Raw genomic sequence first — 57,671 nt, forward strand, 5'->3', positions numbered from 1 at the left:
AATCTCTACAGTTTTATTAGACCACTACATCCAAGCCTGATTCTAAAAGCTGTTGACCAACTTGAAGACCAATGCCATAATTTGCCTGAGTTTCAATTGAATCAAATGCCTGATCTGTCATAACAGTTCCTATTTATTAAATTATAAATAATAATAAAGAATAACAGTCTCAAATAAATGGGTAAATAACTATATAAAATATAAAATAAATCTAGTTAAAAATAATATTCTAATTTTATATCAATTCATTAATTTTATAATACTAAAAACCTAAAGGTGGAATTTCAGTTTGAAGAATAAATTTTATTCCTAAATATAAATGATAATATATGAACAGTCACAATTTCATGAATTAAAATTATCGACTACCAGCCAAAAATTCCTCTAACACTCGGCAGAGATAAAAAAGTAAAAGAATTGACTTTGTACGATTGATTAATAGCAACAATGATTTAGCTGATAGAAATCGAAACAAAAACCCCAGCTGATGCTGGTGTTTTTGTTTGTGTATAATAATCAGAAAGCAATTATTCAGCAATGATATTCACATTCAGTTTTGCAAATACATCACTATGCACTTGGAAATGAACTTCATGTTCACCAACAGTACGCAATACACCATTTGGTAAGCGAACTTCGCTTTTCATAACCTCAACACCGGCAGCAGTGACTGCCTGAGCAATATCACGAGTCCCGATCGAACCAAAAAGTTTACCTTTATCACCGGCTTTAGAGGCGATGGTTACTGTTGCTAATGAATTAATTTTTTCCGCGCGCCCTTCCGCAACAGCCAGAACATCGGCTAATTTAGCTTCTAATTCGGCACGGCGTGCTTCAAAAAATTCAACATTCTTTTTAGTTGCAGGAACAGCTTTTCCTAGAGGAACTAAATAGTTACGAGCATAACCCGCTTTAACATCAACTTTGTTACCCAGGCTACCCAGGTTTGCTACTTTATCCAGCAGAATAATTTGCATTACCTTATCCTCTTTAAGTCGTTAATGGACCGTATCAATTACTGATGACGATCAGTATATGCCAACAGAGACAGGTAACGCGCGCGCTTGATAGCACGAGCGAGCTGACGCTGGTACTTTTCACGAGTACCAGTGATACGACTTGGTACAATTTTACCACTTTCAGTGATATAGTTTTTTAGCGTTGCGATATCTTTATAATCAATCTCTTGAACGCCTTCCGCTGTAAAACGGCAGAACTTACGACGACGGAAATAACGTGCCATTTGGTTAGTCTCCAGAATCTATCAATTCAATCTGCTCGGCGTGAAGCACCAAGTTATTCAAGCCATTAGCGCTTTGATGGCTACTAATAAAACCAATAACTGTGATCCAACTACCGACCGTTATACTGTGAGTAAACTGTTGTAATTTTTGTCCGCTGGCGATGATGGTTATTCTACACCATACTTGTCGATCAAAACCGGCTTCCTGCTGCTGTGAACGATGTTCGAGCACAAACTGGCAGTGCGGAACCCCAGCTGGACTGATTTTTCTTATCGGCGCATTACAGATTTTGCCTAACAGCACCAATCGATTAGTATTCACAACCAAATTTACTCTTCAGAATCCTCAGCAACCTGAATTCCTTCCAGGTCTTCATCAACCAAATCACGACTGCGACGATCGTCTTTCGCTTTAAGCATTGGAGAAGCTTCAGTAACCGCATGCTTAACACGCATAATCATGCTGCGGACAACGGCATCATTGAAGCGGAAGTTTGTTTCTAACTCATCAATCACTTCTTGCGGCGCTTCAACGTTCATCAGAACATAGTGTGCTTTGTGCAATTTATTGATTGGATAAGTTAATTGACGGCGACCCCAGTCTTCCAAGCGATGGATTTGACCTTGCGCTTCGGTGATAGAACTACTATAACGCTCAATCATACCTGCAATTTGCTCGCTTTGGTCCGGATGAACCATAAAAACGATTTCGTAATGACGCATGAGTTTTGCTCCTTACGGATTAATCAGTCTCTTTTCAGGGTCAGCCGCATCCCATGGAGGCAAGGAACTTATTTAAGTGCGGCTGAAAAATCGACGCATAACTATACCTATCTTTTAGTTAAAACTCAAGCAATAGATTAAATCATCACTTATCGTCATTGAATTGGGTTAAGTTAAGTATAGCTAAGCGTCTTAATTTTGATTACAAAAATATATGTTTTTCTCCAATATAAATTTACTGATATAGAGTAATTACTTGTAATCATTTTAAAGTCGCCTAGCTATAATCTTGCCAAGATTATCAATGCTCTTACTTTTTTCTCAATAACTGTGCCGTTGACGTACTGCTTCGAATAAACAAACGCCGGTCGCAATAGAGACATTTAAAGACGAAACCATACCGCCCATTGGAATACTAATCAGTTCATCACAATGTTCCCTTGTTAAACGACGGATACCTTCACCTTCAGCACCCATCACCAATGCAACCGGCCCGGTTAACTTACTTTCATATAATGTATGATTGGCGTCACCTGCAGTGCCAACAATCCAGATATGATGCTGCTGCAATTGACGTAGTGTCCGCGCAAGATTGGTAACCCGAATTAATGGCATACTCTCAGCTGCACCACAGGCAACTTTCTTAGCGATGGCATTAAGTTGAGCAGATTTATCCTTTGGTACAATAACCGCATCAATACCCGCAGCCTCTGCACTACGTAAACAAGCACCTAAGTTATGTGGATCGGTAATACCATCTAATATAAGCAAAAAGGGTGATTTTGTCTGAGAAATAATAATATCTAAATCACTCTCTTGATATTGCCGCCCGGGTTTTAGCTGAGCGATAATACCCTGATGAACAGCGTTCTGTGTCTGCTTATCCATCCATTGACGATTAGCTAACTGGATAATAATGCCCAATTTTTCAAGCTGTTGAATAATCGGCAATAAACGTTTATCTTCACGCCCTTTAAGTACATAAACTTGTTTTAAACGCGATGGATTGCGTTCCAGCAGTGCTTGCACTGCATGAATACCATAAATAATTTCACTCATAAATTTATCGATTACTTAATAACTCTCAAAGAGAGTCAATCATTGCCGATGAAGATCAGTAATAAAAATAACTAAGATTATTTTTGTGTTTTTTTGATAGCCTTTTTTCCTCTCAATTTTGCGGCAATTTTTTTACTTTTATGAGAAACCTTTTTCCCTTTCTTATCTACTTTTTTAGCGTTGCCGCTGCCTTTTTTATTCGCTTTAATAAATGCACTACTGGGCTCAAAATTTTTGTCCTGGCTGTGATCTTGCTTGCTATGAGTTGAAATTGTTTTTTTAAATTGCTTTTTTGTTTTTTTTTTTGCTGTCTTACCTGGATTTTTCGCCTTACGTAAGGTTGATATCAATGCGAAATCGATCTTGCGTTCATCCATATGTACAGCTTCAACGGTAATTTCAACTTCATCACCAAGACGATATACCATCCCCGAAGACTCACCAATAAGTCTCTGTCCTACATTATCGTAGCGATAGTAATCATTATTAAGTGATGAGACATGCACCAGACCATCAATAAAAAGATCTTTTAAGCGGACAAAAAAGCCAAAACCCGTGACACTAGTGATAATGCCAGTAAATACATTGCCAACTTGATCCTGCATAAAATCACATTTCAACCAATCAGCAACATCTCTCGTCGCTTCATCAGCTCGCCGTTCGGTCATTGAACAATGTTCACCCAATTGCAGCATTTCATGACTATCAGCATGCCAACCACCGGTCGGCGTCGAGCGATGTTGATTGTTTCCATGTTGTCCAGATAAAAGATATTTAATCGAACGATGTAACGCTAAATCAGGATATCGACGGATCGGTGAAGTGAAATGGGCATAAGATTTCAGTGCTAAGCCAAAATGCCCTCTATTTTCAGGATCATAAATAGCTTGTTTCATTGAACGCAAAATCATTGTTTGCAGCAATTCATGATCCGGACGTTCAGCCACTTCATCCATAACTTTAGCATAATCAGCTGACTCTGGTTTCGTGCCACCTGGCAATCTCAAACCCAGCTCGCTAAATACCGTCCGCAAATTTACAATACTCTCTTGTTTGGGCCTATCATGGACACGATACAAGCTAGGTTCTTTATTCCGCTCAACAAAACGTGCGGCAGCGATATTCGCTAAAATCATACACTCTTCAATTAATTTATGCCCATCATTACGTTCAACCGGCTCTATCCGCTCAATGCGTTTTTCTGCATTAAAAATAAATTTAGCTTCTTCAGATTCAAAGGAGATAGCCCCGCGTTTTATGCGCGCATTATCTAACGCTTTATATAATCGATGAAGTTGTTCTAAATGCGGCACCAGGTCTTGATAATGTTGACGTAATTCTTCGTCACCCTGTAAAATTTTCCAGACTTTGGTATAAGTCAATCTGGCATGAGAACGCATTACGGCTTCATAGAATTTAGATGAAGTAATTTTCCCTTCCGCCGATATCTGCATTTCACATACCATGCAAAGCCTCTCAACTTCAGGGTTTAATGAACATAACCCATTAGAAAGAATTTCAGGCAACATAGGGATCACTCGTGATGGAAAATAGACTGAATTTCCCCGACTAACCGCTTCACTATCCAAAGCCGTTTGTGGCCGCACATAATAACTAACATCAGCAATCGCGACCCATAAGCACCAGCCACCGTCTTCTTTCGGCATACAATAAACTGCATCATCAAAATCTCGGGCATCTTCGCCATCAATGGTGACTAAAGGTAGATGACATAAGTCTACTCTGCCTTTTTTTGCTGACGCAGGGATCTGTTCGGACAAATCAGCAACTTGCTTCTCAACTTGTGGCGGCCAACTATACGGAATTTCATAGGTTCTTAATGCAATCTCTACCACAATGTTAGTCCCCATGCTTTCGCCTAATACTTCGACAATATTTCCTACTGCCTGGGTATGGCGCGCTGGTCGGGTTGTCATCTCAACGACAACCACATTTCCCATCCTGGCACCGTTAACCTGCTCTTTAGGGATCAATATCTCAAAGGACAGTCGACTATCATCAGGGACTACATACCCCATCCCCGATTCTATAAAATAACGTCCTACAATATGATTATTTCGTGGGACAAGCACTCGAACAATGCGAACTTCTGTACGTCCTCGCCGATCTTTGCCCAATGGCTGGATAAGTACAAGATCACCATGCAGCGCTTTTTTCATTTCTTCTAAAGAAAGGTAAAAATCGTCTTTCTGGCCTTCTACCCGTAAAAAACCAAAACCATCACGATGGCCAATAACTGTGCCTTTGAGTAAATCAAGGCGTTCAGGTAAGGCATAACATTGACGACGAGTAAATACTAATTGCCCATCACGTTCCATAGCACGTAAGCGGCGCCGCAAAGCCTCTAACTCTTCTTCTTTAGTTAACTTTAATATTCGGCCGATTTCCTGTCGACTTACAGGCTTAGTAAATTTTGCTAATACCTCTAAAATATATTCACGACTTACAATTGGTGAATGATATTTCTCAGCTTCCCGGTCTTTATAAGGATCTTTTGCCATCACTCACCTCCACTACCACTTTGATTAATATAACCCACTAATACACCAGGCCTGTTATTTATTTTAATAGTAACTTATAAAGTAGCTTATTATTTTCTATTAGATCTGCCAGTGTATATTTATCTAATTCATTTAAAAAAAGTTCAATTACTTGATTTAATATTTTTTTAATCGACAAGCAAAAGTAATATGGCAAAAATCGCTGCAGCAATTAACTAATGCGAGAGGCTCTAATAGACGAACAACATCACCTATCCGGATCTGCTCAGCTGGCTTGCCTAAGTAAATCCCGCCATTTTTCCTTCTCACCCCAGCAACAAGTCCACATCGGCTTAATTGATTAATAATTTTTACCATATGGTTACGCGAGACACTGTATACATTAGGAACTTCAGTAATATTAGTTCTTTTATCCTTAGGTAATGAAGCCATATAAATTAATGCGCTTAAGCCATAATCAGTAAAACTTGTTAACTGCACATTAACCTCTGGTTATAAAACAAAAATGGAAAGAGATCTTCTTGACATTAATTCATTTAGTTATATCTATTATGTAAATTTTTATCATATTAAGCAAAATTGATCAGTAATCAGGCAATATGAATTACTAGATATAAAAATAACGCCTGAATGTTGAGGCGTCACTCTTTGAGCAATATTATTGACTGGTAAAATTATGCATCAAAAGGATCTCGTAATATCATTGTTTCAGCACGATCAGGTCCAGTCGAAATAATATCTATCGGGATCGCGGTTAATTCCTCAATCCGTTTAATATAATCAATGGCTTCTTTAGGTAATTGATTATATTCTTTTACCCCAAAAGTACTTTGACTCCAGCCTGGTAAGGTTTCATATATCGGCGCTAAATCTTCCCATTCCTCTGCCGCTAACGGCGTTATAGTCAATTGAGTTCCATCAGGTTTGCGATAAGCAACACAAAATTTCACTTCATCCAAACCGTCTAATACATCTAATTTGGTTAAACAGAAACCGGAAAGAGAATTGATTTCAACTGCCCGGTTAATAGCAACAATATCTAACCAACCTGTACGACGGAAACGGCCTGTTGTTGCACCAAATTCTTGCCCTTTTTCACGCAGGTATTCGCCGGTTTCATCAGATAACTCCGTTGGAAAAGGACCGCCACCTACACGGGTAGAATAAGCTTTCAATATTCCTAAAACATAATTAACATAACGCGGACCTAATCCTGAACCAGTGGCAACACCACCCGCCGTTGTGTTTGATGAAGTCACATAGGGATAAGTACCATGATCAATGTCCAGCAATGTTCCCTGAGCACCTTCATACATCACTAATTCGCCTGCTTGATGCGCTTTGTATAATAAATCAGCGACATCAACGCTCATCGCCGTCAAAATATCGGCAATAACCATAATATCATCTAATGTTTTTTGGTAATCGATTGCAGGTGCTTTATAATAATTCACTAATTGAAAATTATGGTAATCAACAATTTCTTTAAGTTTGACTGGAAAGGTTTTTTTATTAAACAGATCGCCAACACGTAATCCACGGCGGGCAACTTTATCTTCATAAGCAGGGCCGATGCCCCGGCCGGTCGTTCCTATTGCTTTTGCGCCTCGCGCTTTTTCACGCTCATTATCTAAAGCAACATGATAGGGCAAGATTAATGGACAAGCTGCCGAAATTTTGAGGCGTTTACGCACTGGCACACCACGCGCTTCCAATTTTTTCATTTCATCCATTAATGCATCAGGCGCTAATACCACACCATTGCCAATGACGATTATGACATTTTCACGCAGAATACCTGATGGGATAAGATGGAGAACAGTTTTCTCACCATTTACCAGTAGCGTATGACCAGCATTATGCCCACCTTGGTAACGAACAACATACTTAGCGCGTTCAGTTAATAAATCGACTATTTTGCCTTTACCTTCGTCACCCCATTGAGTACCTAATACGACAACGTTTTTACCCATTTTAAAATTCACTCGATTGCTTAAAAAAAATTCTACCATTTCAATCATTAGCTGCCAGCAATTTTTATAACATCAATACCTCTTTTCATGACAATCTTAACAGATTAAAGCCCGCCTAATGCGGGCTTACCGAGAGTCAATTCGCAATCATTTCATTTATCTTTAAATGATCACTGTACGGCTCTTTGTTTAGTTGGTGCTCGCATATAGCGGAAAAAATCGGTATCTGGGCTTAATACCATCACATCATCACCATTTTTACTAAAGCTCTTTTCGTATGCCCGTAAACTACGAATGAAAGCATAGAAATCAGGATCTTGGTTAAATGCATCAGCAAATAGCTTAGTTGCCATCGCATCTCCTTCACCATGTAATTTCAGTGCCGTACGCTCCGCTTCTGCCAATGTCTCGGTCACTGTTTTATCTGCTGCTGCACGGATCTTCACGGCCTCTTCTTGACCTTGTGAACGATGTTGGCGTGCTACAGCCTCTCGTTCAGCGCGCATACGTTGATATATCGCTTCCGAAACTTCACTTGGCAATTCAATACGTTTGATGCGAACATCGACAACTTGGATCCCTAACGCCGCCATGCTATTTGGATTAACAACTGGCGAATTACCTTTGATCTCTTGATCAAAACGGGCTGCTGCCGAGGCAATAGCCTGATCTGCATCTTTTGTCGCTTCTGTATCTGAACCAGAACCTTTATTAAGTGCATCACGCACATCGACGGTCAAGCGCCCGCGAGAATCGGTAATAATATCTTTCACATTTAAACGGCCAAATTCTGAACGCAGACGATCACTAAATTTACGTTTCAGTAAAGTTTCAGCTTGATAAGGATTACCGCCACCGGTCGCCACATAGTAACGACTAAAATCAGTAATTCGCCATTTTAAATAGGAATCAACCATTAAATCTTTATTTTCTCGAGTCAGATAGCGATCTGCCTGAACATCCAATGTCTGAATACGAGCATCCAGCATTTTTACCGTTTCAATAAATGGTATTTTGAGGTTCAAACCTGGCTCATAAATAATAGGTTTATTGTCACTATCACGCACAACCTTACCAAAGCGTAGAATAATCCCTCTTTCTGTTTGTTGAACGGTGAAAATTGACATATACAACACAACTAATGCAGCAATAATAATAACAATCACTGATTTACGCATGATTATTGTCTTCCTACACGAGTTGAATTACTGCCCGGAGCATTATCCCGCGTACCATAGCTATATGAATAAGGCGATTTAGTAGAAATATCTGATTGCTGAATAACTTTTGGTGGTGTTATTTTCTGTATATCTGCTGCTTTATCTTTGGTTCCACTGCGTAAAATCTGCTCTAACGGCAACACTAACATACTATTGCTCTTGTCGTTAACAATAACCTTACGCGTATTACTTAGTACTCGTTCCATTGTCTCAATATATAAACGTTCACGAGTGATTTGAGGAGCAGCTCGATATTCTGGCAACATTTTGGCAAAGCTGGCTACTTCACCTTCCGCCTTGAAAACCACACTTGATTTATAAGCTTTTGCTTCTTCGATCAATTTCTGGGCATTACCGTTCGCTAATGGCAAAACTTCATTACGATAAGCTTGCGCTTCACGGATGGTCTTCTGTTCTTCTTCTCGCGCTGCAATAACATCATCAAATGCGGCTTTAACCGCTTCCGGTGGACGAGCAGCCTGGAAGTTAACATCTAATATCGTTATACCCATATTATAAGGTCTTATTGTATTTTCTAACTCTTTTTGTGTTTCATAACGGATAAAGGCACGTTTCGTCGTTAACACCTGTTCCATTGCTGATTGGCCAATAATTCCACGTACTGCGCTATCTATTGCCTGACGTAAACTGTTATCTGGGTTAGTAATATTAAATAAATATTGAGCCGGATCTGTTACGCGATACTGGACGTTCATTTCTACTTGAATAACATTTTCATCCGCAGTTAACATCATACCATTAGTCGCTTGTTCACGAATGGTTTCAACATTAATCGGAATCACTTTTTCAATAAAATTTGGTTTCCAATTTAAACCCGGTTCAACAGTATGGCTATATTTACCAAAACGGAAAACGACGCCACGATCACTCTCTTTTATCGTATAAAAACCACTTGCAGCCCAAATAATAACAACTGCTGCGATAATAAATACGATAAAACGGTCGTTTATATTGACGCCATTTTGATTACTCGAACCATTTTTACCTTTATTATTCCCACCTAAACCACCAAGTTTGCGACTCAACTTGCGGAACAGATCGTCAAGATCAGTTGTTCCCTTTTTCCGATTACCTTTATTACCACTGGAGTTGCTTCTATTGCTGCTTCCCCACGGGTCGCGGTCCTGTCCGTTATTACCGGGCTGATTCCACGCCATGTTATAGCTCCATTCGTTATGATTGGTTTTTCAGGGCTAAGAGCAAAATATTTTACTCTTAATTTGTTCAATTTATTGACCACATTTAATGTGTTGACTTAACAATGTACTCAAGTAAAGGTTGTTCTTGCTTGCAAAGTCTTTGCCAGTCAACAATGGGCAGCTTCACTTCAAGCATGATACTGCCATCTTTATCCATTTCTTCATATTCGATTGCCTGAAGTTGATAGAATCGACTGCGCAAACGACCCGCTTCTGGCGGTAAACGCAATTCATAGTGTGCAATTTCACCAGAAAGGCGTTCTGTCAGCGCCTGTAATAATAATGGAATCCCTTCACCAGTTTGAGCAGAGAGCCAGACCCGAATAGGGACATTATTCTCATCGCGATCAATACGGGGAGTAAATCCATTCAACATGTCAATTTTATTCATGACTAACAGCGCTGGAATTTCATTAGCCTCAATTTCTTCTAGTACACTTTCAACTGCGCGGATATTTTCTTCCATACGGTTATCCGCAGCATCCACAACATGTAATAATAAACTGGCTTCGCGTGTTTCCTGCAATGTTGCTTTAAATGCAGCGACCAGATTGTGAGGTAGATGGCGAATAAAACCTACAGTATCAGCCAACACTGTCACTCCAACATCATCAATATCAATACGCCGTAATCTAGGATCTAACGTCGCAAATAATTGATCTGCTGCATATACTTCAGACTTTGTCATTTGATTAAACAGACTAGACTTACCTGCATTAGTGTAACCTACCAATGATATGGTGGGAATACCCGCTTTACTTCTAGCTTGTCTACCCTGCTTTCTCTGCTTTTCTACCTTAGCCAACCGAGAAAGAATTTGTCGAATTTTACCGCGGATCAATCGACGATCCGTTTCAAGTTGCGTTTCACCAGGTCCACGTAAGCCGATCCCTCCTTTCTGTCGTTCAAGGTGAGTCCAGCCACGTACCAAACGGGTAGAAATATGCCTTAACTGAGCTAATTCAACTTGTAGTTTACCTTCATGTGTACGTGCGCGCTGTGCAAATATATCTAAAATTAAACTCGTACGATCAATAACTCGGCACTGACATAATCGTTCAAGATTTCTTTCCTGTGCAGGGCTTAACGTATGATCAAAAAGAACCACATCGGCATTACTGTCTTTAACAGCTGCCGTAATTTCTTCCGCTTTACCCTCACCAACAAAATATTTAGCCTGCGGTGATTTGCGATTTCCTGTGATTATCTGTACTGGCTTAATACCCGCAGAGATGACTAATGATTCAAATTCAATTAGGTTTTCAATATCTTTTTCATTAGAGAAAAAAACATGCACAAGAACAGCTAATTCCCCACCTTCATGTCTATCAAACAAAAGCACAACTCCTTAGACTTAAAAAATATCAAACAGGAAAAATACAGGTAAAAGGAACTTTACCTGTATTTTTTTGTTCAGATAATTAACTGAATTATTCAGTCGCATCACTATCCTGTGGAACTGCCACATTACCTGTATTGTAATTACCTAAGCCTGTATTACCCCCTTGATTACTATGGTGAGATACAGGACGAGAAGGTACTACAGTAGAAATAGCATGCTTATATACCATTTGGCTTACTGTGTTTTTCAGTAAAATAACAAATTGATCAAATGATTCGATTTGACCTTGTAATTTGATGCCATTGACCAAATAAATGGAAACCGGAACCCTTTCACGACGTAACGCGTTTAGGAACGGATCTTGCAAAGATTGCCCCTTAGCCATTCTCTATTTTCCTTATTTTGTTGTTTTTAACTAAGAACCTTTATGGTTCGAAAAAATTAACTACTCAAAAAAATTGTGCCTTTACCACCAATTGTACATAAATAGGAAACCTATGCACTAATAACATGCAATATTGTGTTAAGAATTCCCTTAATATCATCGCTATCGAGTCTATGCACGTTTTTCCATCCTCTTAACCATGTAATTTGACGTTTAGCCAATTGACGTGTTGCACATATACCACGATAAACCATTTCATCATAGCTGATTTCACCAGACAAATATGACCACATCTGACGATAACCAACAGAACGTATAGCGGGTAGATCCCCATGGAGATCCCCTCTAGCATAAAGAGCGCTAACTTCATCCTCAAAACCGGTCTTCAACATTTTTAGGAAGCGCATCTCAATACGTTGGTGGAGAATTTTACGATCTTGCGGTGAAATCGCAAACTGTAACACATTATAAGGTAATTCTGCCTCTACAATTTCAGTTAATTCTGTCAGACTCTGCCCGGAAACTAAGAAAACCTCTAAGGCACGAGACAATCGTTGAGGATCATTAGGATGGATTCTAGCTGCTGATATGGGATCAACCGTTTTCAAACGTTTATGAATTGTTTCCCAACCAAATTGTTTCGCTTGCATTTCAATTTCTGCCCGAATTGTAACATCGGCAGAAGGTAAGGGTGACAACCCATCCAGTAATGCTTTAAAATATAGCATAGTCCCCCCAACGAGTAAGGGAATACGGCCCGATGCGACAATTTTTTCCATTTCTAATAAAGCATCACGGCGAAAATCTGCGGCTGAATAAGACTGTGCAGGATCCAATATGTCAATTAATCGGTGTGGGGCAATTTGTTGCTCTTCCCGTGTTGGTTTCGCTGTTCCTATATTCATACCGCAATAAATTAAAGCAGAATCTACACTAATTATTTCAACGGGTAATTGTTGACGCAATGCCATTGCCAATGCTGTCTTTCGTGACGCCGTTGGCCCCATGATAAAAATCGCTTGGGGTTTATGTTGAAAAATTTGTTTACTCATGAGTTAAAGCCGTTATCACCGATTCAAAATCAATTAGTTGTAGTAATTTTTTCGGTGGTTCTTTAACTAATTCAGGGTAAGCCCGCTCCAGATCCGCTAATAACTGTACCCCTTGTGCAATTGTCCACACTTTTTTTTCATTTACTAAATTATCTGCTAACCAAACAACTAATTCCATCAACTGACAAGAAGTATTTTGAGCAAAATATTTCAATAGTTTTGGAAATAGTTCAGATAAATTTTGTGATCTCAAGGGACAAGATACACCACTAATTGTTGCTTTGTTATGAGAAATATTTATGTCAAAACCTAAGGTACTTAATAATACCTTTACTCGATAAAAAGTTTCAATTTCCTTTTCTGTTAATGAGAGCTTTATTGGTATCAGTAAGGGCTGAGATTTTAATTCTATATCAGTAGGAATTAATTGACCTCGTTTTAAATATCGCTCAGCTTCCGCTAATGATAACAAACCTATTCCAAATGATGATTCAATAAATGCGAAATTTTTAGAATAAATTGCTAGTATTTTACCAAATGTATAATTTTTATTATTTTTTTCTATATCAACCGATTTTATTGCTATTTTTTCAGTTTTTATTGATTCTCGCTCTGGAAAAAGTGGGATTTTTTCTTGTTTAGCTGGTTCATTTTGCATCAATTGCTGATAAAGCTCACCCTGTTTTTTGTTATAGATTTTTTTAGCTATTTTTCCATTATTGTAACAAGAAAATGATGCTGTTTTAGACGGCGAAATTTGGCTACTGGCATTTAATTCTGTTATTACTTGTTCTTCTTGCTCTTTAATAACTAAATGCTGCTTTGAATCATCTGAGGCAAAAAAATTTTCACCCGCAGCTAACCGATTTTGTAATCCTGAAGCAAGATGAGTTTCCTGGTTTGAACTAACAGAGACTTGATTAAATTGTTTTTGGTGTTGTTGGCTTAGTACCGTGTTCACACCCTGATAGATAAAATCATGAACCAATCTCGCTTGGTGAAAACGGACTTCCTGTTTAGCTGGATGAACATTAACATCAACCTGATGAGGATCAATGGTTAAATAAAGCACATAAGCCGCTTGCTGTTCTTCTTGTAGACGATGAGCATAGGCCTGACGAATTGCATGATTGATTAATCGATCGCGCATTATGCGCCCATTAACATAACAATATTGAATTTCAGCGGCCCTACCTAAATAGGGATTAGTTATCCAGCCTTTAATGGCTAAATCACCATGTTGCCAACATAATTTCACCGCATTTTGTATAAAAGAAGTACCACAAATAGCAGCTAAGCGTCGTTCATATTGCTCTTCACTATTTGTCGCACGATACTGGCGAACTAATTTACCATTATGATGCAAATTGATTGCAACATCGAAACGCGCTAAAGCTATTCTACGTACAATCTCATCAATATGGCTAAATTCGGTTTTTTCTGTACGTAAAAATTTACGTCGAGCCGGCGTATTATAAAACAGATCAAGAACTTCAACTGTTGTTCCTATTGGGTGAGCAGCAGGTTTTAGCGTAACATTCATCTCACGCCCTTCAGCATAAGCTTGCCAGGCTTCTGTCTGAGTCTCGACGCGTGAAGTTAGTATTAAACGAGAAACCGAACTAATACTGGCCAGCGCTTCTCCTCTAAATCCCATACTCATAATAGCGGCCAGATCTTCTAGCGTGGCTATTTTGCTGGTCGCGTGTCGCGCCAACGCTAGTGTTAAATCTTCTTTGGCGATACCACTACCATTGTCATGGATACGGATAAGTTTTGACCCACCACGTTCAATTTCAATATCAATACGGCTGGCGCCAGCATCAAGACTATTTTCGACTAACTCTTTCAGAACCAATGATGGGCGTTCAACAGCTTCACCCGCAGCAATTTGATTAGCTAACTCAGGAGAAAGAATTTGTATCGCTGACATAATGACCTCTGCCATATTTCATCATTTTGGCGCTGCTTGTAAGGGGTGTTGGGTAAAATAATTGCGTAATGCTTGATGAATAGCTACTGCCAAACTTTTCTGATAATCGTCAGAAACTAAAAGGCGCTCTTCAGAAATATTACTAACAAAACCTGCTTCCACCAGAATAGATGGAATGTCGGTAGAACGAAGTACACCAAGACTGGCATGTTCTGGATCATATTTATGGATATTACCAATTTTACTTAATTCTCTCAGTACTTTTACCGCGACAGCATAACCTACACGTTGGGAATTGCCAAATTGTAAATCTAAAACAGTTTGGCTAAGATAAGGATCTGCACCATTTGCTAACGCATCACCGGCACCACCTAATAATTCAGATTGCTTTTCATGTTGTTCAAGCGAATTACCCAATTCACTATTCGCTCTTCGATTGGAAAGCACCCAGACAGAAGCACCTCGGGCACGATTATTAGGTGCTTCATCAGCATGAATTGAAACGAGCATATCAGCCGCTTTTTTTCGTGCCACTTCTGAACGACCCGCTACAGAAATAAAATAATCGCCATTACGGGTCATCACTGTCTTAAAATTGGATCTGTCTTTAAATGGTTCTTTAATTTACGCGCAATTATCATTGTTATATTTTTTTCACGATGACCATTTTGCCCAATTGCGCCTGGATCTTTACTGCCATGTCCAGCATCAATTACCACGGCAACTTGCCGAGTACCTTTAGGTAAATTTTTATATATTGAGGGAGTTGGTGAGTTATTGGCTAACTTTTTCTCAGCTGGTGAATCAATTGATAGCAATTTATTGGTTGCTTCAGTTGCGGACTGAGATGTCTGAGGCTGCGATACCCCAGCACGATTATTCTTTAAGCTAAAAACTATTTGATAGCGATGATTTATTTGTTCAGCCACCGCACTTGCTTTCACTGCATTTGCCAATTTGATAACAATACGTTGATACTGACTATTCGGTGGCTGACTAGTACGGATCCCTTTAACCAAATTATTATTTATAAACTTCATTGGTAATCGAGATACCTGATCAGATTGACCAAAATCGACAACCAAACGCTCAAGCTCATGAAGGGGAAAGAAGCGGTACTCTGGATTACCGCCAGCAAAGTGTAAAGTGAGTTTTGCCTCGGATAAATTATCATTGACGCGAATATTTGGATAAAGTTGCAGCCTGTGCATTAGACAATAATAAGTTGCTAAGTAATATTGTTGTCATTAATAAATGAAATACATGAGTTTGCCATCTTTTTATTATATTAATCATTATTATATTAATCATCAAAGTCTTCATCATGATTAGTATTCCTATTATGACAATTTTTCTAATAACATTTCCCCATATGTTGATAACGCGACAAATCGTGCTTGTCTTCCATTATTGTCATATGATAGGTAGAGTTCAAGATCAGCGCATGGTAGCATCCCTTCACCTTTTTTTGGCCATTCCACCAAACATATAGCCTTCCAATCAAAATAGTCACGGATACCCATAAATTCAAGCTCTTCAGGATCAGTTAAACGATATAAATCAAAATGATAAACAGGATTAGGAGTCAACAAATAGGGTTCAACTAAAGTGTAAGTTGGACTTTTTACATGTCCTTGATAACCTAAACCTTGCAAAAAACCACGACAAAAAGTCGTTTTTCCCGCACCTAAGTCTCCATATAAATAAAGAATAAAATCCTGCTTACAAAGCTGAGCTAAACGCTGCCCTAAGGTTATTGTTGCCTTTTCATTAGCAAGCAATAATATAAGTTTTTTCATGAAAATATTGTCATTTTTTATAATTTTTTATCTAATAATTTAATTCATAAAACATATCACAAAATACTATTACTTACCGAATATTATAGCGATATTTAATGTTATATTTATCAATAAAACTTACATCATATGCTTATTATTCAGCTAGTTAATCTTTTCAGTTACTTGCTTTTATCAATATTCTATCATTTGATTTTTACATATTTATATAAAAAAACAAAAATATAAAAATTTCTATTAATATCAATAAATTAACGTTTATTATGCAATATTATTGTCTTAAACGATTAAATTTATTTGGTTGCGAGAAACTTTTTTACATCATTAAGAAGGCGCTACAATATATCGAGACATAGGTAAATATCCGCTATTAAAATATTATATTGCCTTAGATAGTGTTACACCTTGAAATATATCGTTAATATGATACTTTTATTATAAATAAAAACCTTATCAAAATAATAAATAATAATAATAGCGCCTTGCGCGCAATATCTGGTTATTAACATCAGTATTTTCTAGAATAGATACTTGAATTTTACTTGTGCATAAAATAAAAATGCATTGATCATAAAAAATAACCATAAAATCAATTTTTCAAAAAAATAAATATTTTTTAAAAAAATTTTCAATAAGTTAAATATTATTGATAAAGAAAAGCATCAATAGGGATAGCGATAGAAAAACGCATTTTCCTGTGGATAACTCTGTGCAAAAAAGAAAAATAGACACTGTGTGCCATAACCAAAATTCAATTGTAAACGAATAAGTTATAAAAACATTTTAACTGAGAAACTGTAGCAGTTTTAGCCATAAAATTTCTAAGATTAATGTAAATAACAACATCAATTCACCTACAATACATTTTAAATACTAGAATAATTTCCCTGTCAAGAATGACAGCACATTGTTCACTTCACTGATAAAGTATATGCTGTAACATCACATCTACTTCAAAATTGAGGGAATGGAATTCTATGCCTAGCAGATACGATTTGCAAGTTCTATGTGCCCAATTTTCAAATAAATTCTATCTAGATTAGGTATATAATAATTGTTGACTACTAATCAAGACTATGACTTTTTTTAGTAGCTAATCTCCTATTTAAAAATAGACGGTTTTTATCATAGTGTCATAGTGCAACAAAAATTTTTATTCTTATTTTTAAAGAAAACCCAAAACAGAAAAATAAAATTCATCAACAAAATAGCTATAAATTGGCCACTAAACTTTGAGTAATTAATAAGCTGAAAGAACAAAAATATAATAAGAAACAATGAATTATATCACAGAATTTTATTCTTTTAATGATATAAAGAAGAATTTTGGGCGTGAAACCAGACTCGAACTCACGACCCCGACCTTGGCAAGGTCGGGCTCTACCAACTGAGCTATTCCCGCATATTTATAACAACAATATTACGAATCACTATGGATTGCGAATTATACGAAAAATTATCAAACAGACAAGTACTTTTAACCATAAAAAATCTATTTTCAATCTAAATGCTGATTAAAACAGCAAATCGCTCATAATCAGCATGATCATAACACGATTTAAAGGTTGATAAAGTGTTGACGATAATAAGCTAATTCTGCAATAGATTCCTTTATATCTTCTAAAGCCTGATGGGTATTTTTTTTCATAAAACCGGCCAATATATCAGGCTTCCAACGGCGCGCCAGCTCTTTTAAGCTACTCACATCTAAGTAACGGTAATGAAAGTATTTTTCCAACTCAGGCATATATTTGAATAAAAAACGACGGTCTTGAGCAACACTATTACCACAAATAGGTGAAACCCCCGCAGGTAACCACTTTTCTAAAAATGCAATTGTAGCTAATTCTGCTTTTTTTTCATCATATTGACTAGATTTAACTCTATCAATCAATCTACTTTCAGTATGAGTTTTAACATTCCACTCATCCATAAGTGACAACTGTTGCTCTGATTGATGAATGGCAATCACTGGCCCTTCGGATAAAATAGTTAGATTGGAATCAGTGACAATTGTTGCGATCTCAATGATACGATCCTGTTCCGGATCCAATCCCGTCATTTCCAAATCTATCCATATCAAATTGTTCTCACTATTTACCATGTTATATCCTAGGTTCCATTCTAAACTGATAGCATGCAATACTTACTGTATTGATAGCTGCTTAAAAGCACAACTGCGATAACTCTTGATAACGAATTCAATCAACAAACCAATAAAATTAGTGAGGTCAGGTGGCTAACTAAAAAGAAATTTACCAAAGGCCAACAACGCAGAATACATGCAAACCATCAAACTAAGCTAAAAAAACAATCTCAGCAAGATATTAATGATAATCAGCTTGGTATTCCCCAAGATGTGTTAGTTATTAGCCGTTTTGGTCAGCATGCAGATATAGAGAAAAATGAAGGTGACATTCAACACTGTAATATTCGCCGAACAATTCACTCATTAGTCACCGGTGATGGTGTTAGGTGTTATTTGGCGTCCTGCGCTACATCATCAGTCTAATATAAAAGTTAATGGTGTCATAGAAGGAGTCTATGAACGAACATCGGTCTTGACTCGCCCCGATTACTATGACGGCCTCAAACCTATCGCGGCTAATATCAACCAAGCGATTATTGTCTCAGCAATTTTTCCCCAATTATCATTAAATATTATTGATCGTTATTTAGTTGCCTGCGAAACACTTAATATTGCACCAATGATTATTTTAAATAAAATTGACCTACTCAATAAAGGGAACAGAAAAGAAATACGTAAAGCAATAAAACTTTATCATAACATTCGCTATGTAGTTTTAGAGGTATCCAGTCATACTAATGAAGGAATAGATACGCTTATTGAAAACCTTATAGGAAAAATATCTATTTTTGTCGGGCAATCTGGTGTCGGTAAGTCCAGTTTGATTAATAACTTATTACCTGACAATAAAGAAAAAATCTTAATCAACCAAGTATCTGATAATTCAGGATTAGGTCAACATACAACAAGAACGGCACGTCTTTACCACTTCGCCAAAGGAGGTTATCTTATTGATTCACCAGGCATCCGTGAGTTTGGCTTAGGGCATCTGACAAAGGAACAAATAACTAAAGGATTTGCCGAATTCAGGCAATATTTGGGATACTGCAAATTTCGTGATTGCAAGCATTTAGACGATCCTGGATGTGCATTACAACAAGCGGTAATCGCTGGAAAAATAGCAAAATCACGTTTCGAAAATTACCATCGAATTTTAGCAAGCATTGAACAAATAAAACCACGTGGATCTTTTACAGATAATAAATAGTTATAAACATAATTCTGGAATTTATAAAAAGCATAGGTACAATAACTATCTTTTTTTGATTACAACCCAATAACATTAGGATCAGATTAGAGGTTAATGTGCTGGAAAAAATAAAGATCAAATTACAATATCTATTACCAAAACAAGGGCTAACGCAATTAGCAGGTTGGCTTGCGGATCAAAAAGCGGCTGGGTTTACCCAATTAATGATCAAGCTTTTTGCCAAGTTTTATAAAGTTGATATGGCAGAAGCCAAAGAAAGTGAGTTTTCCGCTTATTCTACCTTTAATGAATTTTTTACTCGCCCATTAAAACAAAATATTCGTCCTATTGTTGCAGGTAGTAATCAACTTGCTCTACCAGCCGATGGTGTAATAAGCCAATTAGGATTAATTATGGATGATCAGATCCTACAAGCTAAGGATCATTTTTACAGTTTAGCGGCATTATTAGCAGGTAATTATATACTGGCCAAGGAGTTTCGAAATGGTTTGTTTGTAACTACTTACTTATCTCCAGGTGACTATCATCGTGTCCATATGTTTTGTGATGGCTTACTAACTGAAATGATTTATGTCCCTGGTGATCTCTTTTCTGTTAATCAACTGACTGCAACAAACATCCCTAATCTTTTCGCCCGTAATGAACGTCTCATCTGTATTTTTGAAACAGCATTTGGAAAAATAGCTCAAATTCTAATAGGCGCAACAATTGTTGGCAGCATAGATACTAGCTGGTGTGGCTGCGTCAATAATCAACGGGAAGGAATTATCAAACGTTGGACTTACCCAGAAAAAGATAAAACAGGTGCGGTTTATCTGAAAAAAGGTGAAGAAATGGGAAAATTCAAACTGGGTTCAACTGTTATCAATTTGTTTGAATCTAACCATATCAAACTCAATTCTACTCTAGAGCAAGGATCCGTCACTCGAGTAGGAGAATTATTAGCAGAATCAATTTATCCAAATACTGAGGAACAGACCCATCGACAAAATTTAATTGATGGATCTGAATAATTTTATCTGAGGAAATCATATTGTCCGCCTGATAGTCGGCATCCTATAGCTAAGCGACTTAATTTTGATCACATTATTTATATGAGCTATTCAATTGATTTTAGACGTAAAGTGATATTTACGATGGAAGAAGAAGGGTTGAGTATCCGAGAAACAGCGAAGCAATTTCGGATTGGCGCTGCATCTGTATCGCGTTGGATTAATCAAATAGAGCCAAAAGCATTGACTACGCGTCAGCGAAAAATCGATAAATCCGAGTTGATAAAAGATGTTGAACAATATCCAGATGCTTACCAAAAAGAGCGTGCAGAGCGTTTTAGCGTTTTTGAGAAGGCCATTTGGCAAGCTCTTAAAAAATGGGATTGACCTATAAAAAACTTTACGTCATCCGAAAGCCGACGAAAACACTCGACAAACGTTTCAACAAAAAACAACAGTATGAAAAAGAAGGCAAGCATATTGTTTTTATTGATGAAAGTGGTTTTTCACACGATACCCCGCGGACTCACGGCTATTCCCCGAAAGGTCAACGCGGTGTGTTGGTCTCAAGAACTGGGGAGCTAAAGGAAGAACAAATGTTATCGGCGCTTTATTGGGCACAACGCTGTTTGCTATCGGATTATTTGATATCAATATTAACAGCGATGTTTTCTATGCATGGGTCACCCAAGTCCTTATCCCAGTACTTCCTAAAAACAGTGTAATCATGATGGATAATGCAACTTTTCACAAGAAACAGAGTATTCAACAAGTCATCATCGATGCGGGGCATATGGTGGAATATTTGCCTACCTATTCGCCAGTTCTTAATCCAATTGAACATAAATGGGCACAAGCTAAATGCAAAAAAATAGCGTTCGGATGCGAAAAAGATATTTTGTTCGCACTCAATATGATGTAATCAAAATTAAGTCGCTTAGCTATATAAAGGGGTAAAGTGTGGTCAGGAGACAGTAAAGTACCATCTAAATCTGAAGCAACAACAGAATACGTCATTGTTTTTCCTTGGTTAATAAATGTTGATCAAAAAAATCACAAATTGCATTAAGTGCCATAGCACGTAATGCATCGTTTTCAAATAATATTTCATGGTCTGCCCCTTCAATAATTAAAGGTAACTTTTCCTCTCTTCCCCTCTGCATTTTTTGCCGAGCGACACAAAATCTCTGGATGTCCCGATTACTAACGACCTTATCTTCACTCGCTTCTAATACCATCAGCGGGACCGCGATCTCTGTCGCTTTTTCAATTAAGCTAGCACCAAACTGCAGACTCTCCCTAATCCAATGATAAGTTGGACCACCAAGGCGTAATTCAGGATAATCGGCATAATAACGTAAATAACGCCGATAACGTTCATAACTATGGGTCAACACATTAATAATAAAGGGTAATGGCTGCCATCTACCGGTTGATACTGCATAATCATCACGGGTATTGGATCTCGCCTCAGCACATTGAATGATAAAATTTGCCAACCAACGTGAAACCGGTAAATTAATGCCTATCATTGGAGCACATAAAACCGCAGCATTAAAGGTCAGACTATCTCTCAGCAAATAACCCGCAAGAATAGCCCCTCCCATTGAATGGGAGAGTGCATAACAACGTGAATAGTGTTGTGACTTGATCTCAAAAGAAATAAAAGATTCAAAATCATCAATATAATCAGTAAATTTTTCGACGTGCCCCTTTTGCGGATCGGCCAACATTCTTCCCGAAAGGCCTTGCCCACGATGATCTATGATAAAAATATCATAACCAAGATGATAAAGATCATAAGCGACTTCAGGATATTTTACATAGCTTTCATTACGCCCGGGCAAAATAACAATTGCTTTATCATGCTGAGCAGAACAAATTTTTACATAACGAATAGGAATATTATCAACGCCAATAAATTCTGCTTCATCATGCATCTTCCAAAAATCTAAAAGCGGACCATTAGCAAACGCTAAAAACTGAGATTCACGTGTCAGCCAACTCGCTTTTAGTATGTCAGACGTCATAATTACTCCTAAACTCATTCAAAATCTGCCAGATGATCGCGAATCAATGTCATAAATGCCTCACCAAATCGTGCTAATTTTCTTTGACCTACACCATTAATCAACAGTAGTTCATTCGACCCGACAGGGCATCGCTCCGCCATCTCTATTAAAGTGGCATCGTTAAAAACCACAAAAGGTGGAATATTTTCTTCATTAGCAATCACTTTTCTTAATTGACGTAATTTAGCAAATAATTTTTTATCATAATGGCCTTGGTAGTTTTTATTTTGCTGATTACGGCTTTTTTTTGATAAAATTCTAGCAAAAGCCAATTGTAATGGTACCTCGCCGCGCAATATCGGCCTAGCTGCTTCTGTCAATTGTAATGCTGAAAAATGAGCAATATTTTGGTTCACTAAACCCATATGAATAAGTTCCCGACACACACTCACCCAATGCTCATGATTCTGTTCTTTACCCAAACCATAAACTGGCAACTTATCATGATCAAATTCACGTATACGTTGATGATTTTCACCGCGCAAAATGTCAACAATATAGCCAATACCAAAACGCTGCCCTGTCCGATAAATACAAGAAAGTACTTTCTGAGCATCAATTAGGCCATCATACCGTTTCGGTGGATCTAAAAAGATATCGCAGTTACCACAAGGTTGCTGCTGATTTTCACCAAAATAATTTAACAATAATAGACGGCGACAGGTTTGTGTCTCGGCAAAAGCATTCATGGCATTTAGTTTATGGCGCTCAATTTCTTGTAATTGTTCGGCAGACTTTTCCGCCAAACAACGACGCAACCAAGATAAATCAGCGGGATCATAAAATAAAATAGCTTCTGGAGCTAAGCCATCGCGTCCAGCTCTACCGGTTTCTTGATAATAAGATTATATATTACGGGCAATATCAAAATGGACGACAAAACGGACATTAGATTTATTAATTCCCATACCAAATGCCACCGTTTCAACCACTATAGCTAAGGGTCTTAATTTTGATTACAAAATATATGTTTTTCTCCAATATAAATTTACTGCTATAGAGTAATTACTTGTAATCATTTTAAAGTCGCCCAGCTATATAGCTAAGCGACTTAATTTTGATGACATTATTTATATGAGCTATTCAATTGATTTTAGACGTAAAGTGATATTTACCATGGAAGAAGAAGGGTTGAGTATCCGAGAAACAGGGAAGCAATTTCGGATTGGCTCTGCATCTGTATCGCGTTGTATTAATCAAATAGAGCCAAAAGCATCGACTACGCGTCAGCGAAAAATCGATAAATCCGAGTCGATAAAAGATGTTGAACAATATCCAGATGCTTACCAAAAAGAGCGTGCAGAGCGTTTTGGCGTTTGTCAGAAGGCTATTTGGCAAGCTCTTAAAAAAATGGGATTGACCTATAAAAAAACTCTACGTCATCCGAAAGCCGACGAAAACACTCGACAAACGTTTCAACAAAAAAACAACAGTATGAAAAAGAAGGCAAGCATATTGTTTTTATTGATGAAAGTGGTTTTTCACACGATACCCCGCGGACTCACGGCTATTCCCCGAAAGGTCAACGGTGTCTTGGTTTCAAGAACTGGGGAGCTAAAGGAAGAACAAATGTTATCGGCGCTTTATTTGGCACAACGCTGTTTGCTATCGGATTATGTTTGCTATCGGATTATTTGATATCAATATTAACAGCGATGTTTTCTATGCATGAGTCACCCAAGTCCTTATCCTAGTACTTCCTAAAAACAGTGTAATCATGATGGATAATGCAACTTTTCACAAGAAACAGAGTATTCAACAAGTCATCATCGATGCGGGGCATATGGTGGAATATTTGCCTACCTATTCGCCAGATCTTAATCCAATTGAACATAAATGGGCACAAGCTATATGTAAAAAAAGAGCGCTCGGATGGCGACACAGATATTTTTTTCGCACTCAATATGGTGTAATCAAAATTAAGTCGCTTAGCTATACTAAGTATGACTAAGTATGGGTATCTTTTATGGTGGTATTGCCCAGATTATTGCCGGTATTTTTGAATATAAAAAAGGAAATACCTTTGCCGCAACGGCATTCTCATCTTATGGCTTGTTTTGACTCAGTTTAGTTGGTTTATTAATGCTGCCTGAAATAGCGTCGGTGCAAGTAACATCCGCAGATTTTCTGGCAGTTTACTTGGCATTGTCGGCTATCTTTACCTTATTTATGTTTGTTGGCACGTTAAAGGCTAATCGCGCACTACAATTCGTTTTTGCTAGTCTGACCGTACTTTTTGCGCTGTTATAGCTAGGCGACTTTAAAATGATTGCAAGTAATCACTCTATATCAGTAAATTTATATTGGAGAAAAACATATATTTTTGTAATCAAAATTAAGTCGCTTAGCTATAAAGTGATATTTACGATGGAAGAAGAAGGGTTGAGTATCCGAGAAACAGGGAAGCAATTTTGGATTGGCTCTGCATCTGTATCGCGTTGGATTAATCAAATAGAGCAAAAAGCGTCGACTACGCGTCAGCGAAAAATCGATAAATCCGAGTTGATAAAAGATGTTGAACAATATCCAGATGCTTACCAAAAAGAGCGTGCAGGGCGTTTTGGCGTTTGTCAGAAGGCTATTTGGCAAGCTCTTAAAAAAATGGGATTGACCTATAAAAAAACTCTACGTCATCCGAAAGCCGACGAAAACACTCGACAAACGTTTCAACAAAAAAACAACAGTATGAAAAAGAAGGCAAGCATATTGTTTTTATTGATGAAAGTGGTTTTTCACACGATACCCCGCGGACTCACGGCTATTCCCCGAAAGGTCAACGCGGTGTGTTGTTCTCAAGAACTGGGGAGCTAAAGGAAGAACAAATGTTATCGGCGCTTTATTTGGCACAACGCTGTTTGCTATCGGATTATGTTTGCTATCGGATTATTTGATATCAATATTAACAGCGATGTTTTCTATGCATGGGTGTCACCCAAGTCCTTATCCCAGTACTTCCTAAAAACAGTGTAATCATGATGGATAATGCAACTTTTCACAAGAAACGCAGTATTGAACAAGTCATCATCGATGCGGGGCATATGGTGGAATATTTGCCTACCTATTCGCCAGATCTTAATCCAATTGAACATAAATGGGCACAAGCTAAATGCAAAAAAAGAGCGCTCGGATGCGACACAGATATTTTGTTCGCACTCAATATGGTGTAATCAAAATTAAGTCGCTTTTAGCTATAAGTCGAATAACTTCATTGTCAAAAGAAGCGCTCAAAGAGCGTTTATCAGCCTTTGCGACCATCGATTTAAATATTAATTACTTGCGTCCAGGTCGTGGTAAAAATTTATTGCAAGTGGAAAAATCATTCGCACTGGTAATAAGATTTCTGTTGCCCGGGCCGAATTGCATAATAACGAAAATAAACATATCGCAACAGGCATAGCCACTTGTTTCGTGGGTTAAATATAAATAACCAAGCTAAGAACATAATAAAAATCTATTTTAAATAAACGTTATATGAAGCTTATGTTATTAAGCTGGCCTTTCTACTTGACTCAAGTTATCTTTATTTATCTGATAAATTCAAAGCCAATTCTTACGTTTAAAATAAAGATAAGGTGCCAGCCCGGCAATAATCATCAATATAATTGCTGCCGGATAGCCAAAAAGCCAGCCTAATTCAGGCATAAATTCAAAATTCATACCGTAACTAGACGCCACCAGCGTTGGCGGTAAAAAGACCACAGAAACAAAGGAGAAAATTTTAATAATTCGACTTTGCTCAATATTAATAAAACCTATTGCCGCTTGCATAAGAAAATTTACTTTTTGAAATAGTGATTCATTATGAGGTAGCAGTGATTCAATATCACGTAAAATGTCTCTCGCTTGCTCTAATTGACCTGCCGGCAATCTTGCTCGGCGAATCAAAAAATTTAATGCTCGTTGACTGTCCATCAAACACAACCGCACTTTCCAGCCAATATCTTCTTGTTCCGCTAAATTAGAAAGTGCGCTATCGAGTTCACCAGCTTGTTTGCCTTCCAAAATAATCCGGCTTAACGATTCCAATACGCTATAAATATTTTCTATTACATCAGCAAGTTGTTCAATTTTGGTTTCAAATAAATCTAAAAATAACTCATAAGCATTAGCATCGATCAGCTTTTGGCTTTTTGAACGCATACGATACAAATGAAAAGCCGGCAGATCACGTTCCCGTAAGGTATATAAACGGCCATCACGAAAAGTGAAAGCAACCGTCGAATTACTAACATGCTCATCACTATCTTGATAATAAAAAAACGAATGAATATGTAAACCATCCTCATCCTCAAAAAAACGAGCCGATGCTTCAATATCGGTTAATTCAGATGGGGTTACTAATAATTGTTTCAATTCAGTTTGCACTGTTTGCCGTTCTTTTTCATCAGGTTCCATTAAATCAACCCATACCGCATCGGTTATTTTTTGACCTTCATCAAGCTCAAGGCGAGACAAACAACGGTGGTTGTCTAATTTAAATGCCAGCAGCATATTATGGCGCCTCCTTCAAAACCCCAAATAGCAAAATAATAGCCAGTTAATTAGTAATAAAAATTCCCATACTTCAAGCGTTCTTTATTGCAACTCTAATTTAGCATAAGCTGCAACAAACCATTTGATCCCCTCTCCCTGAAAAGCTATCTGCAAGCGGCAACGCTCACCATCCCCTTCCAAATTAATAATAGTTCCTTCACCAAACTTAGGATGACGAATCCGTTGGCCTAATGCATAGCCACTATCATTTCGATTAATTGGGGTACCAAGTCGCTGATGACTAATAGGGCGAGAAACTGTTGCACGCAAACGGACTTCTTCAATACATTCAATCGGTAATTCGGCAATAAAACGCGAAGGACGATGGTAGACTTCTTTACCATATAATCGACGGCTTTCCGCATAAGTCAGCGTCAATTTCTCCATCGCTCGTGTCAACCCAACATAAGCCAATCGCCTTTCTTCTGCCAGCCCTCCGCTCTCTTCCGCACTCCTTTGGCTTGGAAACATACCTTCTTCCATACCAACAATAAAAACAAATGGAAATTCTAAACCTTTTGCCGAATGTAGCGTCATTAACTGAACGGCATCTTGATGTAACTCCGCCTGCCCTTCGCCGGATTCCAACGCAGCATGAGACAAAAATGCTTGCAGTAGGATTAAATCTTGATCTTCTTCTTCATAACTAAATTGACGAATAGCAGTGACTAACTCCTCAAGGTTTTCAATCCGCGCTTGCGCTTTTTCGCCTTTTTCTTGCTGGTACATCGACCGCAGACCTGAGTCGCGGATCACGCGATCAGTTTGAACATGTAACGGCATATCCGTCGTTTCTTTAGCTAATGCATCAATTAGCTCGAGAAACCGTTCAATCGCCCTGGCCGCGCGACCTCCAATGACTTTTTCAGCTAATAAATATTCACAACTTTCCCAAAGCGTGAGTTGTTTTTCACGCGCGGCCTGACGAACAGTTTCTAAAGTTCGTTCACCGATACCTCGACTTGGTGTATTAACAACTCGCTCAAATGATGCATCATCATTACGGTTAGCAACCAAACGTAAATAAGAGAGCGCATCTTTAATTTCCTGCCGCTCAAAAAAGCGTTGGCCACCATAAATACGATAAGGCATTGAAGACTGTAATAAGGCTTCTTCAAGCACTCGTGATTGTGAATTGCTGCGATAAAGAATTGCGCACTGCTTTAAAGCGCCCCCTTTCTCATGCCATTGTTTAATGCGACTAGCAACATAACGCGCTTCATCTAACTCGTTAAAGGCACAATAAAGTGAAATAGGTTCACCATCAGCCCCTTCTGTCCAGAGATTTTTTCCTAACCGGTTATTATTATTGGCAATCAGTGCATTAGCCGACTTCAAGATATTGTTAGTCGAACGATAATTTTGTTCTAGCCGAATAGTTTCCGCCGCCGGAAAATCTTGCAAAAAACGTTGAATATTTTCTACCTGTGCGCCACGCCAACCATAAATTGATTGATCGTCATCACCAACAATCATCACCTTGCCAGTATCACCGGCCAAAATACGTATCCAGGCATACTGGATACTGTTGGTATCTTGAAATTCATCAACCAGAATATTGGTAAAACGTTCACGATAATGTTGTAGCATATGCGGTTTCTTCAGCCACATTTCATGGGCACGCAATAAAAGTTCAGCAAAATCAACTAATCCGGTCCGATCACACGCTTCCTGATAAGCCTGATAAACTCGCAGCCACGTCGCCTCTGTTGGATTGCCATAACTTTCAATATGCTGTGGCCGCAAGCCTTCATCTTTTTTTGCATTGATGTACCACATAGCCTGAGGTGGTGGCCACTTACTTTCATCCAGATTGATGGCCTTCATAATTCTACGCAATAAACGATATTGATCATCACTATCTAAGATTTGGAAATCTTGCGGTAAATTGGCATCCAAATAGTGAGCCCGCAATAGACGATGCGCCAGGCCATGAAAAGTTCCTACCCACATACCGCCTTGATCCCTACCTAATAACGTATTAATACGATGACGCATTTCAGCCGCTGCTTTATTGGTAAATGTCACCGCCATAATCGAGAAAGGCGAAACCTTATCAATCGTCAATAACCAGGCAATTCGATGAACCAGTACCCGTGTTTTACCACTACCTGCGCCAGCAAGTATTAACATATTCGTTCGAGGAGCAGCAACAGCTTCGCGTTGCTTATTATTTAAGTTTTCAAGTAAATATAAGGCGTTCATGGTTACCATTAAATTAAGAGAGCAGTCAATAAATCACTACTGTATTTTTAACCAAATGAGAAGATTATATCAGCGCAATGAGTGAAGCTAAACCGGTGACCTCAATATGAGGTAATATGTCATTCTCATTGGTGCCTAGTAAGTTGCTACTGTTAGTATTTATCCAACAAGCTTGCATGCCACTGTGTAAAGCACCTTGAATATCGGTTATTAAATCATCACCGGCATGTAAAATTTTATCCACTACAATATAAATTTCTGCGCAGCAAGATAATATAGCTAAGCGTCTTAATTTTGATTACAAAATATATGTTTTTCTCCAATATAAATTTACTGATATAGAGTAATTACTTGTAATCATTTTAAAGTCGCCCAGCTATACATATCACTAAACGGTTTAGCGCGTCCATCTGGGCCCGCTTTAAAAACAAATTGAAAATAATCGCCTAATCCACAAGCATACGGATCTGCATTGGCATTAGTAATAACCGCTAGTGGGAATTTTTCCGCTAAGGTAGATAAGATTTTATGGGTCACGTCTGGGACTACGATTTGACTACGCGAATAAGAAAATTGTGCCATTATATCGTCAGCACCACCAGCAGATCCTTCTCGATCGTAACCATACTGACAAAGTAACGCCTTGACTGCTAACCAACGCCACTGTGTAACATCATGATAAATTTTAGGATATTGATTAACAATTAACGTTTGATAGTTTTTCAAATCGGCAAATTGAAGTTTATTAAAGCGATCGTCATAGCAACGAATAAAATTTAATAATTCCTGTTCAGTTTTAGCAATAACAGGGCGATTATCATACAGTGTATCATCCAAATCAAAGGTAATCTCTGCAATAGAAGTTAATTGCCGATAAACATGCATTCAAGGTTTCTCCCTTTTTTCCCTTGGATGAGCCACATCATAAACCTTGGCTAAATGTTGAAAATCTAGGTGAGTATAAACTTGAGTGGTAGAAAGATTAGCATGTCCTAGTAACTCTTGAACTGCCCTTAAATCGCGACTTGATTCCAGGATATGAGTGGAAAAAGAGTGACGAAGTTTATGAGGATGAATATGACTTCTCACATTCTGACGAATTCCCCATAATGCAAAACGCTTTTGTACATTCCGAGCGGAAATACGTTTTCCTCTTTCCATTGAGATAAAAACAGCTTCGTCTTGCTTAACATATTGCTGGCGCATCTCAAGCCAACGGATTAAAAATGCTACCGCAATACGTCCTAATGGTATCTTCCGTTCTTTACTACCTTTTCCCATAACCCAAACTTCACCATTAGGTAAATCCAGATGTTGGCAATTCAAATTAACTAGTTCCGATAAACGCAATCCTCCGCCATACATCACTTCCAACATGGTTCTGTTACGTACAGATAGCGGATCTGCTAAATCAATATTTAACAATTGATTGACTTCATCTACATCGATATTTTTTGGTAAATGGCGTTTATTTTTCGGCGTTCTAACGGTTTTAGCTGGATTAGCGGTTAATATGCCCTGCTCAACTAAGCAATTTAAAAAACTTCTTAATGACGAAAGACGTAGAGCGAGAGTCGCTGCCTGTGGATCCTTGTCGGCGACATTTTGCAACCATCATACGAACATGTGATGTTTCTAATTGCCTCGAATCATTGATGTTCATATTTATAGCCATGTCCATTAACATGACTAATTGGCGTTGATAATTAATAATCGTCACGGGGCTTAGCTGCTGTTCTACACGTAAGTAACGCAAAAAGTCCTCAATTCGCTGCTGCAAGCTTTGCCGTATTGAATTCATGCACGAGTTACCCAGCGTAACAGCAAATCGGGCAATAATTTGGCTAAGTGGTCAAGCATTGTCGTTCCCATCCCTTTTTGATAATGCTGAGTATCGCGGCTACTAAAGATCACCATCCCTAAATTACCATAAAGGCCTAATAAAGAAATAGCCACCGAACCGACATGATTTGCGTCTGGCATTAATAATAATATTTCTGGATTATTTAACGTACTAAGATAATGATTTTTTTTACCAAATCGCTGAATACGAACAGGCTCAAATGCCTGACGAGAAATCATAACTTTTTGCGCATCAATTGGTATGCTTAGCTGCCAACAATCACTAAACAAGCGAATATAAGCACCGCTCAAACCAAAACTTCTTGACCAGGCATATAAACGTCGCTGAAAATCGGCAAAATCATCTGCTGTTGATAGCTGAATAACCAATTTTAACAGTAGATTAAATAGTATTTCATTATTGTGCGCCTGCTCAACCAATAGTTGCATATCCTGTTCCAGATTTTGGATATAAACTCGTTGACGTTTCATCGACCATTCAACTAATGAAACCGCATGATGAACCGGATGAGGAACCCGTATCTGTTCAACAGCAGCTGCATTGCGAATAAAAAAATGAGGATTGCTTTTTAGATATTTTACGACTGTCTGATCATCTAACAGAGGTTTAGGATCAAATGCTGCTTCTTTTTTATCCATAATAAAAGACCTCTTAACCAAACAAAACTTAGAAATGAATAACACCATCATAAACATGTGTCGCAGGGCCTGTCATAAACAGTGGATGACCCAGTCCATTCCAACGAATTTTTAGCATGCCACCAGGTAAATCAACACGGACATTTTTTTTTAATAAACCTTGCTGAATACCGATAGCAACAGCAGCACAGGCACCACTTCCACAAGCCTGTGTTTCTCCTACACCACGTTCATGTACACGTAATCGAATGTGTTCATGATCAATAACCTGCATAAATCCTATATTAGCTCGCTCAGGAAAACGTTCATGCTTTTCAAGCATCGACCCTAATAAAGCAACTTCAGCCGTGTCAATATTTTCAACCTGTAATACACAATGAGGGTTGCCGATAGAAACCACGCCGCATAATATTATTTGTTGCTGAGTTCTAATTATATAAGTTTTCTCAGCTTTTTGCGCTTTAAATGGTACTTTATTTGCCTCAAACTCAGGAACTCCCATATTGACATAAACATCTTCATTTTTTGCTACTGATAATGTTAACCTGCCAGATTGAGTACTTACCTTGATATCGCGTTTATTGGTCAATTTTTTAAGGCGAACAAAACGAGCAAAACAACGAGCACCATTACCACATTGAGCCACTTCACTACCATCGGCATTAAAAATACGATAATGAAAATCAAGATCGGGATCATAAGGTGCTTCAACAACTAAAAGCTGATCAAATCCAATTCCCTTATGTCGATCTGATAAACGACAAATAAGTTCAGGAGAAAAATAAACATTCTGAGTAACGGCATCTACCACCATAAAATCGTTACCCAAACCATGCATTTTGGAGAATTGCATTTTCTACTCCATCTTAATCAATTGGCTATTTTATCATTACTCGATTTTTGCAATGTTTCGGTTTGTATCGATTGATGTTCTGTCTCTTTAGACGATATGGTACTTTCAGTCTTTTGCTCCGCTGTTGCTTTTGCTGGAAAATAGAGTGGCCCTTTCAAACCACAAGCAGAAAGTAAGGTTAAAGATATCGATGTCATAAATAGCCAAAGTAATTTTTTCATTATGTTAACGCTTGCATCTTTAAATCATTATCCTTTATGATTTATAATCTATAATCGCAGTTAGGCGTAGAAAAGCAAATAGGAAATTGACGATGACAGACACAGAATTTCATCAAAATAGACAATTGGTATTGTACTCGCAGTAATAAAAATTTTATCCAAATACTAGCCTATGCTATTAGTGAACAAAGTGGTGAACCATTTTCATTTGATCTCTAACTGCGAAAAAAAAATATCATTCTTTATTATTAATGCATATAAAAACTAATACCTGATTCTTCTCGACAGACATTCTTATTGAAGGGTGAGTTTGAAAATGAGCCAGACAAATAAGGAATGACTTGATTTTTATCTTCTACTTTTATTATCTGATAAAATTGCGGTAAATTGAAATTGATTAAACTTGCACGGTAGGTAGAATGATAATGTGAGGATGAGTAAAAACGGCTAACATCCCTAACAAGTTCTTCTTTGTTTCCTTCACAATGTGAATAAATTTCCACCCGGTTTTTTTTATCTAAAATATAGATATTAAAACCATGATTCTCTTCTGTATCCTCAAAGAAAAATTGTACAATCCCTTCACTGGCATAACCATCAACAACTAAAGGTAAATGATAAGTTTCTTTGATATGCAGTTTTATCGGCAAACCATGTAATTTATTATTAGATATTGCACCATAAAATTCGACTGCATTTTCCAATTTCTGCACTGAAACATTCAAACGCTCAAAAAAAAATCCCCAGGTCTGACCTGCAATACGTAGTGCCTTAAAACGCCCTGAGTCATTACAACTGCTTGATAGACGTAATTCAATACATTCTGAAACCAGCTGTTGAATTCGTGTACCGATCAGCCCTCTCATATGTTGGCTATAGCAAAAAACTTCAACCACATCTGGCAGTTCAGCATCTTGATGCATTTTGCCCAGGATCGTTTTTAATGCTTCCAACATAGATTGCTCACCGAAGAAATGCAGTGTTCTTACCTCATTCCAAGAGTTACGATACAGTAGATCAATACTACTCACTAAGCATTGCGGTGGATCACCAAAACTCAATATGTCTAATTTACGTAAATCAAAATGAATAATTTGATCAGAAAACACCGCTGTCGGATCTTTCTCTAAATTAACAATAATGGCTAAATGGCGAATTTCACAGGGACTATATAAAGCTTTTGGTGTGGGTGCTAGTAATCGAATAGGAAAATTTGTGGTTATATCATTAATAAATTGATGTAATTTATTCTCATCACATTGTGAACCACCATCATGAATATAAATATGGGATTGTTCTGTCAATAAACCATTGAAGTAAGTCCATGCCACTAATTTACTAAGATAACGGTTATATTCTAAAGGTTGGTGTCCAATAATAGAATCTATAGTTGGCACCTTATTATATAAGTACCAACCACTGCGATTGGGGCGACCAGCTGGAACATAAATAAAAGTGAGATGACTTTCAGATAGATCTGGTGAAATTTGCGGATTAACTAAAGTGACTTTCCCGGGTAATACTTCAAAGGCTGCATACAATTTCCGCGTCAACACACCAATATCTTGTGGGTTTGCACTAATCCGTAAATTATTACGACGGGAAAAGCGAATAAGATTACGATAACTTTGCATCATGGTGTCAAGTAATTCATTATGTGCATCTCGAACCTGCGCTATTTTCCAATAATTTCGTTTGTCGAGGATGCTTAATCGCTCTGTATTCCACTCCCATGAAGTAACAAGCTGTGATAACACCTGCCTGCGCCAACTACCACTCACCGAGGTACTCTTTTCATCAGACAATTTTTCACAAACTTTGAGGTAAAAACAGCGACGAATCAAATCAAGGCGTTTAAAATCACCGATTTCCATTAAATAACGGGTAATGCGTTCTAACATTAAACAATAGGCATCCAGACCATAGGAAACAATTTCCCCGGCATGCAAACGTTTCTTAAATTCCATTGCCAGCAACATACCATGCGGATAATTCCACGAATAAGCTTCCAGTAAAATACTTTTCAGCACCGCTTTATAAGGAGAATCAACACTTTTATACAATTGCCACAAGCTAGCACCAAAATACTCTTCAGCCGATAATTCACCTAAGCCGCCTAAATCCAACCAGTCATTTGGCGTTAATACTCCCCGCGCGTACAAAAATAAAACATATTCATCATAATTGGCTTCTTCTTCTGCGGGTACCATCATCCATAGCAAACGTTTCCCAGCTATACGAACCGCTGTACGATAAAATTCATCCAATAGCAATATATGTTGTGTTGTTCCGCAATCTTCATCGCTCAAACTACCACTCGTATGGTGGCGAAAACGATTTTCATCAATTAAAAAGAAAGTAACATCTATACCAAGCCAGGACGCCCATTGCGCAATTAATGTACATTTTTTTTGTAGCAGTTGTCTTTCTTCTTGATCTAACCATGATTGATGACATACCCAAATATCTAAATCAGAAACATCACTTTGCCCGATTGATGATGTACTTCCCATGGAATAAATACCTGTAATAGCTAATTCACCATTGGTTTTTTGTGAAGATAGTTCACAAAAAAGATATGCCTCAAACTGCTTTAACGAATTAATTTGCTGAGCATCAGGCGCAAAAAAACAGACACCAGCAGGTACATTACCTTCTATATAACCAGGTAACATGGGATGATGATAATTTAATAAAACTGGCAGCAATCCATATACATGCTTGAACGCTTCATTCATAGAAGATGATGCTCGTTCCAGTCGTAATTGATTGATCGCATCCAATCTTTGCTTTAGTCTCTCAATGTAAAGATACAAAAGTTTTGCCTGAATTAACTTTAAAAAATAAATAACCTTAACTCAGCCATTGGTTCCTTGAGTATTGGGGAACGATAACAGCGATAAGCTTTTTGAATAGGTTGCTAGAAACGTGATCAATTTAACATTTTGTACCAAAAGGGTAAAGTACATTACACCTACATTAACTGTTTATTTTTCACACTAAATTCTTTCCATTCTTTTACCTAAAAAATCTTTTTCGTTTCTAAGAATTTCAAATAGATGATCTGTATAAAAAAAGGAAATAATTGGTTAAATTTTCTTATCAAAATTTTATAGTTACCTCCATTAATAAATATTCAGAAAAATATAAAAAAATTAATTGAATATGTATTTATTTGCTTTAATTTAATGATAAAAAATCACGTTGCAACTGTTATAAACCATTTTTTCCTGTTTGCAAATTGAATTATGCATTAGCTATATTTATTCAGTGCTCAGCTACAACTGGAAAAAATTTACCAAAATGTTAAAATTGTCTACCTTTCCTTTATATATATAATTCACTCATAATCTAATGACGTAAGAAAAATAAAAATATGTCAACACAAACACTGCGTATCGCAACAAGGAAAAGTCCATTAGCAATGTGGCAAGCGATTTTCATAAAAACACAATTAGAAAAGCATCATCCAACACTAACGATTGAACTTATTCCGATGAGTACTCAAGGTGATATCCTACTTGATACTCCCCTGGCTAAAATTGGTGGAAAAGGACTTTTTGTCAAAGAATTAGAAAATGCACTACTAGAAAACCGAGCTGATATTGCTGTTCATTCTATAAAAGATATTCCCGCAACTTTTCCTAATAACTTAGGATTAATGGCTATTTGCGAGAGAGGAGATCCTCGTGATGCTTTTGTATCCAATCAGTATGATTCCCTTGATGCGCTTCCAGCTGGGAGTATTATAGGAACATCAAGCCTGCGCCGCCAATGCCAACTACGTCATACCTATCCCCACTTGGTTATTCGAGATCTGCGTGGTAATGTCGGAACACGGTTGAGTAAATTAGATAATGCTGAATACGATGCTATTATTCTTGCTGCAGCTGCCTTAAAACGTCTAAGTTTAGAAACACGCATACGTATGCCGCTGGCACCAGAGCAGTCATTACCAGCAGTTGGGCAAGGTGCAATTGGTATTGAATACCGTCTAGATGACTATCACACACAACATTTTCTAGCGTCATTACATCATCATGATACTGCTATCTGTATTGAAGCAGAACGAGCCGTCAACAATCGATTGGAAGGTGGCTGCCAAGTGCCAATAGGTAGTTATGCTATTTGGCAAAATAAACAAATTTGGCTTAGAGCGCTAGTTGGTGCGCCCGATGGTAGTCAAATTATTCGTGCAGAAAGGTATTTTAAGCCTGAAGACGCTCAACAAGCGAGTATTGAACTTGCGGAGGAGTTACTCAATAACGGTGCCAAACAAATTTTTAACAAAATTTCGCCAGGAGCATTTTCTCGATGAGTATATTGGTCACGAGACCAAACCCCAGCGGTGAAAAACTTGTTCAACGTATTAGGTCATTAGGAAAAATGGCATTTCATGCTCCACTGATTGAAATTATGCCAGGTAATGAACTAGCCCTTTTGCCGGCTAAATTAGCCAGGCTAACTAATGGTGATCAGGTTTTTTTCTTATCGCCAAATGCGGTATGGCATGCTAATTCAGCACTTTATTTAGCAGGACGAAAATGGCCTGATACGCTATCCTATTATGGTATAGGACACTCAACAGCATCGACTTTTCACCGATTAACTAATTTGCCTATTCAACTATCTCAAGCTGGTGAAACTAGTGAGACATTAATTGAATTACCTGATTTACAATCAATATTAGGCAAAAAATCTTTGTTATTACGGGGTAACGGTGGACGTGAACTACTCGCCGCAACGTTAAAATCGCGCGGAAGTCATATTGATTATTGTGAGTGTTATCAACGTCAACCAATAAAATATGATCGACAAACTTTCCAGTTGCAATCGCGGCGGGCAAATATTAAAACAATTATTGTTACCAGTGGCGAAATGTTACATTTATTATTTAACTTAATTGCAGATGATGTTAAACCTTGGTTGCTTTCTCGCCACTTGATTATTGTCAGTGAACGTTTGGTCAATACTGCTTACCAATTAGGATGGCAATCAGTCAAAGTAGCCAAAAGTGCTAATAATGATGCTTTAATTCAGGCATTAATGTAAACCGATATTGAGATAATATTAATTATGACGGAACAGAATAAACCGAATGAGGTGAATGAAAACCCATCAAATGCCTCAAAAACAGCAGCGCAATCTACGGCCAAAAATGGTAACCCCCATAGGCAAAAGCGTTCTGGTCTGTTTGGTAGTATAATTACTATCGTTCTTATTATCATACTCGGTGGTGGCTTCTATTATTATCTTCATCTAAAACATCAACAAATAGTCAATGACAGCAGTGCATTAGAACAACAAATAAATGAATTACTACGTCAACAAGAAACAGAAAAACAGCAAATTAACCAATTGGTTGAATCCCAGCGTATTAGCCAGTTAGATAAGAAAGAATATGAGCAACAACTTGAACAACGCGTCGAAGAATTACAAGCAAAAATCACAACACTTTCAAGTACAGATGTGAAACGCTGGTTACTTGCCAAAGGTGATTTCTTAGCCAAAATAGCTGGCCGAAAACTTTGGAATGACTATGATCCCGTTACTGCGGTTGCCTTATTAAAAAGTGCTGATGCAAGTCTAGCAGAAATGAATGATCCTAATTTAATTGAGATCCGAAAAACACTTAATAATGATATCAGTGGGCTATCAGTTATTACCCAAATTGATTATGACGGAATTATTTTAAAGCTTAATCAACTGAGCAGTGATATCGATAATTTACGCATAAATGATAGTGCTCCCGCATAAATGATAGTGCTCCCGATGGTAACCTCATGGATAAGGATAGCACGGAACTTTCCAATAATATTCCTGATTGGAAACAAAATCTTAGCCAAAGTTGGAAAAGTTTTAGTAAAAATTTTATTACTATTCGTCGTAGGGATTTTCATGAAACTCCTTTACTTGCACCAAATCAGGACATTTACCTACCCGCCAATATTCGAGCACAACTGCTTATTGCCGCCCAAGCCATACCTCCTCATCAAGAGCAAATTTACAAACAATCTTTAGAGCAAGTTTCAACCTGGATTCGAATTTACTTTAATACCAACGACGCGGCAACAAAAGCCTTCCTTACCGAAGTCGATAAACTGATTGAACAACCGATTACAATGGATATTCCCAGCGAGTTAAAAAGTTTATTACTACTCGATAAAGCGTTGCAAAAGCGTATTCAAGGGAAAATCCCTTCTTCTCCAACACCGAAACCACAAAAAACGCAACCAACCAACGAAAAGAGAACAAATCATCACATAAAAATAGTTCCCCCTGCTCCAACAGAAGAAGCGGTAAAACCTAGCAATAAAACTGCCCAGGAGGGAACGGCATGATAAAAGTACTGATCCTTTTTATTGTACTGATTGCTGGCATCATTATTGGTCACATTGTCGCCGGGCACCAAGGTTATGTACTGATCCAAACCAACAACTACGATATTCAAACCAGTGTAACTGGTTTAGTCATCTGTTTTATTATTTTACAATTTATTTTCTGTTTGCTTGGCTGGTGCTATCGTCGTATTCGCGGCACCTCATCATTTACCCATAATTGGCTAAAAGGCCGTAAATATCATAAAGCGCACAGTCAAACACAAAAAGCATTACTAAAATTAGCGGAAGGTGATTTTTCACAAGTCGAAAAACTACTGACAGATCATGCTGACTATGCAGAACAACCGGTTGTTAACTATCTGCTGGCAGCAGAAACTGCTGAACAACGCTGTGATGAGTATCGTACCAATCAATATCTTGAGCGCGCAGCAGAAGTCGCGGGTAGTAACCATCAACTTCCTGTTGATATTACACGTGTGCGTATACAACTTGCTGAAGGTAAAATTCATGCAGCATGCCACGGTGTTGATAAATTACTGGATCAGGCACCACACGGCACCCTGAAGTCTTAAGAATGGCAGAAAAAGCCTATCAACGTTCAGGAGGTTATCAAGCGCTTATTGAACTTTTGCCTATTATGCAAAAAGAAAAGTTATATAGTGCAGAAGAGATCGATAAATTACGTAAAGACGCCTATAAAGGTTTGATTAATCAATATATGGCTGAAGGTGGCAGCGAAAATTTAAAAAATTGGTGGCAGTCTCAAGGACGTAAAATACGTCATGATCTGGTACTACAATCGATCATTGCTGCTTGCCTTATTGAATGCGACGATAGCGAAGCAGCAGAAAAAATTATTATTACAGGCTTAAAACAGCAATATGATCAGCATCTTTTATTGCTGGTTCCTCGTTTACAAATTAACGATAGCAAAGCAATGAATAAAATCCTGATCAATCTAATAAAACAGTCAGGTGGCGCTACTCCCTTACTAAATAGTACATTAGGTCAACTTGCATTACAGCATGGCGAATGGGCAAGAAGCGGAAAAGTATTTTAAGTCTGCTTTAGCACAACGTCCTGATGCTCACGACTTTGCTTGGCTTGCTGATGCTTTAGATAAACAACATAAAGTGGAAGAAGCAGCACAAATTCGCCAACATGGCTTACTTTTTTTATTAAAGCATGAAAATTGATGACTCCCTATTCTCTATTGTCTTGATCCCGCCTCTAACTTATGGAGGCTTTTTTACCTTTATCGATTGATTTGACATTTTTAACGTAAAACTTTTGGATCAAATAGCATGAATAATACTATTTAATAATTACCTGTTGAATAAAATTTTAGCTTTGTTAAATAATTAACAAAACAAAAAACACCTATCTTTTGATAGGTGTCAAAATACAATCTGTTCTACAGACGGATTGTGCCTCACTCAACGTTGCGTCCGGTTGGTGATGGATATTTATGCATCGATAACGTGGACAATAGGCACATCAAATTGGCTCTGCGTCATCCAATAGTTTATAGTTTATAGTTTATGAAGCTTAAAGCTATCACAAGAAGCAGGATGAGCATTTACACTCTATCTTAGAGCATAATTCATGCCAAATATTACTTTTTACTCAAAGATAATCTTTTTTCGCCCACTATTAAATAAATATTCACCAATTAACTATTGTTTTCTTTTTAACAAAATAATTTTATTTACTTTAATTGCCACAATTCACGATACACATTATCAAACTGTCTTTTATTAGAGACGTTATAGCAATATTTATATTTTTTCTTTATTTTTCATGAAATAAAATGTCTCTATATTGAGACATCAATTACTAGCTTTGTTGTTAAAACACGACAAACTTTTAAAAATAGATAAAAACAATATCTTAAATACAATTGTGCTATTTTTTCGCTATAAAAATGGGGAAGTCGATGTTGACAGATAACGCGTATAAATTAATTTATTCACACTTACTTGTTTAACTAAATATAATGGGTATAATTAGCATAGCTCTTTATTAGCCGCTTATTACGCTCTCTCTACTGGCTTCTCACTCAGGCTTTTACCACCACCCTTTGAAGGCGCGTTAGGTGAAATCTCTCACGAAGTAAAAACGCATTATTCTTCATCACACAATCACCGCATTTATGCTATTTCGCATTGATAATGAAAGTCTTGTAGTTTTTAGTACATTCCGGCTTGCTTGGCTGCGCCTGCTATACATGAGCTCATGACTTACGCTACACGCTTACTCCCATATTTGGTCGGCGAGAGAGGATTTGAACCTCCGACCCACTGGTCCCAAACCAGTTGCGCTACCAGGCTGCGCTACTCGCCGAAAAAATCTCTATTTAACGATGTTTCTTATGTTATGTAGTTTCTTATGTTATGTAATTTTTAAAACTTATTTATATTATGGTGCGAAAGGGGAGACTTGAACCCCCACATCCGTAAGAATACTAACAGCTGAAGCTAGCGTGTCTACCAATTTCACCACCCTCGCAAACTGCATAAAATAAATATGGGGTGACTAATGGGATTCGAACCCACGACAACCGGAATCACAATCCGGGGCTCTACCAACTGAGCTATAGCCACCATAAAATCTTTAAAAATTCAATTTATTTTTACAACATTAATCTACTACACCGTAGTAAAGCAAGCATTAAATGGAGCGCCCGACAGGATTTGAACCTGAGACCTCTGCCTCCGGAGGGCAGCGCTCTATCCAGCTGAGCTACGGGCGCTTAACGCCGTTGCGGGCGAGGATAGTACGGATTTAATAGCATGCTGTCCAGTGATTTTTTAAATAAAAAGATTATTTGCTTATGCTTTATCCATTTCAATCATAAAATTAACCTTACCATCATTTTTCAATCAGTAAAAAAAGTTATGGCTAATCATTTTTTCATTGTTTTATGACGGAAAAGACGATTCAAAAAATAGAGCACAGAAGCAATCAATAAAAACACGCCGCCAACAATTATAGCTAAGCGACTTAATTTTGATTACACCATATTGAGTGCGAACAAAATATCTGTGTCGCATCCGAGCGCTCTTTTTTTGCATTTAGCTTGTGCCCATTTATGTTCAATTGGATTAAGATCTGGCGAATAGGTAGGCAAATATTCCACCATATGCCCTCCATCGATGATGACTTGTTGAATACTCTGTTTCTTGTGAAAAGTTGCATTATAGCTAAGCGTCTTAATTTTGATTACAAAATATATGTTCTTCTCCAATATAAATTTACTGATATAGAGTAATTACTTGTAATCATTTTAAAGTCGCCCAGCTATATCCATCATGATTACACTGTTTTTAGGAAGTACTGGGATAAGGACTTGGGTGACCCATGCATAGAAAACATCGCTGTTAATATTGATATCAAATAATCCGATAGCAAACAGCGTTTTGCCCAATAAAGCGCCGATAACATTTGTTCTTCCTTTAGCTCCCGAGTTCTTGAGACCAACAAACCGTTGACCTTTCGGGGAATAGCCGTGAGTCCGCGGGGTATCGTGTGAAAAACCACTTTCATCAATAAAAATAATATGCTTTCCTTCTTTTTCATACTGTTATTTTTTGTTGAAAGGTTTGTCGAGTGTTTTCGTCGGCTTTCGGATGACGTAGAGTTTTTATAGGTCAATCCCATTTTTTTAAGAGCTTGCCAAATGGCCTTCTGACAAACGCCAAAACGCTCTGCACGCTCTGCACGCTCTTTTTGGTAAGCATCTGGATATTGTTCAACATTTTTTATCAACTCGGATTTATCGATTTTTCGCTGACGCGTAGTCGATGCTTTTGGCTCTATTTGATTAATCCAACGCGATACAGATGCAGAGCCAATCCAAAATTGCTTCGCTGTTTCTCGGATACTCAACCCTTTTTCTTCCATCGTAAATATCACTTTACGTCTAAAATCAATTGAATAGCTCATATAAATAATGTCATCAAAATTAAGTCGCTTAGCTATAATGATAAACGCGTATCTGGATTAATTGCCATACCAACAAGTACACATGCCAAAAAAAGCAGGGTCAAATAATTCACGTAAGGAAATAATACTGATTTAAAAGTATGTTGGGGTAATTGCTGTTGATGTACTTGCCGAAAAGGCAATTGACTCAATAAAATAACAAACCAGGGTATCATTCCAGGCAATACACTTGCACTATAAACATATACAAAAACCGCTTATGGATCAGGGATAATATAGTTGAGACCTGAGCCAACAATAAGGCACAAAATTGTTAGCATAATACATCGTGCAAGCACACCATTTGCAGTCACTTTCAATAAAGATTTTGGCAGTTGACCATTCTGTGCTAAAGCATAGATCATGCCCCCGCCACACTATACATGCCACTATTACAGCCTGATAATGCCGCTGTAAGTACCACAAAATTAATTACCGCAGCTGCCGATACAATACCTACTTTGGCAAAAATTAGCACAAATGGACTACCATTTTGACTAATCTCTGTCCAAGGAAATAACGTTACAACAATAAAAATGGCACCGACATAAAAAATCAAAATTCGCCATAAAATATTATTAATAGCTTTCTTTAATGGGACCTGGTGATTTTTTGCTTCTCTCGCAGTAATACCAACTAATTCAACGCCTTGATAAGAGGCAATCACAATACAAAGCGCAAATAAAAAGCTTTGCCAGCCACCGGCAAAAAAACCACCATGCTCAGTCAAATTAGCTAAATCAATCGGTTCAAAGTTATTGCCAATACCAACAAAAATCAACCCTAATCCAATCAAGATCATCACAATAATCATGGTAACCTTAATCATAGCAAACCAGAATTCCAATTCACCGTACAAGCGTACTGCGGCCAGATTAGCTAATGTAACAAGTACAACTGCAATCAACGCAAAAATCTATTGTGGAACCTCAGGAAACCAGAATTCCGCGTAAACACCAATCGCTGTGATCTCTGATATACCAACAGCGACCCACATGAACTAATAACTCCATGCTGTTAAACATTCCCAATAATGGCTCAAATATTTATAACCAAACGAGGCAAAAGCGCCAGTAACAGGTTCAAGAAACAGCATTTCTCCCATTGAACGCATAATAAAAAAACAAATAATCCAGCAACAATATAAGCCAGTAATACAGAAGGTCCTGCCCACTTTAACGTATTGGTAGAACCCATAAATAAACAAACACCAATTGTTCCACCTAATGCAATAAGTTCAATATGTCTCGCTTCAAGGCCACGAATGAGACCTTGTCTCCGGTTTCCCCATAGCAATTTCTTGCCCTTTCAATAATCACTTAATACCATATGATCTTCATGGTCAAAAATGACAGATAATAGTGCCATAATGAAAACATGTTTTTAATAATAATGAAATAAAAATTTATAAATGTAATCAAAATAGTGTTAATTGCTCAACAAGGAAAAAACAGTTGTCAGCCAAAAACCCTATTTAAAAGAAGACATAGCAGATAGAATTGAAATTTACTACTTTTAAAACAAACCTTTACGATAGAAATAATATAAAAATAAAAAACTACAGTTTGCCACTATAATAGTAACCCAGAAAGCGTAATAATTTTATCTGTCGTTTGATACGACTCGGTTGAGAAAGCAATCTATATAACCATTCCAATCCTAATTGTTGCCATAATTTAGGTGCTCGTTTTACATGTCCGGTAAAAACATCGTAAGTACCACCTATTCCCATATAAAGTGCATCTGGATATACTTGCCGGCAATCCCGGATAAAAATTTTTTGCCTTGGGGAATCCATTGCTACCGTAACAATTTTTGCTCTACTAGCCTTGATGTGCTCAAATAATATTTCACGTTGTTCCGGCTTAAAATAACCGTCCTGGCTACCAACAATATTTACCTGCCACTGAGTACGAAGCTTATTTTCAGTCTGTTTAAGAATTTTCGCTTTTCCAGAAAGCAGAAACACAGGTACAGCTTTTTGACCTGCAATTGCCATCAATGCTTCCAACAAATCAGAACCCGCAATACGTGAAACCTTTGCTTGTGGGTATTTACCACGAACCGCTCTGACAATACTGATACCATCAGCATAGAGATATTTTGTTTCAGCTAGCAACGAATTTAAGTTACGGTCTTGCTCTGCTGTTAGGACTTTTTCCGCATTGATAGCCACCAATGCTCCATGCTTAACTTCTTGATCTGAAAATAGGTAATTAAGGAAATGGGTTATATCATGAAAACCCCAAATAAGATGACCTCGAATATCATATTTCGCGATCACTTGTTGCTTCATACATTACTCCAGTAAGCTATTATTTAGCTTATTTTTTACAATCATTCGTGGTATATATGCGAATTAAACCGGCTTTGGCAAATAACCAATAAACCAGTTTGGCAACAAACAAACAAAGCACAAATACCAAGCCAAAAAACACCACCCGCGATACGAAAGAGTCTACCCCTTCACGAACCAGGACAATAATATTAAAAATAGCGCCAAAACAGAAAACTTGCAGAATAACGGCTTTATAATGATTAATTTCAATCTTACTTTTTTCATAAAGCCAATCAAACCATTTAATAATTAAGCCAACGTCAATTGCACCGATAGGAATAAACATAACCCCATCCATAACCACTAAAGAACCAATTAATGTGGGCGATATAGCTAAACCAGAGTGATTATCAAGCACTTGCCAGGTAAAATAATTGGCTGAATTCAATACCGTATCAGGTCGTTCAGGTCATAACCAAGTGGGAATAAAAACATAAAAATCACGTACAATAGGCCCTAATCCTTGGAATTCGATTTTGTGATACTTATCAAGTAACAGAGCCAAATTTTCCCATGGCGAAAAGGTATCACGTGTTAAATAGAGAAAAGTATAAAAAACTTCCGCACCACTAACATCTAATCCATAACGCTTTAATGCTAACCAAAACATACCAATAATACTAATAACACCAGCGATAATTAGCATCCATAAATTAATCCAGCCATGGACGATGCCGATAAATAGGAAAAGCGCAAAGGCGATAATAATATTAGCCCGTGTTCCAGCGACAACCAGATAAGTGAGTACCCCAAAAGCAACTGTGCTAAAGAGAAAAAATAACCAGCGATACTGGGTCGGCTTTAAAAAATAGACAATTAACATTGCCGGAATGAAAAAAATAAAAAAAACGTTTTAATGCTACACTTGAAACTTCACTAGAAAAAATCTGTCTATAAGACTGTAAACGAAACAGTAAAAAGCCATTTTGTAAGAAAAATATTGCTACTGTCACTATAGCAATGAGCATCAACAAGAGACAAGTTAGCCGCGTTTCTACCCCATTCATAGTGAATAACGACTGTTCAGATTGTTGGACACCCGTTCGCAAGCGGGTTTTGTAAGCGATATAATAAACAATATAAAAACTGATGGATGATAGCAGCGCATTAAATAATGCATTGGTTGATACCACATTAACATCAAATTGAAAAACAAGTAATCCCGTTAATGGAAAACCAAAATAGAACGTTAATAAATAAAGTAGAGAGAAAAAGATATTAAAATTGAAGCGTACTCGTCGAAATTCACGATATGCACGATATGTTAGTGCCAAAATTAATATCAGAGAGATAAAATAGGCAATCGATAAGCCACCAAATTCCATCATAGTCATTACTGCTCTCCTATCGATGTTAATGCAGCTTGCCATCCTTTAATAAAATTAGGGTTAAAAAAAGCTATTTCGCTTCTATCCGTTAACATCATTTTCTGTCGGAGGGTATCCAGTTGCCGTTCATCTAATTGATCATCATAAAATAGAAAAGCTACAGACTGCTCAATAAGATCCTGCCAAAAGTAATTTTGCCGGCTAATAATAAAAGGAATGCCAAACTGAATTAATAAGCACAATGTGCCTATACCTTGCTGTCGTTTGAAAATAAAGTAACCTAAATCAGAACAAACGCAGTAAAGTGAGATAATCATCAAAAACCATTTTTTCCTTAATAATTGTCAGGTCTCCATTAGGAAAATAATTTCCTGCCGCTTGGGCAACTTCGGCAATATATACTTCATTATTAGCGGGATATCCCATAGAAACAAAAATTTCGACCGGCTGAAAAGCAAACTGCTTTTTAATAGCTTGTAACGCTTCAATATGTCGATTGGATTTATCACCTGAGTTACCAAGAAAAATTGTCACTTTATCCGTTTGATTAATCGATTTTTCATAGACGGTTAAGGCTGGATCCATTTTCGTTGGAAAATAGAGTAGTGATGTTGGTATAGCTGGATTTAACTGAAAAAAATAATTTAAATCCCCTCGGGTAGCAAAAACATGCCCTACCCGTTTAAATGCCAGACGCTGAAAATAATAAAATAATTTAAATTTCAATGCAGCTGAGTCTTCATAGAGATCAGCTCCCCAAATATGCCATAAAAATTGTCGTCGACGGATCTTGCCAAACAATAATGCCAACCAAATTGATACATTAAATTGACCATGAAAAAAGAATTGGCAATTTCTATCTGTTTTTGCTTGTATAGCGATAACTTTAGCAATCGCTTTTTTATTATCAAATTGGTTAATGTGTAGTCGTGGATAGCGTGATGCTAGAGTGAGATCACGGCTAACAACCATAAACTGTCTTTTTTCTGGTGATGGTATTGACGAAAATAAAACATCATTAAAAAATGCTAACACTGTCTGATTATGATGTGAGATATCAGAGCCTAATACATGAATTAAGGTTTTCATGTGCGTCTGCGGTAAAGATAGAATATGCCACTACAAAGCATAAAATAAACAATATAAGTTGCCATATAAGCCTGGGCAGCACCTAACGCGCCGTAAGCTTCTGGTTATTAACCAATAAGCAAACCCTGTTAACAGCGCAAATTGAGTCACCTCCGTTAAAATGTAAAACCGTAATGCCGGCCTTAGCAATAACTAAATAACCAAATACATAAGCGCCTACTTTCAATACATCACCAATCAACTGCCAAGCAAAGAGATCGCGCATTGCAATAAACTTATCGGAAAAAAGCAGCCAAATTGCGAGATCTCCTAATAGCCATACGGTAAAACTGCCTAACGCAACCGCCCGTAAAACAAACTTCAAAGCTTTAAAAATTTCTGCACTAATCTCATCTCTATGCTGCAATTTAGCTAAAGTTGGCAATAAATAAACACGGTAAAAGATGCGGTAATAAACTGTAAATAGGCATCTGAAATACTACTCACTGCCTGCCAAATACCCACTTCATCCCAACTATAACGCTCAGCCAATAAATTTCTCATCATAATATAAGCAACCGGCAACGTGACTGAGGTTATTAACGTCATTAAGGTGAATTTAGCTAAGTAATGACCAATGGTACTATTCCACCTTGGTTTAAAATATGATAAATTCAGCTGTTTATGACGTAAGATCATGAACGCGGCTGGTACAACAATTAATGCAGGAACTAAAGCCAATCCTATTAGCGCCCCTTGATAACCATTTAATCTAAAAAAAATAGTAAGCAATCACGCCTGCTAAGCTACCAACGATAATCGATAGTGCATTACCTTTCGCATCACAGTAACCTTTTAGTATCGCCAAAAAATAATTCGGATAAGCGATCCCCATTTGTATCAATCCTAAGGCACAAATAACCATTTGATAATGGGTATGACCAAATAGCGCCAGACTGATAAATGAGCTAAATAGTAAAAAAATAAACGCTAATAGGGTTGAAAAACCCAAAATAATTAATGATGAGGTACCTAATACAGCACCTAGTTTTGTTGGTGTCTGATGATATTCAGCGACATATTTAGTTACGCCATTGAAGATCCCTGCACCAGATAAAGCACCAAGTACAGTAATTAGTTGACGGAAATTTCCCGCCTGACCAACACCGCTCGGACCAAAAGTGACTGCCAATAATTTGATAACAACTAACCCTGCCCCAATTTTTATTAAGGTTGAAATAGCTGTCCAAACAGACGCTTTAGCTAATGACATATTAAGCAAAAAAACATTGGATTTGATTGATCACTTGTTGCTGCTCTTCACCGGTAAGATTATAAAACATCGGTAAACGAACTAAACGATCACTTTCCTTCGTCGTATAACAATCATCACCATGAAAACGGTCAAATTTATGACCTGCTGGACTAAAGTGTAAAGCAACATAATGAAATACTGACAAAATATTTGCTGCTTGCATATGCTTATTAAACGCGGTTCTTTGTTCAATATCTTTTAATTTGATATAGAACATATGGGCATTATGTTCTATATCTGCCGGTATAACCGCCAAATCTAATTTACCTACTTCAGCGAAAGGTTTAAGCCGCTTGATAATATTTTTTCCATAACGCTAGCCTACGCTGATTAATTTTATTCGCCTGCTCCAATTGCGCCCATAAATAAGCGGCTTGTAGATCTGACATTAAGTAATTAGAACCAATGTCTCGCCAAGTATATTTATCAACTTGGCCACGGAAAAATTGACTGCGATCCGTGCCTTTTTCCCGCACAATTTCTGCTCGCTCGATAAATGACGGTTCATTAATCAGTATCGATCCTCCTTCACCACCGCAAGAGTAATTTTTTGTTTCATGAAAACTATAACAACCAATATGCCCTATCGTTCCAAGCGCTTTCCCGTTATAAGTGGACATAACACCTTGAGCCGCGTCTTCAACAACATAGAGATGGTGTTTTTTTGCCAATGCCATAATGGTACCCATCTCACAAGCCACACCAGCATAGTGAACAGGGACAATAGCGCAAGTTTTTGCCGTGATCGCCGCTTCAATTTTAGTCTCATCCATATTCATGGTATCAGGCCGTATATCCATAAAGACAATCGTTGCGCCCCTTAGCACAAAAGCATTAGCAGTAGAAACAAAGGTAAAACTTGGCATAATGACTTCGTCGCCAGGTTTAATATCAAGCAAAATCGCCGCCATTTCCAAAGAGGCGGTACAAGAAGGTGTCAACAGCACTTTCGGACACTGGAAATGCTTTTCCATCCACTCTTCACAACGCTGAGTAAAGTGCCCATCACTACATAATTTGCCACTCTGCATGGCTTCTTGCATGTAACTTAATTCAGTACCAATAATCGGTGGTTTATTAAATGGGATCATGTCATCCTCGATATAACCAATAAGCTGTGCTTTCAATTTGTGCACCCATTTGTGAATAGAGACGCATAGCAAAAATATTGCTGATTTGAGTCGCTATCCTTAATCGCTCTACCCCTTCCTGCTCACACCATTGATAGGCAGCTGCTAGTAATTGTTTACCAACCTCTTTTCCCTGATGGGCTGGAGCGGTGGCTAATAAACCAATACGCGCCTCTTTTCAGTTGGCAGTTTCCTTATGGTGACAAAACCTTGAATATTTCCTTGCTTATCGTTAACTAATAAACAAAGATCATCAAAAGTACCCTTAACTGCTTTTTCAAGCCAAACAGAATAAAAACGGGCATTATCTGTTAATTGATACCAGGGCGGGCGAAAACAACTATATGAAAAAGCCTTAGCCGCAATACTTTTCAATATTTCAATATCCTGTTCCGTCGCCACAGCTAGATCTAAACTGTGATTTTTTTGCCCTACTGGCAATATCTAGACAAAAATCGATTTCACCTTCTACCAGCCAAAACCCATCGCCAATATTGCATCAATCTGTTTAGTATCAGCGGTAGCAATTTTAGCTTGCACAATATCGTAGTCAACTAGTTGATCTAATGAGACAATTGTTGCATCGAGCGCAAAATGTAACTTGGCCGTTTTACGCTTAAAGAAAGCACTTTCCCAACTGAGTATTTCAATATTCGCGTGGATAGACATGCAGAAAATCCTGTAAATATTGCCCATAACCGGTTTTCGCCAGTTTTTCCGCTGATTTTTTAACCTGTTCATCCGTCAACCAACCGTTACGCCATGCTATTTCTTCCAGACAAGCGATTTTAAATCCCTGCCTTTTCTCAACGGTTTGCACAAACATACTCGCTTCAATCAAACTGTCATGGGTGCCGGTATCTAACCAAGCAAATCCGCGTCCCAACAGCTCAACATTTAGCTCTCCACGCTCAAGATACATTTGATTCAGACAGGTGATCTCAAGTTCTCCACGTAGCGAAGGTTTAATTTTTTAGCAAAGTCAATTACTTGATTATCATAAAAATAGAGGCCAGTAACCGCCCAGTTAGATTTAGGTTGCTGAGGTTTTTCTTCAATAAACAGTACTTTGAACTTTTCATCAAATTCAACTACGCCAAAACGTTCAGGATCCATCACCTGATACGCAAAAATTGTTGCTCCCGACTGACGAGCCACCACAGATTTCAATTTATCGCTAAAAGCCTGCCCAAAATAAATATTATGTCACCTAATATCAAACAGCAAGCATCATCACCTATAAAACTTTCACCGATCAAAAACACCTGCGCTAATCCGTCCGGCAAAGGTTGTGCGGCATAACTGAAATGAACACCAAAGGCATCACCATCGCGAAGTAACCGTTGATAATTAGGCAGATCTTCAGGCGTGGAAATAATCAATATTTCTCGGATACCGGCCAACATCAGTACCGAAAGGGGATAGTAAATCATCGGTTTATCATAAATAGGTAACAGTTGTTTAGAAACTCCTCGTGTAATAGGGTACAAACGAGTTCCAGAGCCACCAGCAAAAACAATGCCTTTCATCACCTCTCCTCGTTTCCTATTTTTGTCGCGATGCCTAGACGTTCACCTGCATATGAACCGTCTTGCACATGGCGCCACCAGGTTTCATTGTTCAAATACCATTCAACGGTTTTACGAATACCCGATTCAAAGGTCTCTTGTGGTTTCCATCCTAACTCTTGTTCTATCTTGCTAGCATCAATAGCATAACGAACATCATGGCCTGGACGATCCGCGACATAGGTAATTAAATCACAATAGTGAGCCACACCTTCAGGCTTAACCGGACGTAACTCTTCGAGCAAGCAGCAAATTGTCTTTACTACATCAACATTTTTACGTTCATTATGGCCACCAATATTATAAGTTTTACCTCCATCGGCTTGACTGATGACTAAATGTAATGCACGGGCATGATTTTCAACATACAGCCAATCACGTATCTGTTCACCTTGACCATAAACAGGCAATGATTTACCAGCTATGGCGTTCAAGATCATCAAAGGAATTAATTTTTCAGGGAAGTCATAAGGGCCATAATTATTTGAGCAATTGGTCACCAAAGTCGATAAGGGATAAGTACGCTGCCAGGCTCTAACTAAATGGTCACTGGAAGCCTTCGAAGCTGAGTAAGGGCTACTCGGTGCATAAGGGGGGTTGTTTCGGTAAATAGCCCCTCAGTGGTATGCAGATCGCCATAAACTTCATCGGTAGAAATATGATGGAAACGAAATGACTGTTTTTTCTGCGGGTTCAAATGATTCCAATAATTGCGAGCAGCCTCCAATAAAAGATAAGTACCGACAATATTGGTTTCGATAAAGGCGGCTGGCCCATCGATCGAGCGATCAACATGACTTTCTGCCGCTAAATGCATAATAGCATTAGGTTGATATCGCTGAAAAATTTCATTAATTTCCGGTCGATCACAAATATTTATTTTGGCAAAAGCATAGCGAGGACTTTCTCTCACTGACGCTAACGATTCCAGATTACCAGCATAAGTCAAATTATCAGCCACTAGCACACTATCGTTAGTATGCTCAATGATATAACGAACAACCGTTAGTATGCTCAATGATATAACGAACAACTGCCGAACCAATAAATCCAGCCCCACCAGTAATTAAAATACGTTTCAACGCCAAACTCCTTTGGTATCAACTACCCATTTTTGTCGGATTTGTTCACCCTTAATCGCCTTAAATTTTTTATGATCAACCAGTAACAAAATAATATCTGCATTAGCAACGGCAACTTCAGTAGAGACCAATTGACAAAGACCTTTCAGTACATTTGGCAATTTATTAATATTAGGTTCTACTACATAAGTGATACCAGTATGCCAATTTGCAATCATTTTAGTGATTTGCATAGAGGGGCTTTCTCGTAAATCATCAATATCCGGTTTAAAGGCTAAACCGAAGACCGAAGCAGGCAATTTTAATTTCATTTGCCCGTTTGCTTGTTTCGGTTAAACAATCAGCTAATATTGTCTTGACCTGATCGAACATCCAAATTGGCTTTCTGTCATTAACCAAACGGGCTTTCTGGATCAAACGAGATTGCTTTGGATTCTGAGCAACAATGAACCAAGGATCGACTGCAATAAAATGGCCTCCAACACCTGGACCTGGCTGTAAAATATTGACCCGTGGGTGACGATTGGCCAAGTTAATCAACTCCCAAACATTAATCCCTTGTTCTGCGCAAAATAAAGAGAGTTCATTGGCAAAAGCAATATTTATATCGCAAAAACTATTTTCTGTTAATTTACACATTTCTGCCGTTTTGGCATTCGTGATCACACACATTCACCCGGTAAGGAAAATACGATATAACTCACTGGCTCGTTGGGATGATTTCATCGTCATGCCGTCGATTACCCGATCATTTTTGATCAACTCAACCATGACTTTGCCTGGTAAAACCCGCTCAGGGCAATAAGCAATATCAATATCTGAGTTTTCACCCTGTTGCTGTGGAAATGTCAGATCAGATCGCATAGCTGCTAGCCGCTGTGCGATTTGCTCCGTCGCTCCAGTTGGCGAGGTAGACTCTAGAATAATCAAATCGCCTTTTTTCAATAATGGCGCTATTGATTCTGCCGCTGCCATGACATAAGAGAGATCAGGCTGATGATCATCTTTAAACGGTGTAGGAACCGCAATTAAAAACGCATCTGCCCTTTGCGGTGTAGTAAACGCTTTTAAATAGCCAGCTTCTACGGCTGTTTTTACCGTTTTATCTAAATCGGGTTCAACAATATGAATTTTACCTTGATTAATCGTATCCACCGCATGTTGATTAACATCAACCCCAATTACTTTTTTCTGCCGAGCAGCGAAAGCGACAGCAGTCGGTAAACCGATATAACCTAAACCAATAACAAAAATAGTTTCAAAACTCATAATGTCACCTGATTTTTCTTCAACGCTTCAAGAATTCGCTGGCATGCTTTACCATCACCATAAGGATTATGCGCCCGGCTCATTTTCTCGTATGCATGGTCATCTGTAAGTAATTGTGTTACGGCTTGAACAATATTTTCTGTTTGCGTACCCACTAAACGTACCGTAGCAGCTTCAACCGCTTCAGGTCGCTCAGTAGTATCACGCATCACTAATACTGGCTTACTTAAAGCTGGCCCTTCTTCTTGAATACCCCCTGAATCTTTCAGGATCAAATAAGCGTTATTCATTAAATAAATAAAAGGTAAATAATCCTGTGGATCAATCAGGTTTATATTATTAATACCCTGCAAAATGCGTTGCACTGGTTCAGTGACATTAGGATTAAGATGAACCGGATAGAAAACTTGAACATCAGGATGATTTTTGGCAATTTCAGTTAATGCATGACAAATACGTTCAAATCCGCTACCAAAACTTTCCCGCCTATGCCCTGTAACCAGTAGCATTTTTTTATTTTGGTCAAGAAAAGGGTATTGCGCGGCAAGGCTTGATCGTATTTTGGCATCATTGATAACCTTATCACGCACCCAAAACAACGCATCGATTACAGTGTTACCAATAACAAAAATACGATTAGCAGGGATCGATTCATGCTGTAAATTTTTTCGTGAATACTCGGTAGGCGCAAAGTGATACGTTGCCAGATGGCTGGCAATTTTATGATTGGCTTCTTCCGGCCAGGGAGAATATAAGTTACCAGTACGCAATCCTGCTTCAACATGACCAACCAGAATACGCTGATAAAAAGCAGACAGGCTGGTTGCCATCGTGGTAGCAGTATCACCATGAACCAATACCACATCGGGTTTAAAAGATAACAATACGGGTTTCATTCCTTCAAGAATACGACAGGTAATATCCGTTAAATCTTGTCCCGGTGTCATAATATCTAAATCATAATCAGGTGTTATCTCAAAAAGATGCAATACCTGATCCAACATTTCTCTATGTTGAGGAGTTACGCAAACTTTCGACTCAAAAGCCTTATCGTTTGTCAAAGCATGTACCAGTGGAGCCATTTTTATGGTTTCAGGACGAGTACCAAACACAGTCAACACTTTCACAGTGACTCTTTTTTTATTGTAACCTCATCTACTAATGAGATGTATCATCAATAATGATTTTACCTTCAACATATTAATAGTTTGTTGAAGTCATCTATTGCTATATGTTTAGCAAATAATTAGGTATTACGTCTTAACAACACAATACCTATTCCACTTAAGGCACCAATCATTCCCCAAATGACCATCATTAATGCTCGACGAGGGCTATCACGTTTAACGGGATCTTCTGGTGTTCTTAAATAGCGATAAGTTTGAAAATTATTCTTGAGAGCGGGTTCTAAATTTAATGTCGTTAACATCGCTATATTTTGATCATAGCTTTCATCATAATTAGGCCCTGTTGCCTGTAATGTCTCAATTTCTGCTTGTAATAATGAAGTACTTAATAGAAACATTTCTGAATCAGGCAGCTGATCGATGGGAACATCAACTTTATTACGTAAAATACCTTGCTTTTGCGCAACTTTGAACGATTGCTGTAGGTTATTTAAACGCCGTTCATAATTTGCCTTTGCGACCAATTTCCTGGCGTTTAATTAATGCTTTTAAAGACTGTGCCTTTGCTGCCCACGCGCCTTTAATCTGTTCATTAAGATTAAAACTAGTTCGTTTGTTGGCAAAAAAATATATTCACGTAGTAATCGGTTTGTATCAGTAGCCGTCTCAGCAACTAATTTTACATTATAGCTAGGCGACTTTAAAATGATTACAAGTAATTACTCTATATCAGTAAATTTATATTGGAGAAAAACATATATTTTTGTAATCAAAATTAAGACGCTTAGCTATATTATGAAGTATCTTATTATCATCTTGGGGGAGTGAATTGAATATCATCAATTAATTCATCAAGTAATGCAGCATCAGCCTTAGCATTTCTTTCCATGCGGGTTTTATAGTAATCACTATTTAACCAAAACTCTCGCCGGGTATCATAAGAACCTACTTGAGTAGTAAATTCTTGATAAACCTGATTCGAAATTGTTGGCAACTGATTATCCTGTCTTTCATTAATATGAATATGCGAATCCAAATTTCGCAAAAATTGCTGCTGGGAATAATATGCACCTAAATTATTAACTGTAGGTAAATCAGTGACAGCATTAGCACTCCATTTTTGTGGCATCATGGTAAGAAACGATCAATGCAACAGCTGAAAAAATAAATGCTAAAGAGATAATTCATATTTTTCCCTGCCATAGCGCACAAAATAAACTTCTAATATCTAGCTCATATTCAAGAGACTGTCAGTGAGAATTAGGTTTGGGTTGTGTTTCTGATTTTGTCACTGCTATAGCTAAGCGACTTAATTTTGATTACACCATATTGACTGCGAACAAAATATCTGTGTCGCATCCGAGCGCTCTTTTTTTGCATTTAGCTTGTGCCCATTTATGTTCAATTGGATTAAGATCTGGCGAATAGGTAGGCAAATATTCCACCATATGTCCCGCATCGATGATGACTTGTTGAATACTCTGTTTCTTGTGAAAAGTTGCATTATCCATCATGATTACACTGTTTTTAGGAAGTGCTGGGATAAGGACTTGGGTGACCCATGCATAGAAAACATCGCTGTTAATATTGATATCAAATAATCCGATAGCAAACAGCGTTGTGCCCAATAAAGCGCCGATAACATTTGTTCTTCCTTTAGCTCCCCAGTTCTTGAGACCAACACACCGTTGACCTTTCGGGGAATAGCCGTGAGTCCGCGGGGTATCGTGTGAAAAACCACTTTCATCAATAAAAACAATATGCTTGCCTTCTTTTTCATACTGTTGTTTTTTGTTGAAACGTTTGTCGAGTGTTTTCGTCGGCTTTCGGATGACGTAGAGTTTTTTTATAGGTCAATCCCATTTTTTTAAGAGCTTGCCAAATGGCCTTCTGAAAAACGCCAAAACGCTCTGCACGCTCTTTTTGGTAAGCATCTGGATATTGTTCAACATCTTTTATAGCTAAGCGTCTTA

36 protein-coding genes, 4 tRNA genes and 27 pseudogenes (1 of these 67 running past the window's edge) are annotated in these 57,671 nt (G+C 37.8%); 15 read left to right on the plus strand and 52 right to left on the minus strand.

Going from position 1 to position 57,671, the window contains the following annotated elements:
• Nucleotides 1-28: 28 nt before the first annotated feature.
• From ARSQ2_RS01265 to orn, 18 genes and pseudogenes are all read right to left on the minus strand, one after another.
• Nucleotides 29-121: pseudogene (locus ARSQ2_RS01265) on the minus strand (peptidylprolyl isomerase); the annotation flags it as partial.
• Nucleotides 122-527: 406 nt separating this feature from the next.
• Nucleotides 528-977 (minus strand): 50S ribosomal protein L9, encoded by a 450-nt coding sequence (gene rplI / locus ARSQ2_RS01270; RefSeq protein ID WP_181994099.1) that lies wholly within the window; start codon nt 975-977, stop codon nt 528-530.
• A gap of 38 nt (nt 978-1,015) precedes the next feature.
• Nucleotides 1,016-1,243, minus strand: a complete 228-nt coding sequence (rpsR, locus tag ARSQ2_RS01275; RefSeq protein WP_181994100.1) for a 30S ribosomal protein S18 — start codon at nt 1,241-1,243, stop codon at nt 1,016-1,018.
• A 4-nt stretch (nt 1,244-1,247) separates the two neighbouring features.
• Nucleotides 1,248-1,565, minus strand: a complete 318-nt coding sequence (priB, locus tag ARSQ2_RS01280) for a primosomal replication protein N (RefSeq protein ID WP_181994133.1) — start codon at nt 1,563-1,565, stop codon at nt 1,248-1,250.
• A gap of 8 nt (nt 1,566-1,573) precedes the next feature.
• The gene (rpsF, locus tag ARSQ2_RS01285) at nt 1,574-1,966 is read right to left on the minus strand and encodes a 30S ribosomal protein S6 (protein WP_181994101.1); all 393 of its coding nucleotides are present in this window, start codon (nt 1,964-1,966) and stop codon (nt 1,574-1,576) included.
• Nucleotides 1,967-2,287: 321 nt separating this feature from the next.
• Nucleotides 2,288-3,025: a 23S rRNA (guanosine(2251)-2'-O)-methyltransferase RlmB gene (gene rlmB / locus ARSQ2_RS01290; protein WP_181994102.1), complete on the minus strand. Its 738-nt coding sequence runs from the start codon at nt 3,023-3,025 to the stop codon at nt 2,288-2,290.
• 77 nt (nt 3,026-3,102) lie between these two features.
• Complete coding sequence (gene rnr, locus ARSQ2_RS01295; protein WP_181994103.1) at nt 3,103-5,547, minus strand: ribonuclease R; 2,445 nt, start codon at nt 5,545-5,547, stop codon at nt 3,103-3,105.
• 58 nt (nt 5,548-5,605) lie between these two features.
• Nucleotides 5,606-6,027 (minus strand): annotated as a pseudogene (nsrR, locus tag ARSQ2_RS01300) (nitric oxide-sensing transcriptional repressor NsrR).
• Nucleotides 6,028-6,221: 194 nt separating this feature from the next.
• Nucleotides 6,222-7,520, minus strand: a complete 1,299-nt coding sequence (locus ARSQ2_RS01305) for an adenylosuccinate synthase (protein ID WP_181994104.1) — start codon at nt 7,518-7,520, stop codon at nt 6,222-6,224.
• A 170-nt stretch (nt 7,521-7,690) separates the two neighbouring features.
• Complete coding sequence (gene hflC, locus ARSQ2_RS01310; RefSeq protein ID WP_181994105.1) at nt 7,691-8,698, minus strand: protease modulator HflC; 1,008 nt, start codon at nt 8,696-8,698, stop codon at nt 7,691-7,693.
• Nucleotides 8,699-8,700: 2 nt separating this feature from the next.
• Entirely contained in the window at nt 8,701-9,918 is a 1,218-nt protein-coding gene (hflK, locus tag ARSQ2_RS01315; protein WP_181994106.1) for an FtsH protease activity modulator HflK, read from the minus strand.
• A gap of 85 nt (nt 9,919-10,003) precedes the next feature.
• Nucleotides 10,004-11,296 carry a ribosome rescue GTPase HflX gene (gene hflX, locus ARSQ2_RS01320; protein WP_181994107.1) on the minus strand — a complete coding sequence of 431 codons (1,293 nt, stop codon included), beginning with the start codon at nt 11,294-11,296 and terminating at the stop codon, nt 10,004-10,006.
• A 94-nt stretch (nt 11,297-11,390) separates the two neighbouring features.
• Entirely contained in the window at nt 11,391-11,687 is a 297-nt protein-coding gene (hfq, locus tag ARSQ2_RS01325; protein WP_026821863.1) for an RNA chaperone Hfq, read from the minus strand.
• 110 nt (nt 11,688-11,797) lie between these two features.
• A complete protein-coding gene (miaA, locus tag ARSQ2_RS01330) occupies nt 11,798-12,739 on the minus strand; it encodes a tRNA (adenosine(37)-N6)-dimethylallyltransferase MiaA (protein WP_181994108.1) in 942 nt (313 codons plus the stop codon).
• Nucleotides 12,732-14,687 carry a DNA mismatch repair endonuclease MutL gene (gene mutL / locus ARSQ2_RS01335; RefSeq protein WP_238334240.1) on the minus strand — a complete coding sequence of 652 codons (1,956 nt, stop codon included), beginning with the start codon at nt 14,685-14,687 and terminating at the stop codon, nt 12,732-12,734. Before mutL ends, miaA begins: the two co-directional genes overlap by 8 nt.
• Before the next feature lie 6 nt (nt 14,688-14,693).
• Nucleotides 14,694-15,983: pseudogene (locus ARSQ2_RS01340) on the minus strand (N-acetylmuramoyl-L-alanine amidase).
• Nucleotides 15,984-16,012: 29 nt separating this feature from the next.
• Nucleotides 16,013-16,471 carry a tRNA (adenosine(37)-N6)-threonylcarbamoyltransferase complex ATPase subunit type 1 TsaE gene (gene tsaE, locus ARSQ2_RS01345; RefSeq protein ID WP_181994109.1) on the minus strand — a complete coding sequence of 153 codons (459 nt, stop codon included), beginning with the start codon at nt 16,469-16,471 and terminating at the stop codon, nt 16,013-16,015.
• A gap of 1,558 nt (nt 16,472-18,029) precedes the next feature.
• Nucleotides 18,030-18,575: an oligoribonuclease gene (gene orn / locus ARSQ2_RS01350; RefSeq protein WP_181994110.1), complete on the minus strand. Its 546-nt coding sequence runs from the start codon at nt 18,573-18,575 to the stop codon at nt 18,030-18,032.
• Nucleotides 18,576-18,692: 117 nt separating this feature from the next.
• On the opposite strand from orn, the pseudogene rsgA reads away from it, so the two are divergent.
• From rsgA to ARSQ2_RS14445, 4 genes and pseudogenes are all read left to right on the plus strand, one after another.
• A pseudogene (rsgA, locus tag ARSQ2_RS01355) lies at nt 18,693-19,767 on the plus strand (small ribosomal subunit biogenesis GTPase RsgA).
• A gap of 98 nt (nt 19,768-19,865) precedes the next feature.
• Complete coding sequence (gene asd, locus ARSQ2_RS01360; RefSeq protein WP_181994111.1) at nt 19,866-20,783, plus strand: archaetidylserine decarboxylase; 918 nt, start codon at nt 19,866-19,868, stop codon at nt 20,781-20,783.
• 81 nt (nt 20,784-20,864) lie between these two features.
• Nucleotides 20,865-21,149, plus strand: a complete 285-nt coding sequence (locus ARSQ2_RS01365; protein ID WP_181994112.1) for an IS630 transposase-related protein — start codon at nt 20,865-20,867, stop codon at nt 21,147-21,149.
• A gap of 202 nt (nt 21,150-21,351) precedes the next feature.
• Nucleotides 21,352-21,684 (plus strand): annotated as a pseudogene (locus ARSQ2_RS14445) (transposase); the annotation flags it as partial.
• On the opposite strand, the pseudogene ARSQ2_RS14450 reads toward ARSQ2_RS14445, so the two are convergent.
• From ARSQ2_RS14450 to ARSQ2_RS01380, 3 genes and pseudogenes are all read right to left on the minus strand, one after another.
• Nucleotides 21,651-21,779, minus strand: a pseudogene (locus tag ARSQ2_RS14450) (hypothetical protein); the annotation flags it as partial. The pseudogenes ARSQ2_RS14445 and ARSQ2_RS14450 overlap by 34 nt on opposite strands.
• The gene (pldB, locus tag ARSQ2_RS01375) at nt 21,776-22,792 is read right to left on the minus strand and encodes a lysophospholipase L2 (protein WP_181994135.1); all 1,017 of its coding nucleotides are present in this window, start codon (nt 22,790-22,792) and stop codon (nt 21,776-21,778) included. The pseudogene ARSQ2_RS14450 and the gene pldB, both read right to left, overlap by 4 nt.
• Nucleotides 22,793-22,806: 14 nt before the next feature.
• Nucleotides 22,807-23,775 (minus strand): annotated as a pseudogene (locus tag ARSQ2_RS01380) (RQC domain-containing protein); the annotation flags it as partial.
• 133 nt (nt 23,776-23,908) lie between these two features.
• Here ARSQ2_RS01380 and ARSQ2_RS14455 point away from each other — a divergent pair.
• The 7 genes and pseudogenes from ARSQ2_RS14455 to ARSQ2_RS01405 form a co-directional block, all read left to right on the plus strand.
• Nucleotides 23,909-24,220 (plus strand): annotated as a pseudogene (locus ARSQ2_RS14455) (IS630 transposase-related protein); the annotation flags it as partial.
• 77 nt (nt 24,221-24,297) lie between these two features.
• Nucleotides 24,298-24,528 carry a transposase gene (locus ARSQ2_RS14460; RefSeq protein ID WP_255487132.1) on the plus strand — a complete coding sequence of 77 codons (231 nt, stop codon included), beginning with the start codon at nt 24,298-24,300 and terminating at the stop codon, nt 24,526-24,528.
• Nucleotides 24,522-24,785: a transposase gene (locus tag ARSQ2_RS13445; protein ID WP_338078223.1), complete on the plus strand. Its 264-nt coding sequence runs from the start codon at nt 24,522-24,524 to the stop codon at nt 24,783-24,785. The genes ARSQ2_RS14460 and ARSQ2_RS13445 overlap by 7 nt, the downstream gene beginning before the upstream one ends.
• A pseudogene (locus ARSQ2_RS01395) lies at nt 24,782-25,081 on the plus strand (acetate uptake transporter); the annotation flags it as partial. The gene ARSQ2_RS13445 and the pseudogene ARSQ2_RS01395, both read left to right, overlap by 4 nt.
• A gap of 18 nt (nt 25,082-25,099) precedes the next feature.
• A complete protein-coding gene (locus ARSQ2_RS11810; protein WP_202880357.1) occupies nt 25,100-25,645 on the plus strand; it encodes an IS630 transposase-related protein in 546 nt (181 codons plus the stop codon).
• A gap of 164 nt (nt 25,646-25,809) precedes the next feature.
• Nucleotides 25,810-26,001, plus strand: a complete 192-nt coding sequence (locus tag ARSQ2_RS11815; RefSeq protein ID WP_238334243.1) for a transposase — start codon at nt 25,810-25,812, stop codon at nt 25,999-26,001.
• The gene (locus ARSQ2_RS01405) at nt 25,941-26,231 is read left to right on the plus strand and encodes a hotdog family protein (RefSeq protein WP_181994113.1); all 291 of its coding nucleotides are present in this window, start codon (nt 25,941-25,943) and stop codon (nt 26,229-26,231) included. Before ARSQ2_RS11815 ends, ARSQ2_RS01405 begins: the two co-directional genes overlap by 61 nt.
• 140 nt (nt 26,232-26,371) lie before the next feature.
• Here the strand turns inward: ARSQ2_RS01405 and corA are convergent, their stop codons facing one another.
• The 9 genes and pseudogenes from corA to ARSQ2_RS01450 all read right to left on the minus strand — a co-directional run bounded on the left by corA (nt 26,372) and on the right by ARSQ2_RS01450 (nt 35,964).
• Nucleotides 26,372-27,325, minus strand: coding sequence for a magnesium/cobalt transporter CorA (gene corA, locus ARSQ2_RS01410; protein ID WP_181994114.1), 954 nt, complete (start codon nt 27,323-27,325; stop codon nt 26,372-26,374).
• Nucleotides 27,326-27,409: 84 nt separating this feature from the next.
• Entirely contained in the window at nt 27,410-29,572 is a 2,163-nt protein-coding gene (gene uvrD / locus ARSQ2_RS01415) for a DNA helicase II (protein ID WP_476726893.1), read from the minus strand.
• 142 nt (nt 29,573-29,714) lie between these two features.
• A pseudogene (locus ARSQ2_RS14465) lies at nt 29,715-29,855 on the minus strand (HAD hydrolase-like protein); the annotation flags it as partial.
• Between the two features lie 74 nt (nt 29,856-29,929).
• A complete protein-coding gene (locus tag ARSQ2_RS01425; RefSeq protein ID WP_181994117.1) occupies nt 29,930-30,457 on the minus strand; it encodes an HAD family hydrolase in 528 nt (175 codons plus the stop codon).
• Nucleotides 30,458-31,373, minus strand: a pseudogene (locus ARSQ2_RS01430) (tyrosine recombinase XerC). It lies immediately after the preceding gene.
• Complete coding sequence (locus tag ARSQ2_RS01435) at nt 31,370-32,074, minus strand: DUF484 domain-containing protein (RefSeq protein WP_181994118.1); 705 nt, start codon at nt 32,072-32,074, stop codon at nt 31,370-31,372. The pseudogene ARSQ2_RS01430 and the gene ARSQ2_RS01435 overlap by 4 nt, the downstream one beginning before the upstream one ends.
• A gap of 28 nt (nt 32,075-32,102) precedes the next feature.
• The gene (dapF, locus tag ARSQ2_RS01440) at nt 32,103-32,927 is read right to left on the minus strand and encodes a diaminopimelate epimerase (protein WP_181994119.1); all 825 of its coding nucleotides are present in this window, start codon (nt 32,925-32,927) and stop codon (nt 32,103-32,105) included.
• 17 nt (nt 32,928-32,944) lie between these two features.
• On the minus strand, nt 32,945-33,148 hold the full coding sequence (gene lptM, locus ARSQ2_RS01445; protein WP_032114340.1) for an LPS translocon maturation chaperone LptM: 204 nt from the start codon (nt 33,146-33,148) through the stop codon (nt 32,945-32,947).
• A gap of 248 nt (nt 33,149-33,396) precedes the next feature.
• Nucleotides 33,397-35,964 (minus strand): class I adenylate cyclase, encoded by a 2,568-nt coding sequence (locus ARSQ2_RS01450; RefSeq protein ID WP_181994120.1) that lies wholly within the window; start codon nt 35,962-35,964, stop codon nt 33,397-33,399.
• A gap of 560 nt (nt 35,965-36,524) precedes the next feature.
• On the opposite strand from ARSQ2_RS01450, the gene hemC reads away from it, so the two are divergent.
• The 4 genes and pseudogenes from hemC to hemY all read left to right on the plus strand — a co-directional run bounded on the left by hemC (nt 36,525) and on the right by hemY (nt 40,685).
• Nucleotides 36,525-37,466, plus strand: coding sequence for a hydroxymethylbilane synthase (gene hemC, locus ARSQ2_RS01455; RefSeq protein WP_181994121.1), 942 nt, complete (start codon nt 36,525-36,527; stop codon nt 37,464-37,466).
• Nucleotides 37,463-38,200: a uroporphyrinogen-III synthase gene (gene hemD / locus ARSQ2_RS01460; RefSeq protein ID WP_181994122.1), complete on the plus strand. Its 738-nt coding sequence runs from the start codon at nt 37,463-37,465 to the stop codon at nt 38,198-38,200. Before hemC ends, hemD begins: the two co-directional genes overlap by 4 nt.
• 24 nt (nt 38,201-38,224) lie before the next feature.
• Nucleotides 38,225-39,489 (plus strand): annotated as a pseudogene (hemX, locus tag ARSQ2_RS14470) (uroporphyrinogen-III C-methyltransferase).
• Nucleotides 39,486-40,685 (plus strand): annotated as a pseudogene (gene hemY / locus ARSQ2_RS01470) (protoheme IX biogenesis protein HemY). The pseudogenes hemX and hemY overlap by 4 nt, the downstream one beginning before the upstream one ends.
• 1,070 nt (nt 40,686-41,755) lie before the next feature.
• Here hemY and ARSQ2_RS01475 read toward each other — a convergent pair.
• The 22 genes and pseudogenes from ARSQ2_RS01475 to ARSQ2_RS12210 form a co-directional block, all read right to left on the minus strand.
• Nucleotides 41,756-41,832, minus strand: a tRNA-Pro gene (locus ARSQ2_RS01475).
• 78 nt (nt 41,833-41,910) lie between these two features.
• Nucleotides 41,911-41,997, minus strand: a tRNA-Leu gene (locus ARSQ2_RS01480).
• Nucleotides 41,998-42,016: 19 nt separating this feature from the next.
• Nucleotides 42,017-42,092, minus strand: a tRNA-His gene (locus ARSQ2_RS01485).
• A 72-nt stretch (nt 42,093-42,164) separates the two neighbouring features.
• Nucleotides 42,165-42,241, minus strand: a tRNA-Arg gene (locus ARSQ2_RS01490).
• A 169-nt stretch (nt 42,242-42,410) separates the two neighbouring features.
• Complete coding sequence (locus tag ARSQ2_RS01495) at nt 42,411-42,563, minus strand: hypothetical protein (RefSeq protein WP_181994123.1); 153 nt, start codon at nt 42,561-42,563, stop codon at nt 42,411-42,413.
• A pseudogene (locus tag ARSQ2_RS14475) lies at nt 42,503-43,048 on the minus strand (transposase). Before ARSQ2_RS14475 ends, ARSQ2_RS01495 begins: the two are co-directional and overlap by 61 nt.
• A gap of 59 nt (nt 43,049-43,107) precedes the next feature.
• Nucleotides 43,108-43,434 (minus strand): annotated as a pseudogene (locus tag ARSQ2_RS12185) (IS630 transposase-related protein); the annotation flags it as partial.
• 35 nt (nt 43,435-43,469) lie between these two features.
• Nucleotides 43,470-44,769: pseudogene (locus ARSQ2_RS01510) on the minus strand (amino acid permease); the annotation flags it as partial.
• 262 nt (nt 44,770-45,031) lie between these two features.
• Entirely contained in the window at nt 45,032-45,769 is a 738-nt protein-coding gene (gene wecG, locus ARSQ2_RS01515) for a lipopolysaccharide N-acetylmannosaminouronosyltransferase (RefSeq protein ID WP_181994125.1), read from the minus strand.
• Nucleotides 45,770-45,797: 28 nt separating this feature from the next.
• Nucleotides 45,798-46,634, minus strand: a pseudogene (locus ARSQ2_RS14480) (WzyE family oligosaccharide polymerase).
• Nucleotides 46,576-47,181: a WzyE family oligosaccharide polymerase gene (locus ARSQ2_RS14485; RefSeq protein WP_420837717.1), complete on the minus strand. Its 606-nt coding sequence runs from the start codon at nt 47,179-47,181 to the stop codon at nt 46,576-46,578. Before ARSQ2_RS14485 ends, ARSQ2_RS14480 begins: the two are co-directional and overlap by 59 nt.
• Nucleotides 47,145-48,228 (minus strand): annotated as a pseudogene (locus tag ARSQ2_RS01525) (TDP-N-acetylfucosamine:lipid II N-acetylfucosaminyltransferase). The gene ARSQ2_RS14485 and the pseudogene ARSQ2_RS01525 overlap by 37 nt, the downstream one beginning before the upstream one ends.
• Nucleotides 48,225-49,480 (minus strand): annotated as a pseudogene (wzxE, locus tag ARSQ2_RS01530) (lipid III flippase WzxE). Before wzxE ends, ARSQ2_RS01525 begins: the two co-directional pseudogenes overlap by 4 nt.
• Before the next feature lies 1 nt (nt 49,481).
• Nucleotides 49,482-50,613, minus strand: a pseudogene (gene rffA, locus ARSQ2_RS01535) (dTDP-4-amino-4,6-dideoxygalactose transaminase).
• A gap of 1 nt (nt 50,614) precedes the next feature.
• Nucleotides 50,615-51,321: pseudogene (gene rffC, locus ARSQ2_RS14095) on the minus strand (dTDP-4-amino-4,6-dideoxy-D-galactose acyltransferase).
• Nucleotides 51,299-52,181, minus strand: a pseudogene (gene rfbA / locus ARSQ2_RS01545) (glucose-1-phosphate thymidylyltransferase RfbA). Before rfbA ends, rffC begins: the two co-directional pseudogenes overlap by 23 nt.
• Nucleotides 52,181-53,302, minus strand: a pseudogene (gene rfbB / locus ARSQ2_RS01550) (dTDP-glucose 4,6-dehydratase). Before rfbB ends, rfbA begins: the two co-directional pseudogenes overlap by 1 nt.
• Nucleotides 53,299-54,571, minus strand: a pseudogene (wecC, locus tag ARSQ2_RS01560) (UDP-N-acetyl-D-mannosamine dehydrogenase). Before wecC ends, rfbB begins: the two co-directional pseudogenes overlap by 4 nt.
• On the minus strand, nt 54,568-55,698 hold the full coding sequence (wecB, locus tag ARSQ2_RS01565) for a non-hydrolyzing UDP-N-acetylglucosamine 2-epimerase (RefSeq protein WP_181994127.1): 1,131 nt from the start codon (nt 55,696-55,698) through the stop codon (nt 54,568-54,570). Before wecB ends, wecC begins: the two are co-directional and overlap by 4 nt.
• Nucleotides 55,699-55,817: 119 nt before the next feature.
• Nucleotides 55,818-56,924 (minus strand): annotated as a pseudogene (locus ARSQ2_RS14490) (Wzz/FepE/Etk N-terminal domain-containing protein).
• A 210-nt stretch (nt 56,925-57,134) separates the two neighbouring features.
• Nucleotides 57,135-57,548: pseudogene (locus ARSQ2_RS12205) on the minus strand (IS630 family transposase); the annotation flags it as partial.
• Nucleotides 57,475-57,671: pseudogene (locus tag ARSQ2_RS12210) on the minus strand (IS630 transposase-related protein); it runs 271 nt beyond the window's last position. The pseudogenes ARSQ2_RS12210 and ARSQ2_RS12205, both read right to left, overlap by 74 nt.

Source organism: Arsenophonus endosymbiont of Bemisia tabaci Q2, from assembly GCF_902713415.1.
GTDB lineage: Bacteria > Pseudomonadota > Gammaproteobacteria > Enterobacterales > Enterobacteriaceae > Arsenophonus.

What these genes read in the sequence shown, in the direction of transcription:
- rplI (WP_181994099.1), bottom strand. Translation starts at nt 977, where the DNA reads ATGCAAATTATTCTGCTGGATAAAGTAGCAAACCTGGGTAGCCTGGGT.
- rpsR (WP_181994100.1), bottom strand. Translation starts at nt 1,243, where the DNA reads ATGGCACGTTATTTCCGTCGTCGTAAGTTCTGCCGTTTTACAGCGGAA.
- rpsF (WP_181994101.1), bottom strand. Translation starts at nt 1,966, where the DNA reads ATGCGTCATTACGAAATCGTTTTTATGGTTCATCCGGACCAAAGCGAG.
- rlmB (WP_181994102.1), bottom strand. Translation starts at nt 3,025, where the DNA reads ATGAGTGAAATTATTTATGGTATTCATGCAGTGCAAGCACTGCTGGAA.
- rnr (WP_181994103.1), bottom strand. Translation starts at nt 5,547, where the DNA reads ATGGCAAAAGATCCTTATAAAGACCGGGAAGCTGAGAAATATCATTCA.
- ARSQ2_RS01305 (WP_181994104.1), bottom strand. Translation starts at nt 7,520, where the DNA reads ATGGGTAAAAACGTTGTCGTATTAGGTACTCAATGGGGTGACGAAGGT.
- hflC (WP_181994105.1), bottom strand. Translation starts at nt 8,698, where the DNA reads ATGCGTAAATCAGTGATTGTTATTATTATTGCTGCATTAGTTGTGTTG.
- hflK (WP_181994106.1), bottom strand. Translation starts at nt 9,918, where the DNA reads ATGGCGTGGAATCAGCCCGGTAATAACGGACAGGACCGCGACCCGTGG.
- hfq (WP_026821863.1), bottom strand. Translation starts at nt 11,687, where the DNA reads ATGGCTAAGGGGCAATCTTTGCAAGATCCGTTCCTAAACGCGTTACGT.
- miaA (WP_181994108.1), bottom strand. Translation starts at nt 12,739, where the DNA reads ATGAGTAAACAAATTTTTCAACATAAACCCCAAGCGATTTTTATCATG.
- mutL (WP_238334240.1), bottom strand. Translation starts at nt 14,687, where the DNA reads ATGGCAGAGGTCATTATGTCAGCGATACAAATTCTTTCTCCTGAGTTA.
- tsaE (WP_181994109.1), bottom strand. Translation starts at nt 16,471, where the DNA reads ATGAAAAAACTTATATTATTGCTTGCTAATGAAAAGGCAACAATAACC.
- orn (WP_181994110.1), bottom strand. Translation starts at nt 18,575, where the DNA reads ATGGTAAATAGTGAGAACAATTTGATATGGATAGATTTGGAAATGACG.
- ARSQ2_RS01365 (WP_181994112.1), top strand. Translation starts at nt 20,865, where the DNA reads ATGAGCTATTCAATTGATTTTAGACGTAAAGTGATATTTACGATGGAA.
- pldB (WP_181994135.1), bottom strand. Translation starts at nt 22,792, where the DNA reads ATGACGTCTGACATACTAAAAGCGAGTTGGCTGACACGTGAATCTCAG.
- ARSQ2_RS11810 (WP_202880357.1), top strand. Translation starts at nt 25,100, where the DNA reads ATGATTGCAAGTAATCACTCTATATCAGTAAATTTATATTGGAGAAAA.
- ARSQ2_RS11815 (WP_238334243.1), top strand. Translation starts at nt 25,810, where the DNA reads ATGGATAATGCAACTTTTCACAAGAAACGCAGTATTGAACAAGTCATC.
- ARSQ2_RS01405 (WP_181994113.1), top strand. Translation starts at nt 25,941, where the DNA reads ATGCAAAAAAAGAGCGCTCGGATGCGACACAGATATTTTGTTCGCACT.
- corA (WP_181994114.1), bottom strand. Translation starts at nt 27,325, where the DNA reads ATGCTGCTGGCATTTAAATTAGACAACCACCGTTGTTTGTCTCGCCTT.
- uvrD (WP_476726893.1), bottom strand. Translation starts at nt 29,572, where the DNA reads ATGAACGCCTTATATTTACTTGAAAACTTAAATAATAAGCAACGCGAA.
- ARSQ2_RS01425 (WP_181994117.1), bottom strand. Translation starts at nt 30,457, where the DNA reads ATGCATGTTTATCGGCAATTAACTTCTATTGCAGAGATTACCTTTGAT.
- ARSQ2_RS01435 (WP_181994118.1), bottom strand. Translation starts at nt 32,074, where the DNA reads ATGGATAAAAAAGAAGCAGCATTTGATCCTAAACCTCTGTTAGATGAT.
- dapF (WP_181994119.1), bottom strand. Translation starts at nt 32,927, where the DNA reads ATGCAATTCTCCAAAATGCATGGTTTGGGTAACGATTTTATGGTGGTA.
- lptM (WP_032114340.1), bottom strand. Translation starts at nt 33,148, where the DNA reads ATGAAAAAATTACTTTGGCTATTTATGACATCGATATCTTTAACCTTA.
- hemC (WP_181994121.1), top strand. Translation starts at nt 36,525, where the DNA reads ATGTCAACACAAACACTGCGTATCGCAACAAGGAAAAGTCCATTAGCA.
- hemD (WP_181994122.1), top strand. Translation starts at nt 37,463, where the DNA reads ATGAGTATATTGGTCACGAGACCAAACCCCAGCGGTGAAAAACTTGTT.
- ARSQ2_RS01495 (WP_181994123.1), bottom strand. Translation starts at nt 42,563, where the DNA reads ATGCAAAAAAAGAGCGCTCGGATGCGACACAGATATTTTGTTCGCACT.
- wecG (WP_181994125.1), bottom strand. Translation starts at nt 45,769, where the DNA reads ATGAAGCAACAAGTGATCGCGAAATATGATATTCGAGGTCATCTTATT.
- ARSQ2_RS14485 (WP_420837717.1), bottom strand. Translation starts at nt 47,181, where the DNA reads ATGGCAAGCTGCATTAACATCGATAGGAGAGCAGTAATGACTATGATG.